Here is a 57671-nt window from a genome sequence, read left to right as displayed (position 1 = left end):
GGTTGGTACCGCAACGTCAGGAAGAAATCATGACGACTTGACTCGTGTTGTTGGCATGTTTGTCAAAACAGTTCCACTGCGCAATTTCCCGGCAGAGGATAAAATCTTCTCCCGGTTTTTGGAGGAGGTGCACCAAAATTCCTTGCTCAGTTTTCAAAATCAGGATTACCCCTTTGATATGCTGGTAAGCAAATTGAACTTGGGCAGGGATTTGAACCGAAATCCGCTGTTCGATACCTTTTTCCAAATCCAGTATTTCGAGGAAAGAAAAAAAGAGGTAGGAGATCTCGTTTTTCATCCTTATACCTATAAAAAGAATAATACATCCCAGTTTGAGCTTGAATTGTCCGTTGAGGAAGAACAAGAACAAATTGAATTTCATTTTTATTATTCGACACATTTGTATAAAAATAAAACCATTCATAAATTATGGAACGATTATTTACAAGTACTTCGGACCGTTCTTCAGGATGATCAGGTCAAACTTGGGGACATTCGCTTGGGAATGGAGAATAAAAAGAAAAAAGAAATACGTAAATTGCACGATAGCATCCAGTTTAATTTCTAAAGCAGAGGATGTGTGACCTATGGATAGGAGTCATACTCTTGTCGTCACAAAACAAATAAGCAGCAACAAGAAGGAATATTGGCTTGAAAAATTCAAAAATCTGAATCCAAAAGATATGTCAATAAGGCTGCTGACACCGAAAGAAGAAATTCAATCCGCTCCAATTGCCGATCTGCAGGTTACCCTGGAGCCACAGCTGTCAGAGAAGCTCATTCGTCTTAGCAACCATTCGGATGTTACCCTTTTTATTGTACTGCTGTCCGCTTTTGTCGGATTTCAATATAGATATACGGGACAGGAAGAAATAATCGTAACTGTACCCGCCTACAATGAAGGGACTGAGAGCGATTCTGATTCTAACGAGCTGCTCATGATTAGGAAGAGAGTGGAAGACGATGTTTGCTTTCGAAATTTACTGATAGAGATGAAAGAGGAGTTTATTAAGGCAATTGAATATTCGGATTATCCGTTAACTGAGATCATTGAGGAACTGAATCTTGATGAGAATCGGGTTCGGAAGTGGCTTCACTCTACAATATTTGCCAGTGAGAACCTTCATAACATACCTTCCCTGATTAAGAAGGAAGAGACCCTATTTCTTGTCACTTGCAGCAGAAAAGGGGGAGCTGTTGAAGTTAGTTTTACATTTGATAGAAGGATCTGCCACGAGGAAGATATGAAGCGTATGCTTCAGTGCTATCAGGTATTTCTTAGTATGGTACTGGACGATATGGCGCTGGGCTTATCCCGTGTCAAACTGATGACCGAAAGTCAAGAGGCAGAATTATTGGCCGTATGTAATCAAACCCGTCTTGATTATCCCAAGCATGAGACTATCATTCGGTTATTTGAGGAACAGGTACTTCAATCACCGGACCAGATTGCTATCGTATATGGCGAAAAACAGATGACATATAGTGAATTGAACCGGAAGGCAAACTTTCTGGCAAGGCAGTTAAGAAAATATGGCGTTAAGCGTGAATCCCCTGTATGTATCATGTTAGACCGAGGCCTGGAGACGGTTGTGGGAATCGTAGGCATATTAAAAGCTGGAGGGGCTTACATTCCCATTGACCCTAAAAGTCCGGATAATCGCATTAATTACATGCTTAAGGAAAGCCAGCCAATACTGGTCCTGACGACAAAAAATATTGCAGAAACACATCAACTTCCCAATGTACTGCTGATGGACTCTATAGCGGAAATAACGGAAAGCCGAACTGAAGAGGATGAAAATCCGGCCATTGTGAATGAACCGACAGACCTTGCTTATCTCCTGTTTACATCCGGTTCGACAGGCAAGCCTAAAGCTTCCATGATTGAACACCGCAATGTAATCAATCTCGTAGCCGGATTGCAGGAAAGAATTTTGAAAAAGTACGACGGCAGGCTGCGCATAGCCATGTTGTCCCCATTCATATTTGATATGTCTGTGGAACAAATGTTTGGAACGCTTCTATATGGTCATAGCCTTTATATCGTGCCTGAAGAAGCAAGGGTGGACGGCGAGAGGCTTTTGGAATTTTTCATTGAGAATGAAATCGATCTTACGGACGGCACTCCAAGTCACCTGATTTTATTGTTGGAAGCCATGAATTATAACAGTGCAAAGCCAAACCTAAAACAGCTTGTTATTGGTGGCGAGTCTTTGCCGAAAGAAACCGTTGAGAGAATGTTCAGCAAACTGGGACCCGATCACGTCCCCATTATTACCAATAGCTACGGTTTGACTGAATGCTGCGTTGATTCCACTTATTTTGACGTGACGGAAGAGAATGTGAACCACTATTACCGGATTCCAATCGGGTATCCATTGCCAAACCAACGGGTGTATATATTAAACAAGCATAACATCCTGCAACCGGTAGGGGTTATAGGGGAATTATGTATTGCAGGTGATAATGTCGGAAGAGGGTATCTGAACAGGGATGAACTGAATGCAAAAACGTTTGTTGATGATCCCTTTCACGAAGGGCAAAAGATGTACAGAACAGGGGATTTAGCCATATGGCTTCCTGACGGAAATGTAGAGTGCCTTGGCAGAATGGATACCCAGGTCAAAATCAGAGGATATCGTATTGAACTGGAAGAAATCGAAAATGTTCTGCGTAAACATCCTTCAGTCACAGATGTAAAAGTGCTTGTCATTAATCCGAGGAACAAGGAACAGAGTACAGAGTCGCAGCAGCTTTGTGTCTACATCGTTACTAATAATCCTATCGAACATGCGGTACTACGTGAGTTCCTTATTAAAGACTTGCCTGATTACATGATTCCCGCTTATTTCGTGAATTTGGAAAGAATGCCGCTAAACCAAAATGATAAGGTAGACCGCAGCAAGCTTCCTCCAATTGATACAGCTGCTTATGATAGCGGAATAGAAGTGGCTGCTCCAACTAACGAAAGGGAGGAACAACTTGTCTTGTGCTGGAAGCAGGTACTAGGTCGGGAATCAGTTGGAATTAAAGACAACTTCTTTGGAAGTGGCGGAGATTCTATCAAAGCCATTCAACTGGTCTCAAGACTCCGTCGTCTTCATTACAAAATTGAAGTAAGGGATATCTTTACCTCTCCGACCATTGAGCAGTTGGCCAAGAAAATGGTCAGACTTAACAGAACAGTGAATCAAGAAGAAGTAACGGGAAGAGTTCCTCTAACTCCTATACAACATGACTTCTTTCTTAATCATTGTATTGATCCGCATCATTTTAACCAATCGGTATTGCTTGATGTGGAGCCTGAATTCGATGTGGAAGCTGCCCGTTTCATTTTCTCCAAAATACAGGAGCATCACGATGCTCTTCGGATTATATTTTTGAAAGAAGGTAACCAGTTCATCCAGATTAACAGGGGATTGGATATGACTCTTTCCATTCAGCACTTTGATCTATACGGAATGGACCATCAACAATTCCACCTGAAAGAACGCGAACTGCAGTCCGGTATCAGCCTGGAAAACGGGCCTTTGATGAATGTAGTTCTTTTTGATACAGATGCTGGAAAAAAACTTTTCATTTATATTCACCATACGGTGATTGACGGGGTATCATGGCGCATCTTGTTTGAGGATATCGATACATTATACAGACAATATAAAGAAGGAAAGCGGCCATCCCTTCCACTTAAGTCAGACTCATTTAAAACCTGGTCCGAAAAACTGTATGAATATGCAAATAGTGAGGAGTTAAAAAGGGAAATTCCGCATTGGAAAAAGGTAAATTCCTTAATGAAAATACCCAAGATACGGAAAGATATTGCGGAAAGTTATTTTGTAAAAGACGAAGTAACCCTATCCTTTGCCTTAAGTGAAACGGAAACCGATGCTTTGCTTAACCGGGTGAATTACGCGTTTAATTCGGATATCAATGATATTTTACTTACTGCTTTGGGTCTCAGCGTGAACAGTACGTTCGGCATTCAGGACGTTTCGGTCGAGCTTGAAGGACACGGTCGCGAACCCATTATTCCTAATTTAGATATCAGTCGTACGGTAGGCTGGTTTACCAGCTGGTATCCTGTAATTATCGACGTATCAGGTGATGATGATCTTGCCGGCCAGATTAAGAGAGTCAAAGAATCTCTGCGTGCTGTGCCTAACAAAGGAGTCGGCTATTTGATTTTAAAACACCTATCCGCGGAAACTGAATGGGAGGACGCCGAGAGACCGCAAATTTGTTTCAATTATTTGGGCCAGTTTGATGCGGATTCGGATTATTCGGATGATGCCTGGTTCAAAATGGCGGATGAATCAATTGACAGCAACGAAAGTCCTGAGCGCAGGAGAGAAAACGATTTTGTATTTAATGGAGTTGTCATAGAGGGAAAGCTTCACATGAATCTTTTATACAGCCATAAGCAATATAAGACGGAAACTGTGAAGGCTTTTCTTGAACATTATCGGATTGAACTGCTTCGCTTGATTTCGTTCTGTACCTCCAGAACGGAAACAGAAGTAACTCCAAGTGATTTGGGATATAAAGGGCTGACCATGGAACAATTGGACAGCTTTTTTGATTGATTTGACTACAGGATATGAGAAATCGAATCGGGGAGGGAACATCATCATGAACGAGCTTGTGCGCCGGAATATACAGGATATATATAAGATGGCCCCTACGCAGGAAGGCATGTATTTTCATTACTTGCTTGATAAATCATCTCTGGCTTATTTGGAACAAACCACTTACCGCCTCCACGGGGATTTGGATATAACACGGGTTAAACAAAGTCTCGAGGAATTATTTAAGAGGTATGATATTCTTCGTACAGTATTTAATCATGAGAAGGCCGATCTCCCCCTTCAGGTCGTTTTGAAGGAAAGGGAGGTCGATTTTTTCTTTCAGGATTTACGGCATATTCCGGATGAAAAAGAGCGGGAACGGTATATGAACGAATATAAAGAATATGACAAAAACAGGAAGTTCGATTTGAACAAGGATGTAATGATGCGAGTGGCCGTATTCCGTATAGGTGAACAAGATTATGTGTTTATTTGGACCTCCCACCATATCTTAATGGATGGCTGGTGCGTTGAAATTCTGGTTTCCGATTTCTTCGACATCTATAACCGCTTGCTGATAAATCGTCCATGCCATCTGGAACCTGTGAAGCAATACCGTACTTATATTGAATGGCTGGAAGAACAAGATCCGGAAAAAGCGAAAACCTTTTGGAAGAACTATTTGTATGGATTTGAGGAAATGACTGCGGTACCGAAACTGAAAAGGGGAACGTCCGCAAACCTTCCGTACAAAAAAGAAGAGGTAAAACTGGACTTGAGTGAACAACAAACCAGTGCACTAGGCAGTTTGGCTGCCAAGCATCAAGTTACTTTAAGTACGGTGATGAAGGCGGCATGGAGTATAGTGCTGGCCAAATACAACCAAAAGCGGGAAGTTGTATTTGGCGGAGTTGTCTCCGGGCGGCCGGGTGAACTGGACGGTGTCGAACAAATGGTAGGTTTGTTCATTAATATCATCCCGGTACGTGTAGCGGTTGAGAACGATATGAAACTCAGTTATCTTTTACAGCGTGTTCAAACGGATATGGCGGAATCGGAACCGTTCCATTATTTTTCGTTGGCCAGTATCCAAGCAGGTAGCGGGTTAAAACAAAACCTGTTTGATCATATTATGGTATTTGAAAATTACCCTCTTGCCGAACGTTTGGGCCAGGCCGCCCATCCATCTGAAGAATCTGAAGAATGTGAAGCTCATTACGTGATTACTGACGTGCAATCGTTCGAACAGACCAATTATGATTTCAACATTATTATAGCGCCGGGCGAAAGCATGTATGTCCAGTTCGATTTCAATGGACATGTATACGACAAGACCATGGTCAAAATGATGGCAAAGCACTATGAACATGTGTTGAATCAGCTGATGAAAGATGACCAAAAAAGGGTCAGGGATATTGAATTGATGGAAGATCAGGAGAAGTATGACATTTTCGATATTTTCAACCATACACAAGCAGCATATCCTGCGAACAGAATGATCCACGATATCTTCGAAGAACAGGCAGCCAAAACTCCTGAGCACACCGCTTGTGTCTTTGGAGGCACATCTTTGTCCTACCGGCAGCTTAACGAACGGGCAAACCGGCTGGCCCGTAGTTTACGGGAAGCAGAGGTTCGGTCTGACCAATTGGTAGGTCTGATGGCTGACCGCTCTTTGGAAATGGTCATTGGGGTCCTGGCTATCCTGAAGGCAGGTGGAGCGTATGTGCCGATTAGCCCGGATTATCCGGAGGAGCGCATCCGCTATATGCTGGAAGATTCGGAAACGAATCTGCTTCTAGTGCAGCATCATTTGCAGGGTCGCGTAGCTTTTGCCGGGAAAATGATGAATTTGAACGATCCAGAAATCTATGGAGAAGACGGCTCGAACCTGGAGCCGATTAGCGGGCCAAAGAGCCTGGCCTATGTCATCTATACCTCCGGATCGACCGGCAAACCTAAAGGGGTCATGGTGGAACATCACTCGGTCGTGAATCGGTTGTGGTGGATGCAGGAGAACTATCCGGTCTATGAAACGGACACCATTTTGCAAAAAACGACGTTTACGTTTGATGTATCCGTATGGGAGCTGTTTTGGTGGTCGATAGCCGGTTCCAAAGTATGTCTGCTGACTGCGGGAGGAGAAAAGGATCCGAAGCATATCGTGGAAACGATTGCGGAACAAGGAATAACAACGATGCATTTCGTTCCTGCTATGCTGCATGCCTTTTTGGACTACGTGGAGCAGCTATCAAACGGGGAACGCAAGGAGAAGCTTGGAACACTGCGACAGGTGTTTGCAAGTGGGGAAGCATTGCCGCCACAGCATGTTGCCAGGTTTCACCGGCTTATTACGCCGGTGAATCAGGTGAAGCTGATCAATTTGTACGGCCCGACGGAGGCAACCGTTGATGTCTCCTATTTTGATTGTCAGGCTGACCGGGAGTATGACGTGATCCCGATAGGAAAACCGATTTCCAATATCCAGATCTATATGGTAGGAAATGAATCCGAACAGCTGCAACCGGTTGGTGTAGCAGGAGAACTTTGTATATCTGGCGTAGGGTTAGCGAGGGGTTACTTAAACCGCCCGGAATTGACGGCAGAGAAATTTGTGGACAACCCGTTTGTTCCCGGAGAGAAAATGTACCAGACAGGGGACTTGGCCAGGTGGCTTCCTGATGGAAATATTGAATACTTGGGCCGAATCGATAGTCAGGTCAAGATTCGGGGATTTCGTATTGAGTTGGAGGAGATCGAATCTGCTCTTCAAGGATACGATAAGCTGCAAAAAGCAGCCGTATCCTTCAGAGAGGCAGGAAATGAGAAGAAATTGGTAGCCTACATAACAGTGCATGAAGAACTATCTGTATCTGAATTACGCCGCTTTCTAAGTGATATATTGCCTGAATATATGATTCCGGCGGAATTTGTGATCGTCCATGACATTCCGCTTAATTCCAGTGGAAAAATAGACCGCAAACGATTGAAAGACCTGGAAGGAAAACGTCTGTTAACCCAATCTTCATACAAAGAACCGGCTTCAAATACAGAGAAAGTAGTTGCTGAGATTTGGAAAGAAGTATTGAACATGGACAATGTCGGGATTAACGATAACTTTTTTGACCTTAACGGTACTTCCCTAGATGTCATGAAGGTGGCAAGCAAACTAAAAAAGGCTTTCGACAGAGAGTTTGAAATTGTATCCATGTTTACTTATCCAACCATTGCTTCATTTTCCAAACACGTCATTGAGCAGGATGAGTATGAAGGTATTGATGAACATCGGGCTGTATTGCAGGCTGCCAATACAAGGATGCTGAATAATCTAGGAAGAATGAAACAGCAGGCTGGACGAAACTGAAAAGGAACAGTAATTGAATGATTCAAAGTAAGAATCAATTCATAACTAAGATTTCTATCCGAGCTGGTACAAGATATAGATAAATCTGAACCATATTTATCTATATCTTCTCTATTAAACGCTTACCAGTTGTTTTATGAAATTGATTCAAGCTCATTTTATAAAGAAAAGCGGGTTTGCTTATGATAAAAGATAACCATAGAACGGGCTTGGAAATTGCGGTAATTGGTATGGCCGCAAGATTCCCCGGGGCAAAAAATGTCGGACAATTTTGGAATAACCTTATTCATGGGGAAGAGTCTGTTACGTTTCTTACGGATGAAGAGCTTGAACAGGCGGGAGTAAAAGCGGAAACGTATCAGCGGAAAGATTATGTAAAATCGTGTGGCGGGGTATTGGAAAACAAAGATAGCTTCGATGCCTCCTTTTTTGGTTATACCCCCGCGGAAGCGGAAATCATGAATCCGCAAACGAGAATTTTTCATGAATGTACATGGGAGGCTTTGGAGAATGCAGGTTACGATCCTTTCCGGTACGGGCAGCGGATTGGATTATTTGCAGCTGCGGGTTCCAGTCTGGATTGGGAAATCATCACACGCTTATCCGGGAAAAGAGAGCGGCTTGGGGATTATGCCTCCTGGCTGCTTGATAGCCGGGATTTTTTGGCTACCCGAGTATCTTATAAAATGAATCTTACAGGACCCAGCATTCTTCTGAACACGACCTGTTCCTCTTCGTTAGTAGCCATTGATGCGGCCTGTCGAAGTCTCTTAACAGGCCAATGCGAGATTGCACTCGCAGGAGGTGTGTCCGTATCGCCGGCTCCGAAGGAAGGATATATTTACGAGGAAGGTATGATTCTATCACCGGACGGCCATTGCCGGGCCTTCGATGCAGATGCGAAAGGTACAACAGGTGGTGAAGGCGCAGGGATTGTTGTTCTTAAACCGTTGGAGGAAGCTTTACAGGACAACGACAACGTCATTTCCGTTATAAAAGGATTTGCAGTAAATAACGACGGTAACAGAAAAATCGGTTACACTGCTCCGAGCACCATCGGCCAGGCCGAGGCAATTTCAGCCACGATCAGCATGGCTGGTATCGATCCCGAAAGTATTACATATGTAGAAACCCACGGAACGGGAACCATCCTTGGTGATCCTATGGAAATAAAAGCTTTAACCAAAGCCTTTGGGGCAAAAAAGAAGCAGTTTTGCCGGATTGGCTCTGTAAAAACGAATATTGGACATCTGGACGAGGCCGCAGGAATTGCCGGGTTTATCAAAACCGTGCTGGCCTTAAAGCATCGGACTTTACCGCCGAGTCTTCATTTTAACACACCTAATCCGAACATTGATTTTGACGATACACCTTTTCAGGTAAATAACACGGTATCTGAATGGGAGAATACTGGATTTCCCTTGAGAGCCGGAGTCAGTTCTTTCGGAATCGGGGTACAAATGCCCACGTAATTCTGGAAGAGGCGCCCGCACAGCCGAAGTCAAGTGCGGATAATAGACCGCAAGTGCTGCCGCTTTCAGCAAAAACCGCAACTGCTCTTGAGCAGGCAGCGGCCAATCTTGCCGATTACCTGAAGGAAAATAAAAAGATCCATTTAGCTGATATTGCCTATACACTGCAGGCAGGAAGGGCTGTATTTGAACATAAGCGATGGGTAGTTGCTTCAAATCACGATGAGGCTATTGGACTTCTGGAGTCGAAGGATGCAAGTAAAGTTCATACTTACATAGGCGCGGACGAAGTTATGCCGATTGTGTTCATGTTTCCCGGACAAGGGTCGCAGTATGTCAATATGGGGAAAACACTTTACGAAACCGAACCGGCATTTAAAGAAGAGATGGACCGTTGCTTTTGCATCATGCGGCTGGAAACGGACGTTGATTTCATGCAGATCTTGTATCCGGAATTTCTCACTGTTGAGACAAGGAGCAAGATTAATGAAACCCAATTTGCACAGCCACTATTGTTTACGATTGAATACTCGCTGGCATCTGTGCTGATAAGTTGGGGAATAGTTCCTTCCGCTATGATTGGGCATAGCTTAGGAGAATATGTTGCTGCTTGCGTCTCAGGTGTCTTAACGCTTGAAGAGGCGATCCGGCTTGTCATCAAGAGAGGAAAGCTGATGCAAAGTATGCCTCATGGGAGTATGCTCAGCATTCAATTGCCTGAATCAGAGGTAAGGGAGATGCTCTGTACAGAGCCAGATATACACGATGTATCGATCGCCGTAATCAATAGTCCGGACAATTGCGTTGTATCCGGACCTGAAGAAGCGATCCGGCTTCTTGAATCTAAGTTGACAGACAGAGATTACCCGAACTTCCGGGTTCATACTTCTCACGCCTTTCATTCGAACATGATGGCCCCCATGATTCCATTGTTTGCAGAAGAAATAAAACGGTTGAATATACAGTCGCCGACCATACCTTATCTTTCCAATGTAAGCGGAACGTGGATCAAGGCAGGAGAAGTATTGGATCAGGAATATTGGTGTACCCATTTATTGTCGGCAGTCCGATTCTCGGATGGTATCGAAAAATTGCTTGAATACGACAAATGTATATTCATCGAGGTAGGACCTGGTCGATCGTTAAGTGCTTTTGTAAGGCAACAGAAGAAAAAAACGGATCAGCATCGGCTGCTCAATATAGTCAGACATCCGAATGAGAACACTCCCGATAACTATCATTTGGCCGTCCAAATCGGAAAATTATGGGCCCTGGGAGTCGGCTTGGATTGGTTCAGATATCATCGATATCATGACAGACAGCGCATTCCACTTCCTAGCTACCCGTTTGAAGGACAAAGGTACTGGATTGATATAGACGTAGATCAAAAGATAACCGAGCAATTGGAGGGACACACCAGGCGAGTTGAAAAGTTAGATGACTGGTTTTATGTCCCAACCTGGAAACTGAAAAGAAGTCATACCTGTTTGCAAAAGGACAAGGATGGGATTTCCCATGTTCTGTTATTTGCTGCCGAAAACAAAATCGGGGATAAGCTGCATAGAGCCATTGCCAAAAAGACGGATGTCATACTTGTTCGTCCGGGAAGTGCATTCCTTAAAGAAAGCAGTCATGCTTATACGGTCAGGCCGCAGGAGTACGACGATTACGACCGGTTGTTTGCCGACCTGAAGGAGTGCGGCAGTCTGCCAGAGAATATTATACAGGCCTGGGACGTTGACTCCTGCAATCAATCCTCCGTGGATTGTTTGGGAAGAGAAAGTGACTTAAGTATGTTAAGTCTGATGCGAATTGCAAAAACAATAGGCGGACAAAAGCTGGACGATCCAGTGGAAATCGTCGTTTTGACAAGTGGAATTCACCCCATTACAGAGACAGAAAACCTATGTCCGGAGCGTTCTACGGTGCTTGGTCCGGTCCGGGTGATTCCGCTTGAGTATGTTAACCTGACATGCCGCAGTATAGATGTGATTCCTTCTGTTTCCGGCGTCTGGGATGACAAGCTCATTCAAATTATCATTAATGAAGCAATGAGCCGTCTTCCTGAAGCGGTAGTCGCATATAGGGGATACAGCCGGTGGGTTGAAGACTTTGAAAAGATATCGTTGGCGGGCAGCGATGAAATCCCGGCCCTGTTAAAGAAGCAAGGGATATATGTAATTACCGGCGGACTCGGGGGCATGGGACTGGCGATAGCTGAATATTTGTTGAAGGAATTACGGGCAAAAGTAATTTTGCTTGGCCGGACGATGGAACCAGCTAAGCTGAAGAAAGTAGAACATCTGCAAGCTTTAGGCGGGGAAGTAATCGTATGTAAGGCAGATGCAGCAGATTTTAAACAACTGAACAAAGCGATAGATGAAGGTGTGCAAAGGTTCGGAGAGATAAATGGTGTTTTCCATGCGGCCGGTCTTCCTGACGGAGGGCTTATACAATTTAGGGCGGATGAAGAGACTGAACGGGTGCTAGCCCCGAAGATCCTGGGAACCCAAAATATTTACCGTATATTCCAGGATAAAGGACTGGATTTCCTGCTGCTCTGTTCGTCTCTTTCGTCAATACTTGCACCTATAGGACAAGCTGCTTACTGTGCTGCGAACAGCTTTCTCGACAGCTTTGCAACTTCTCATGTATCGGATGAGAGCATGCATATCATATCTGTTAACTGGGATACGTGGCGAGATACAGGTATGGCTTTCGAGGCTGAGAAGAAAGAGAAAAAATTGGGTGGAGAGACCACTGATTTTATTTTGGAAGGCGGATTACTGGCATCAGAAGGTGTGGAAGTGCTGAAACGAATTCTGCATTCGAAGCTGCCTCAAGTCATTATATCTACAGCAGATCTGGATGGCAGAATGAAAGCCAATGAGAAAGACAGCATGCTGACCCGACTGTTGGACAGTCAGGTACAATCGGGACAGTCATATGAAAATAGAAGCCATCCGGAATATGATCTGGAAGAAGCGATTTTAAAAATTTGGTGTGAGCACCTTGGTTATGAGCAAATCGGCATTCACGACAACTTTTTCGATCTTGGCGCCAGCTCTTTGGATTTGATCCAAGTCAGACTGAAAATCATAGAGAAACTCAACATCGGAATAGGCATCGTTGATATATACACACATACGACGATTTCTTCATTATGCAAGTTTTTAACCGGCAGACAGGAAGTAGAAATAAAACAGGAAGAGGTTGTAACGGCTGGACAGATTGGTGAAAGAGGGAAAAACCGCCTACAGCAGCGAAAGAGGCAGATTAGAGGAGGAAATTAAATGAGCATGCAGCAAAACGATAACCAGAACGGACTGGAAGTAGCTGTCATCGGCATGTCATGCCGTTTCCCCGGAGCAAGAAATGTCCTGGAGTTTTGGGAAAATCTAAAGAACGGAAAGGACTGCATCTCGTTTTTTACAGACGAGCAATTAAGGCAATCCGGCATCGAAAAGGAATTAATAGATAACCCCGACTATGTCAGGGCAAAGGGAATAATTGGGGATGCCGAGATGTTCGAACCTTCCTTTTTTGGCTATACACCTACTGAAGCAGCACTGATGGATCCCCAAATCCGGGTGTTTCATGAATGTGTTTGGACTGCTTTGGAGGATGCTGGGTACGACCCGAAAACGTATCTCCGGCCGATTGGATTGTATGCGGGCAGTTCCAACAATATTGCCTGGAACGCAAGGACATTGTTGTCGGATATGGAGATAGACGAATTCTCAAAATCCATGCTTAGCGATAAAGATCTGATTGCTCAATTAGTAGCTTATAAGCTGAACCTAACCGGACCGGTATATACCGTGCAGGCAGCCTGTGCCACTTCGCTTGCAGCCATTCATCTTGCTTGCCAGTCGCTTATAGGCGGAGAATGCGATATGGCTCTTGCCGGAGGAGTATCGATAACCGTGCCCGAACAACAGGGTTATTTGTATTACGAAAACATGCACGAATCCCCGGATGGCCGCAACCGGGCATTTGATGCTGATGCAAGAGGAACGGTTTTCAGCAATGGAGCGGGAGTTGCTGTATTGAAAATGCTGGAGGATGCTATTGCAGACGGAGACCACATTTATGCTGTCATTAAAGGAAGTGCGGTTACTAATGACGGCAGCCGCAAGACCGGCTTTACAGCCCCCAGCCCCCAGGGTCAAGCGGAGGTAATCAAGGCAGCGCTTAAAGTGGCTGATGTCGAACCTGAATCGATCGGTTATCTGGAAGCACATGGTACAGCTACTCCTATCGGCGATCCAATCGAAATTGAAGCGCTTAAAATGGCCTTCCAGAGCAAGGATAAAGGTTTTTGCCAAATTGGTTCGGTAAAAACAAACATTGGTCATTTGGATGCAGCTGCAGGAATTGCCGGATTTATAAAAACGGTATTGACCCTCAAGAATAGGCAGATTCCGCCGAGTCTTCATTATAATGAAGCGAATCCGCGCATTGATTTTGAGAATAGCCCGTTTCGGGTGGCCAGACATCTTCATTCATGGAATAGAGAGATTCCGTTCAGAGCGGGGGTAAGCTCTTTCGGAATTGGGGGTACTAACTCCCATATTATTCTGGAAGAACCACCAAAGTGGTATGGGATGAATCCGGAAAAAAAAGAAGCGGCAGACAGCCCAGAGCTTATCCTGTTATCGGCCAAAACAGAGCCTTCTCTAGAGCTGATGAAAGAAAATCTGACAGCTCATTTATCTGAACATCCGGATACACATCTGGCAGACGCAGCGTTTACACTGCAAACAGGCAGACGATACTTTCCGTATAGAAGTTATTTTATCGGAACAAATTCCCATGACGCAGCAGAAGCTATGAAACCGGGATCCCGGAGAATCCGCTCGAATAAATCTGGAGATGAAGTCCCTTCTGTTATTTTTATATTTTCTGTTCCAAATGAACCCTTTGGCTATATAAAATTAGGGTTTGACTTTTACCAGGAAGAAAAGCGTTTCCGGATACGGATGGACGAGTGTTTTGAAATTCTGAATCGTGTCTATGGTCAAGACCTAAAAAGCATTATGTATTCCGGTAACAGTGATCTCAAGGCGGGCTATCAGGAGGGGTATGAGGACTCCCTGAAATTCAGTATTTCCTATTCATTTGCATCCTTATTGATAGAGTGGGGAATTGAACCGGCAGCCGCTATGGGGGACCGGATTGGCGGAATAATATGCGCTTGTCTGTCTGGAACCCTAACTCTAGAGCAGGGTTTGCGTTTGGTAAAGGCAAATGAGGATATACCGGGTACACCTAAAGAGTTAACGGGAACTCTATCCCTGCCTGTTCCTATTCCATACACCCGCATTGGAGATGATAAGCACCAGTCTGCTATGTTGGCAAAGAAGGATAAAGCCATTTTTATCGAATTGGGTGCAAACGGTGATTTAACCGATATTGCCCATCATTATTTCAGTGACCGACCGGAGAAAGTTATGATTCATCCGGTAAGGAATGATAACGAGCCATTATCGTATTCCAAATATGCGATTCAGGTATTGGGTGAATGCTGGCTTCATGGTATCGTGCCCAAGTGGGACCGGTTCTATCAAAATAAGAAAAGATTTCGTGTTCCGTTGCCGGGGTATTCTTTTAATCGCCAATTGTATACCATTGAAGATGCTTCATACCCACGATTGAAAAATTCTCTTTTATGTCAGCCCATATCCAAAAATCCCAAGATTTCAGAGTGGTTTTATATTCCTGAATGGGAGTCCTGCTTCCTTCTTTCACAGAAAAATACGAGACAAGAGGACGGATTATGGCTGTTTTTCATTGATGAAACGGGGCTTGGCCAACAGGTGGCAGACAGGATGAAGCAAGAAGGCCATGAAGTGATTACTGTCCGGCAAGGCAGGGAATTTGACAAAAAAGGAACAGGTTCTTACCAAATAGACCCGGGAGTTTACGATAACTATATATCTCTAATTGATGATGCCCTCTCTACTGGTAAAACGTTGAAAAATATCGTGCATATGTGGAGTATATCAGCGGGTTTGGATACCCGGCTCGACAAGAAGATTGTAGAGGACGCTCAAGTATCCGGATTTTATAGCCTTATCCATCTTGCAGGCGCTCTGCGCAAACAAAATATACCTGGTCAGATCCATATTGATGTGGTGTCCAATAATTCGATGGATGTCACAAAGAATGAAGTCTTACGTCCGGAGAAAGCGACTATTCTTGGTCTATGTAAAGTTATTCCACAAGAATTTCAGCATATATCCTGCCGGTACATGGATATTGAATTTACCGAAGACAGAGTTTCATCCCGGCATTCGGCACAGCTTATGAATGAAATTCGTTCGGAAGCCGCGGAACCTGTAGTCGCATACCGCGGAAATAATCGTTGGGTACAGACTTTTAAACCAATCCTTCTGGATGAGCCAAAACGAGAAATCCTTCCGTTAAAAGAAGAAGGCGTATACTTGATAACAGGCGGTCTTGGAAGAGTCGGTTACGCATTGGCTGAATATCTGGCCCGGGAATGGAAGGCCAAACTCGTCCTGACAGGAAATTCTCCGATCCCGGATAAAGAGGAATGGCAACGTTGGCTGGAATGCCATGAAGAGCAGGAACCAACAAGTGACAAAATCCGCAAACTTCAACAATTGGAGCAGGCGGGTGCAAGCATATTGGCCTGCCGGGCGAATGTTGCCGACGAAGAACAAATGCGGGCCGTGTTCTCGAAGGCGGAGAAACAGTTCGGTAAGGTAGATGGAATTATTCATGCGGCAGGAGCGAAAGACGATGGTTTGGGTCTCATGGAAAATGGAGATAAGGAAGCATGCGAGAAACAATTTATTCCGAAAATATATGGCCTAATGGTGCTGGCCGATATTTTACGGGAAAAAGAAACGGACTTCTGTCTTTTGACATCATCTGTGGCTTCCGTTTTAGGCGGTCTTGGGCACGGGGCTTATTCTGCCGCGAACATTTTTATGGATATGTTTACGAAAAAGGTGCAGCAAGAAAGTAACATACCTTGGATCAGCGTCAATTGGGATTCCTGGCGCATTTTTGAGGAAGAAACTATTGAGAGCATCGGGACCGAAGTAGTTCAGCTGGCCATGACGCCTGAGGAAGGCATTCAAGTTTTGGAAAGAGTGCTGCATGCAAAGGAGATTGGTCAAATCGTCATATCTACGAGTGATCTTCAAGGAAGAATTGACCGTTGGATCAAGATGGAAACCTTCAGGGAAGAGGGAAAAGGACTTCAGGAAACGTCCCGTTTGCCGGAAGGAATCAACAATAAAGAAGAGCTAGGCACCCGGGAACAGGTGGAAGATTCCCTGATCCGGATATGGCAGCAGGTGCTTGGCAGCCCTGACATAAGCACGGCAGCAAACTTTTTTGAACTGGGAGGGGATTCTTTAAAGGCGGTTACGATCTTATCCATACTTCGCAAAAAGTATAACCTGACCATTCCATTGGCAGAGTTCATTAAAGCGGCAAGTATCCAACATTTGAGTGACTATATTTTGGGACAGAAAAAAGAAACAACCGTTCCGATTCCTCTGGCGGAAAAAAGAGATTACTATCCGTTATCTTCGGCACAACGAAGGATATTTACTCTCGAACGTATTAGGGACATGGGAACAAGTTACAATATTCCTTATGCTTTCATTCTCGATGGCACCGTGGACAAGGACAAGATTGAAAGGGCTTTCCAAGCGTTGGTGCAAAGACATGAATCTTTACGTACTTCATTTGACTACAGAAATGGAGAACCTGTTCAAATTATTCATGAATCCGTCCAGTTCCAGATTCATTATGAAGAACACCAAATACAGAAAGCCGAAGAGATCATTGAGCGGTATATATGTCCATTCGATTTAGGTACGGCACCTTTATTCAGGGTAATGCTTGTAAAGCAATCGGAACATAAGCATCTGCTTTTGATCGACATTCATCATCTGGTGACGGATGGAACGTCAATAGGCTTGATGACCAAGGAGTTTTTGGACCTATATCAGGGCGTCGGTATTCCGAATCAAAGACTCCAATATAAGGACTATGCCGTTTGGCACAATAAGCTTCTGGAATCCGGAAAAATGCAAAAGCAAAAGGAGTATTGGCTTGACAAATTCGCCGGGGAAATACCTGTACTGAATATTCCAATGGATTATGAACGGTCCTTTATGCAAAGTTTTGAAGGAAACAGTGTCAGCTTCTCCATAGACCCGGAAACTACGGATAAGCTTAGAACATTGGCTAAAGAAGAAGATGTCTCTTTATACATGCTGACGTTTGCGTTGTTTAATGCCTTGCTTTATAAGATAAGCGGCCAACAAGATATTATAGTAGGAACAGTGGCGTCCGGACGTACCCATGAAGATTTGGACAAAATGTTGGGTATGTTTATCAATACGCTGGCACTGAGGACTTTCCCGGCCGGAAGCAAAATATTTATTGAGTATTTAAGAGAGGTAAAGAAGACGGTTTTGGATGCGTTTGACAATCAAGATTTTCAATTTGATCAGTTGGTAGAGGAATTAAATCCTCAAGTAGATCCGGGTAGAAATCCAATATTTGATATTTTGTTCGAATGGCAGAACATTGATTCAGAAGATTTGACACTGAAAGATATCAGGATCACAAAAGTTCCCTTCGAACACAAAATATCTCAATTCGACATTTCGTTCATCGGCTGGGAAGCATCTGATCAACTTGTGTTTGAGATCATGTACAGAACTCAGTTGTTCAGAAAAGAAAGCATTGGAAAATTTATAACATTTTTCAAAGAAATTACTCAACAGATTATAGAAAGCCGGAATATTGCTTTGAAAAAGATTGAAATCTCGCATGATCTTGTTGCCGCACAATCAAGAAAGGAAAGAATCGAATTCGATTTTTGACCGGGAGGCTTTCCATGAAATCTAAGAACCGTTTCATGAACCAAATGATTATTATCAATCAACATCAGAATGAATGGGAATATTGGCACCAAAATCTCACCGGGGAAATCGGCATCACCGAATTTCCCGGTGATGCTGTGATGGTTCAAGCTATCGCCGAGCCCAATAAAAGGATGACTTTTGATTTTACCCTGCCGGAATCGGCCGCAGCACAACTGATAAAGCTTGGTGGTAATTCCGACTATGCGATACATGTCATTTTGTTTTCGGAAGTTGCCGTGTTGCTAAACAAATATACCGGAAATGAAGATATCGTCATGGGTTCGCCCATCTACCGCCAGGAAGGAATAGACGGCGAATTTATTAATACGATGCTGCCGCTGAGAACCCGGGTAGAAGCGGGAATGAGTTTTAAAGAGCTGCTGCTTCAGATAAGACAGACTGTTGCCGATGCGGTGGAACACCAGAACTTTCCTATCGATCTGCTGTTTGACCAGCTCCGGGAAGAAAACCAAACGGCAGATACCTCCTTGTACAGCACGGTTGTGATGCTGGAAAATATTCATGACAAGCGGTATCTGGACGCGGTTGCTTACAGGATGCTGTTCCATTTCGTGAGAGAGGATACGGGCATCCGGGAACGGTTCATTTTGACCCGGACCGTTATACGGAGCCGGCGGTCAAGCGAATCATCAGTCACTTTACCCATCTGCTCGGACAGGCGCTCTTGCAGGTGGGAGCTGACATACGGGAGCTCGGCATTCTCCCGGAGCAGGAGCGCTCCCAAATCCTGCTGGAGTTTAACGGCAAGCGCGGCTATTTCCCTCCAGATGCCGCGGTCAGCCAGCTCATCGAAGAGCAGGTACAGAAGACGCCGGACGCCGTAGCCGTCCAATGCGGAGAACACACCCTGACCTACCGGGAGCTTAATGAGCAGGCGAACCGGCTGGCCTGGCTGCTCAAGGAAAAAGGCAGCGGCCCGGATAAGCTCGCAGCGGTACTGTGCGAGCGGTCTATCCCGATGCTGGTCGGCATTCTGGGCCTGTTCAAGGCCGGAGGGGCTTACGTGCCGATTGATGCGGCCTACCCGATGGAACGGATTCGTACGATGCTATCGGATTCCGGGGCGTCCATCGTCCTGACCGTCTCGGCTGTGTTTGCCGGGTCGGATGAGATGTACCGCGGCATCGTGGCCGGCACATCGGTAGAACATATCGTATACCTGGACCGGCTGAAGCAGACTGAACAGGACGAAGCCCTGTTCCGGACGGAGAGGGCGGTATCGCTGCTTGAGCGGGGCGAATCCATCGTGCCGGGTCCGGAAATGGCGCTTTGTTCCGGCAACAAAACGCTTGCGTATGAGGTATACAGGGAACGCACCGGACAGCTTGCCGGTTTTCTTAAGAATCGTCTCGGTAACCAAAGAGATGGTGCGGGTGTGCTGCTGGACGATTCACTTGACAAGCTGGTTGCGTTCTCGGCGCTGCAGCGTTTAGATCTGGGCTATACGGTCCTGGATGCGATGAATCCGGCCGGGCAGCTGCAGGACAGCGGCACCTCCTTCCTTGTCACAACGAGCCGTTATGTGGATGAAGTGGACCGGCTGCTGTGGGAGAGCGAATCCCTTCAAGGTTATGTCCTGCTGGATGAGTATGATGCTGCAAGCAGCGAAAAGCAGCTGCAGATGAGAAACATCTGGGAAGCCGTTGCGGAAGAAACAAGCGAAGCGCTCAACGATTACGGCTGGAGCAGCAGCTATGGCGGGAAAGCGTTCAGCCTTGAGGAGATGCAGGAATACATCGGCAACTTCCAGACGAAGCTGAAACCGCATCTTACGAAGGAATCGAAGGTACTAGAAGTCGGGTGCGGACATGGTCTGCTGCTGTTCCATCTGGCGCCTGATGTAAAGGAATACGTTGCAACCGATCTATCCGGTACGATCATCGAACGGAACCGGGAGAGGGCAAGGCGGGAAGGGTTATCCCATGTAAAGCTCAGGCAGGCGGCCGCCTCGGAGATCGGGGGTATAGGAGAGTCTGATTTTGACGTCATTGTGATGAGCAGCGTCGTTCATTACTTCCCGAATACGTTGTACCTGGAAGAAGTGATACGAAGTGCAATCGGCCTGCTGAAAGAAGAAGGAATCCTCTATCTGGATGATTTGCTGGAGCACCGGAAAAAGGGGGAATTGGCAGAGTCGACGGCGGCCTACAAAGAGGCCAACCCGGGTGTTCCGGTCAAAACAAGCTGGGATGAAGATTTGTTTGTGGATGAGAGCTTCTTTCAGGATCTGCAGCAGAAGTATCCGGAAATCTGCGGCTGGGAAAGCAGCCGGAAGCTGGGTACCATCGACAACGAGCTGACCCGGTTCCGGTATGACGTGATGCTGAGAGTGAACAAGAAGCATGCCAGGGAAGAGAATCGGCGTCCTTCATTATCTGTGCAAAAGGGCAGATATACATGGAAGAATGTGCGGTACTGTGCGTCATGTAAGGATCTGGAGCACCTTCTTGAAACCCGGGGAATAGAGAAGCTGGGAACGGTTGTGGACCAGTCGGCCATTGCGGCTATGCCTGCGGATAATCCGCCGGGGGTCAACAAACCGGAAGATCTTTGCTATGTGATCTACACATCAGGGTCAACAGGCCGGCCGAAGGGTGCGATGGTGGAGCACCGTGGCATGCTGAATCACCTGTATGCCAAAATCCATGACTTCCGGATAACCGGGGACAGCGTCATTGCCCAGAATGCGTCGCACTGCTTCGATATATCGGTCTGGCAGTTTTTCTCGGCCCTGGTGACAGGGGGCAAGGTGGTAATCTACCCGAATGAGCTGACCCTGGATGCGGAGGCGTTCATCGACCACATCCAGCAGGACGGCGTGACGATCCTGGAGGTTGTGCCGTCCTATTTGTCCGTGCTGTTGGAGCATCTGGAGCCGGAGCAGACCGGTCTGGAGAAGCTTGAGCTGCTGGTTGTGACGGGGGAAGCGTTGAAGCCGAACCTGGTGGGCAGATGGTTCGGGAAATATCCCGGAATCCGGATGGCCAATGCTTACGGCCCGACCGAGGCATCGGATGACATCACCCATTACCTGATGGAGCAGGATCCGGGAAGAGTCATGTTGCCTGTAGGAAGCCCGGTACAGAACATGACGATCTACATTGTAGATGAAGCAGGGGAGTTATGCCCGGTTGGCGTGAAGGGAGAAATATGGGTAGCAGGGATAGGAGTAGGCCGCGGGTATTTGAATCAGGAGGAGAAGACAAGAGAGGCGTTCACGGAAGACCCGTTTGCCAAAGAGCCGGGAGTACGGCTGTACAAGACGGGAGATATAGGCCGGTGGCTGGAAGATGGGAACATCGAGTTTCTGGGGAGAAAGGATGACCAGGTCAAAATACGGGGCTACCGGATTGAAATTGGGGAAGTGGAGAACAGACTTAGTGAGATAGCCGGCATTAAGGAAGCAGTGGTGACGGTACGGGGCGGAGAGAAGACCGGGAAGTACCTGTGTGCTTATGTAACGGGGGAAGAGAAGATCGACACGGAGAAGGTGAAGCGGGAGCTTGGCAGAAGCCTGCCGGACTACATGGTACCGGAGTATGTGGTGGAGATGGAGAAGCTGCCGCTGACGAGGAACGGGAAAGTAGACCGCAAAGCGCTGCCGGTACCGGAGAAGCAAGGGGAAGGAAGCGTCAGTTACGAAGCGCCGATCAGCGGTATTGAGAAGAAGCTCGCCGGGATGTGGAGTGAGGTATTGGGTATAGACCGTGTAGGAGTAAACGATAATTTCTTTTATCTTGGCGGGCATTCACTTAAAATGATGTCATTATCCGGGCGGATTCAAAAAGAGTATGGGATTAAAATTACCATGAATCAACTGTTTCAATATCCGACGATTAAGGAGTTCGGGACATTTCTTGAAGATGCCCTGGGCCATGGAAGGTTCGCCCGAAACCTGGATATGCGAATTCCACCGGTTCCGTCCAGCTCTTACTACGAAGTTTCATCTGCTCAAAAACGGTTGTTTCTGCTGAACCGAATTGACAACTTAGGGCTTAGTTACAATATTACGGCAGCCTTTCTTCTGGAAGGTGATCTGAACAAACAAACTGTTGAACGGTGTTTCCGGAACCTGATGGAAAGACATGAGGCTCTGCGAACTTCCTTTATTCTCCATGACGGGGATATTATGCAGCGAATACACGAACATATTCCGTTTGAGCTTAATTATTGCCAAGCGAATGAGAAAGACGTGAATAGTATTATCGAAAGGTTCACGGCCCGATTTGAACTGGATAAAGCACCATTATTAAGAGCCGGTATGATTGAACTTGCAAAAGATAAGCATATCCTGATGTTTGACCAGCATCATATTATCTCGGATGGGGTATCGGTTCAATTATTAATGGAGGAATTCATCCGTTTGTACAACGGAGAAACACTCCCGAATTTGAACATTCAATACAAGGATTTTGCGGCATGGCAAAATCGAATGATGAAGTCGGACTATTTCCGGAAGCAGGAATCGTACTGGCTGGATATATTTAAAAAAGAATGTCCAACCTTAAATCTTCCGCTTGATTTCCCGAGACCGAAATATCAAAGCTATGAGGGAAATGGGATAGATTTCAGGATTAGTAAAGCAATTAACGAGCGGTTAAACGACATGGCCAGAAAAAATGGGGCTACCTTATACATGGTACTGCTTGCAGCATTTCATGTAATGCTCTCTAAGTATACATCCCAGGAGGATATAGTAATAGGTTCTCCTGTTGCAGGGCGGCAGCATCCTGACTTGGAACAGGTATTGGGTGTTTTTATCAACATTTTGTGCATACGTAATGAATCGAAACCCGAGCTTACGTTCCGGGAATTTTTGCAGCAGGTAAAGGGGAACACGTTAGATGCATATGAACATCGGGACTATCCGTTTGAACACCTTGTGAACCAACTTAAGCTCAACCGTGACTTAAGCCGTAATCCAATATTTGATGTCCTGTTTGTATTGCAAAACATGTCGGAAACGAAGCTGCAAATGAATGGACTGAGTGTCACCCCTTATGAGTTCAATAATCATACAACCCAGTACGACTTGAAGCTGGAGATTTTTGAAACAGATGACAATGAATTGGAATGTTCATTTTCATATGGCACAAAGTTATTCAAAAAAGAAACCATTCAGCTTATGGCAGACCGTTTTGTTTGGATCGTGAACCAATTGATGACCCATTCTGACGCAAAACTATCCGAGATCAGTCTTTCAACTGAAGAAGAAAGATATGACATTGTTCACCGGTTTAATGATACCGATATGCCTTTAACCTGTGGAACCATACACGAATGCTTTGAAGAAAGGGTGAGGAAAAAGCCGCATCTTGTGGCACTGGTACACAGAGATCAAGTCATTACCTATCAAGAACTGAATGAGAAAGCCAATCAGGTAGCGCGTTTATTGGCAAAGGCCGGCATCAAAACCAACGAACCGGTTGGCTTAAGTGCAGGCCGAAACGCAAATATGATTACCGCAATGCTCGGAATACTCAAGGCGGGAGGGTGTTACGTACCGATTGACCCGGAATATCCACTGCATCGAAAGCAGCATATTATGCGCCATTCCGGTATTCGCATGCTAATGGTCGATGGGGTCGGTCAATCAGTTGAACTTCTGAATGCTGATTCAGATATTGAAGTACTGATTTCACTATCTCAGCCTGACAATGCTCAAGGTATGCTGCTGAAAAAGCCAGGCATCATCATTTACAACGAGGGTGACATCATGCAACAGCCGACTGAAAATCTCTCCGGAAATAGTCATGCAGGCGACTTGATGTATGTCATGTACACGTCCGGCTCGACCGGTCTGCCCAAGGGAGTAATGGTGACACATGAAAATGTATCCAATTTTATACAGTGGAGTATCAACCACTTTGGTTTAGGTCCGGACGATAATATGATGCTGGTAACATCTATCTGCTTTGACATTTCCGTTTTCGAAATATTTGGAGCACTCTTAAGTTCGGCTACGCTGCATATTGTGGATGCAAAAATGCTGCACGCTCCCAGGGAGCTATTAAATTATATCAGCCAACAGCAAATTCACGTTTGGCATTCTGTGCCGACACTTATGAATCAAGCTGTACTTCTGCTCAATCATTATGGCAATACCCGTACTTTTCATTTTCAACATGTGCGTTTGATTATGCTGGGCGGTGAGTCCTGGAGTGTAAAACTGGCAAAACAAATTAAAGAACACTTCACCCAGGCGGAAATTCACAACATGTACGGACCAACGGAAACAACAATATGGGTTACCAGTTATCACCTTGAAGGGTCTATTGAGGAGATGCGTGAAATCCCTATTGGCAAACCAATTGCCAACAATCAAGTATGGATCAAAGACCCAAATGGCCATTTGTGCAGTGTAGGACTCCCGGGGGACATCTACATAAGCGGAAAAAACGTAACCCAAGGTTACTTCCATAATAATGAGGAAACAGCAAAGAAATTTGTACGGGACAAGCTATCCGGAAAAATTCATTATCAAACCGGGGATATAGGGCGATATTTGCCGGACGGCAGCATTGAATTTCTCGGCCGCAGTGATCATTTGGTTAAGGTGCGGGGTTACAGGGTTGAGACAGGTGAAATTGAAAGAGCACTTCTGCAAAAACAGGGGATTGACCAGGTTGTTGTTGTGGCAAGAAGGGAGCAGGAAACAACGAATCTGGTTTGCTATTATGTCGGCAGTATGGAGCTTGACGGAAAGGATTTGTCACTTCATTTGGAAAACCTGCTGCCTCATTACATGATTCCTTCGAGATTCATCAGATTGGAGAACCTGCCGCTAACGCCCAATGGGAAGATAGACCAGAAAGCACTACGGAATCTGGCGGAGCAGGAGGATGCTGTTGTTGTCCACGATGAACCGGCCAATGAACTTGAAGAAAGAATCGCAAGTGTCTGGCGGGATGTTCTAGGTGTAGAAAAAGTTGATGTTAATGATGATTTCTACCAGCACGGCGGTAATTCCCTTTTGATCATAAAGCTGGAAGTGGAGCTGGAAAAAAGGGGATTATTTAAATCCGGTATTAATTTGTTTGAACACAATACGATCCGCCAATTGGCTGTACGCTTGCAAACGGATAAAAATGATGTGCGGGAAGAGAAACATATTCTCCACCTGAATGACGAATTTGTAGCGGCTGGAGAAACCGGAGAAATGGCTGAACAATACATCCTTACTCCCATGGAACCGTTTAATGATATTTTTTATAAGAATTGCTTCTATAATTCGGCTTTTGCGGTCATGAAACATTTCAACAGGAATGCTGTTGATCTAATAATCAATGACCTTGGCGTATATGCCTACGAACAGAATTTCCAAAAACTAAACATTGAGTATATTCAGCTGAAAGCAATTGAAACAATACTGGAGGAACAGCAAATCGGCATGGAAACGAAAATACGCAGCAGACAAATTGTAGAGGACATCATGCATGCCATCTCTATCAAGCGTCCGGTTATTATCTGGGTCGATTGTTTCTACTCTTCCCTGAGGGCAGACAAATATCAAAAGGAACATTATCCTCATACGTGGCTAGTTTACGGTTATGATACAGCCCTTCTGGAATTCACTATCATCGAGCAGGCTCATAACGACCAGTTGTCATACGGGAAGAGAACGGTGAGTTTTGAAGAGATTGCTTCTGCTTATAACGGTTACGTGGAGCAGTTTTCGGAACAGCATCCGGATGAACCGACCTATTACGAATTCTATTTGGATACTGGATGCGGGGACGGACATGAGGATTTCCACGACCGCAGCAAACATTATACGGATTTTTTACTGGACAGCTATGTCCAAAACAAAGGATCCGTTGAGAAATCTCTTGAGCAGCTGATGTTGTTTATTGACGATTTTGAGGCAATAGCCCTTCATCCGGAAGCTCTGGAGAGAAAAGCACCGGAGTATTTAGAATCTCTCAATGATGTCATTAATGGCAAGCGCGTGGAGCGCTTTAAGGTTCGCAGCTTGTTCGGTGATGAATGGAAAGGGGATCAGCTTATCTCCGATATTATCAAAAACTGGGAAATGGTTCGTACAGTTGTCGCCAAATATCACTTTTCTTCCATATACAATCAACAGGCTGTAGCAGAAGCGATTAGCCGGTTAAAGGTAATCGAACAGCTTGAAACCGAGTATGCAAAAGAACTCATAAAATAATAGGAGTGGGATACGATGGACAAGCAATTCCAATGCGAAGCCTGGTATTTTGAGTGTCGGAAAATAAATTATCTGATGGAATTAAAAAGGCATGGTTTCCCCACCGAAAGCTTATGTTATAACGTGCATGAAGATATTAAAGATGTCATGGAACATGTGGCTACTGTAGGCGAAACGATATGGACTTATGACAGCAAGGGGCTCACGGACGATTTGTCCTGGGTCCCTCTTGATATCCAAACGACCTATTACGGTCAGCCCGAGGAAGTACTGGCGTCCCTGCTTGAGATGAAGGAATCACAATCTGCACTGCTTTGGGTTTATCGGGAAAATCTGGATTATGCGGTGCATGAGGGTACGTTGGAACCGAATACGCTTCACTCCTTATACGTAAATAAAGTCAAACATAACTACGAAAACTTTCAGTTCCATATTCATGATTTGTTTCCGGAATATATCGGTTGGGTGGATGCACATAAAGTTCGCGATTCTATGGAAGATATGGCAGATGAGAACCGGTATATCCAATTTCTCGAATACCAGAAGGATAAGCCGCTTATCTTTGATCGCGAGCATTTATGGCAGGCGTTCCTAGAAGATATTAGAAGGTCCAATAATCATACAGATGCCTACGAACGTTTTTGGAACAATACCATTGACTGGAATGAATTGTATGGAAGTTTCATGAAAGCCTGCGACTATCATAGTGATACGTGGTCATTTCTTGCCGGTTCCCGCTATCTGATCAAACGCTTTTTGGAATGGATGGGACATGGAGGAAAAACTCTTGATTATCTGGAAAATTATGTACATAAGGCCTTGTTGATCCGAAATGTGTATTTGAAAGCGATGATGACCGGAAAAGAACCAAATGAATCCGCTTGGCGGCTTATGAAGGAGGCGGCGGAGGCAGATGAGCAGGCATTCGCTTCCTTGAAAGAAAGCTTTGCGGCCTGAGGGAGCTGATATGAACATGATGAGAATGATAAAAAAGGTTATTTTCTTGTGTTTGCTAGTGTTGTTCACATTTAGTACAGCTCCGGCCAACGCTCAAATTTCGAAAAGTCAACTTCCGTTAGATAAGATGGAACGGTGGATTGAAGAGCAGATGGACAAAGCAGGTATCCCTGGCTTGTCTGTCGTGATCAGCGGAAAAGATAGTACGTTGTATCAGAAAGGGTTCGGATACGCCGGTCTGAACAATAAGCGGCCCGTGACAGGAAGAACGCTGTTTGAATTGGGTTCCACCAGTAAAGCATTCACCGGTCTGGCCGTTCTTCAATTACAAGACCAGGGCATCATCCGCTTGAGCGATCCGGTTTCGGCCTATTTGCCCTGGTTCAAGATGCATTTCAAGGGAGAGCATCAAGGCGAAAAAATTGACGGTGATGTTGACATTACATTGGAACAATTGCTTCACCATACAAGCGGGATTCCGTTTGAAACGATCAAAGATATTCCTCAGGGTGACGGGGATGACAGTTTACAACGTACGGTAAAAAATCTGGTGAATCGTGAGCTTGATTTCTATCCTGGAGAACAGTTTCAATATGCAACTATAAACTATGACGTATTAGGCCTGGTTATTGAAGAAGTGACAGGTTCATCATTTGAAACTTACGTCCGCACTCACGTATTGGATACGCTCGGATTAAAAGAAACCTTCTTGTTCAGGCAAGAAACCGCCGGAAGGGACATGGCTGATGGATACAAGCATGGATTTATGCAATCCTTGACTTATAACGCTCCGATGTATCGCGGGGATACACCGGCGGGATATTTCATTACTAACGCTAACGACATGAGTAAATGGCTGCAGATCCAGCTTGGAAGTGGGGATGGAGGAATAAATCGTCTCATTGGCCAATCTCATTCTCCGGATCGGACGGTTCCACCCGCCGAGGACGGCTCGTCTTACGCAGCGGGATGGTCGGTGTATCAACTGGGGAGCGGCATGCTTTCCCATTCGGGAAGTAATCCAAACTACTCGTCCCAACTCGTCCTTTTGCCAGGAGAAGAAATCGGAATTGCCGTTTTGGCGAATTTGAATTCCGATTATACAGAGGTGATCGGAAACGGAATAGCTGCAATTCTTCAGGGGAAAGCCCCCGAGCCGCTTGAGTCGGACATGTTCCAGGATATGGACCGTTTGGCCACGGCAATTTTTATTGTTTCGGTTATCCTTGGTTTGACTTTTGCTTTTCTATTGGGAATGGCTCTAATGGACTTTGCAAAACGCCAGAGAACGCTTTCCAGCTTTACACGTAAGCATATCGCGCATGTGATCGTCACGATTGCTTTGTTATCTTTTATTGCCTATTGCTTAACCTGCATTCCCGAGGTACTGTTTATGGGTTTGTCTTGGGACTTCATGCAGGTTTGGGCACCATTCAGTTTGCTGCCGGCTGTATTTTCGGTTGCGGGAGCTGTATTTTTGTTCGCGTTTTATATGTTTATAGTTTATGTTTTTCCCAAAAAGAAAGAGAAAGCGTTAATTCCTTTGTTTATATTAAGCTTTATCAGCGGATTTGGTAATGCCATAGTCATCTTCTCGGTTGTTGAAGCGTTAAAGAAAGTTGACCAAGTTAACTTGGGACTGTTGTTGTATTATGGTCTGGGTATTCTGTTTTACGTGGCCGGTCAGAAGCTCATTCGGAATAAGATGATTGAATTGACCCATAATCTGGTGTATGAGAAAAGGTCCAAGCTCATTCAAAATCTGCTGCACACCCCATTCTACAAGTTTGAGAAAATAGACAGGGGCGAAATTTACGCCGTATTGAAAGGAGATACGGAGCTAGTCAGCCATTTGCCGAGTATTGCTGTCAGTGCGATGACGAATCTTGTAACCGTGCTGTTCTGTTTAGTTTATTTAAGCATTGTTAATTTTGGCGGGCTTCTTGTTTCCGTGTCCATTCTCGTTCTGGCGTCCGTTATTTACTTCCTGATGGCGCGGTCGGCTGACACACTTTGGGAACAAAGCCGGGATATTCAAAATCACTTTTTCAGTTATATAAATGATTTGGTTCAAGGGTTTAAGGAATTAAGTTTAAGCCGCCGCAGGAGATATGACTTTTCATCGGATCTGGATAACAGCAACCTAAATTTCCGGGCCAAAAACATTAAGGCCGGTTACAAGTTTACAAACGCATTTGTCGTGGGTGAATTATTATTTGTTCTGGTAATCGGCGGTATTGCTTTTGTCTTTCCCGTGTTGTTTACCAATATTCAGTCTGTGACGTTAAGCACTTTTGTATTTGTGTTTCTGTACATGACAGGTCCCATCAACGCATTGCTTGATGTGATTCCGGAGCTTGTTCAAATCCGCATCAGTTGGAACCGCCTAAATCAGCTGATTCAGAACACAAGCCAACATAAGGTAGACCAGATTTCACATCCCCGTCAAACGATTGTTGAATATTCTAAGAAGTTTACACTGGAAAACGTTGAGTATGAATATGACAACGGTGAGGAGAGCTTCCGTATCGGGCCGATCAGCTATGAATTCCGCATTGGAGAGATTACCTTCATTACAGGAGGGAATGGAAGCGGAAAAACAACTTTTGCCAAATTGCTCACAGGGCTCTATAAGGCAAAGAACGGAACAATATTGCTTGACGGGCAAGAGCTGGATCATTCTGAAATCGGAGAATATTTTTCAAATGTATTCAGCGACTTTTACTTGTTCAAGCGGATCTATGGTATAGAAACCGCGGGTAAGGAAGAACAAATTAACACTTATTTGGAGCTTTTGCAGATGCAAGAAAAGGTGGATATTGTGGACGGGAAGTTCAGCACAATTGATCTATCGACCGGGCAGCGCAAGAGGCTTGCACTGCTTATTAGTTACTTAGAGGATAAACCATTCTGCCTATTTGATGAATGGGCTGCCGATCAAGATCCTGAGTTTCGCAAATTTTTCTACGAGGATCTGCTTTCCGAATTAAAGCGAAGAGGGAAATGTGTTATAGCCATTACTCACGACGACAGGTATTTCTATCTTGCAGATAAAATCATCAAGATGAACGCCGGGGAAGTAGAATACATTGAGGGTTTAACTGAAATCAGTTCCTAAAAGACCTGGCATAGAAAGGGAGGAAGAAATATTGAGTAACAAAGGACAGCGGGTTGGAATTATCGGAGCGGGCACCATGGGAACATGCGTGGCCGCTGATTTTCTGTTTCATCATATTCCATGTTTACTAGTTGACATTTCGGAGCATGCACTTGCCCGGGCAAGATCAGAAATCAGACAGACACTTCGCTTTGCTAGAACGATAAACAAGGATTTGCCTTTCGTGGACATAGAGGAGGCTATGAAGAATGTCCGGTTTACAACGAATATTGGAGAGGTTTCGGACTGCACTAATATTATTGAGAATGTTCCTGAAATCTGGGAATGTAAAGAAAGTGTGTACAAGCAGTTAGACGAAATTTGCGATACGGATGTCTACTACGCAGCGAATACGTCCTGTCTTTCTATAACCAAAATTGCAGGAGCGACAAGCAGGCCGGAAAACGTCATTGGGGTTCATTTCATGAATCCCTCATATTTAAAAAGAACAGTAGAAGTTATTAAAGGATATCACACTTCTGAAGACTGTGTGGGGCAGACGGTAAAACTGCTAAAAAACATGAACAAAGAAGCGATTGTAGTGCAAGATTATCCGGGTTTTGTAAGCAACCGTATATCCCATCTGTTCATGAACGAGGCCGCCTTTGTGGTTCAAGATGGAGTAGCGGATGCCGCGCAGGTGGATAACATATTCAAGAAATGCTATGGACACAAGATGGGACCGCTTGAGACAGCTGATCTTATAGGATTGGATACCGTGGTACGCTCGCTGGATGTGCTCTACCAGAGTTATCAGGATCCCAAGTTCAAATGCTGCCCTTTACTTAGAAAAATGGTTGATGCTAATGTACTGGGTAGAAAGACGGGAAAAGGTTTTTATCAATATTGATAATGCAGGCAAATAGGAGGAGGTTAACATGCACCGAGACGTTAAAGAACGAATTGCTCACGTGATTGCCTCAAATCTGGATAATCCTGACGTGACTATAAATGATGACACTAGATTGGAGGATTTAGGTATACAATCGGTCAAGTTCATCAAAATCATGGTCGAAATCGAAGCAGAATTCGGAATTGACATCGGTTATGAAGAGCTATTTATAGAAAATGAGAACTTTTCAAACCTGGCCTCTATCACTCTCTTTGTGCAGAAAAAAATGCAGGCCGTTAGTGAATCAATTTCATAACTTTGAAATTGATACTAGGTTACGGATAGAATATTGATGCCCACATCTACTAAATTCGTTTTATTAAGAAGGGTAACTTCGATCTTTGCCCTTCTTTTTCTTTTGTCCACTTTTTTGATCATAGCTTCTTTTCCTTTTAGTGGACCTGAAATTACTTTTACCTTTTTGTTAATGATACTGACTTCTGAGTACTCAATAGTGTCGCGGTTTCCGGTCAAATCACGAATCCACTCCATTTCCTCCTCGGGAATGGCGGAGTAAAATCCACAGCTTTTGTCCTTTTTCCGGTCTCCGCTGTTTACGAGATAATGCAAATTGGGTATTTCTTTCAACAAATAATACAAGTTGGAGCTCATAGTTGTCCGAATAAATATATAGCCTGGAAATAACACGCGAATCACATCCCGTCTCACTCCTTTATGGCATTCCGGTACGACTTTTTTCGGTATGAAACATTGAAGAGATAAATGGTTACAAAAATTTGAAATATACTTCCCGACTACATCTTCTTTTCCTGTCGTAACAAAAAGGACATACCAAAGCATGCAGTATCTCTCCTATTATAAAAAAAGGATTAAAAGTTTGAATTAATTTCATAACTTAGATTTCCGTTGAATCGTATAATTATACAAAAAAATGATAAATTTAACATATTGTCTTTTGTGAAAACAACAGTAAATTGACTTATTATTCTAATGTACACTATAATAAACTATAAATTACAAATAATGCTATAACTATTTTTGACAAACGTCAAGTTGCTAATAGAGTGGATGATCGATAGGACACCTTTTTCATGACTGTACTCTATCAATCGGACATTTTTACCGGGATTTGCTCAAAGAGTAGAATGCAGGAAGCTGAGAGGAAGTCTAATAGGAGGTCATATTCTTGAACGAATCTAAGATCTACCCGTTAACACATGCACAGAAACGCATTTGGTATGTGGAACATATATACCCCGGGACAAGTATACATAATATTGGCGGACTAATTAAAATCTATGGTCCCGCCAATTTCGACATGCTTGAGGAAGCCATCAATTTGTTCATCCAACAAAATGAGGCAATTAGAATTCGGCTTGTCGAAAGGAATGGAGATGTACAGCAGACCGTTTCCGAGTACCAAAGACGGATTTTTCCGCGCATTGACTTTACGAAGGCAGATTCTTATGTGGATGTTGATACTTGGCTGCATGCAGAATTTTCCCGTCCTTTTTCTTTAAACGGCGAATTCCTCTACGATTTCGCATTGGTCAAACTGGATATAGGGGAGAGCGCCTATTTGACCAAAGTTCATCATATCATCTCGGATGGCTGGTCTTTTCAGTTGATGACTACACAGATTAATCAGATTTATACGCAACTTATGAACGGGGAAGAGGTCAATCAAAACCTTAGGCATTCTTACTTGGACTATACCCGGCAGGAGCAGCAATATCTTTCCTCTTCGCGTTTTTTGAAGAATAAGCAATATTGGCTGGAAAAGTTCGAGGGCATTCAAGACGTGAACCTGCATGCTTCATACGCAAATACGGAGGGAAGGCGCAAGACTTTCATTTTAAATCAAAGCATGTCTGAGAAAATTCGTGATTTTACGAATAAACACCGTATTTCGTTGAATACTTTTTTTGTCGCCGCAATGCTCTTATATCTCCATAAAGTAACCCAGCAAGACCGTATCACGTTAGGAACCCCGGTCTTGAACCGGAGTGGTGCAAAGGAAAAAAACATGTTTGGAATGTTCACAAGTACTATGCCGCTTTTTGCCGAGATTCAGCATGAGATGTCATTCTCCGCGTTTGCACTTTATGTAAACCGTGAGTTGATGCAATGTTATTTTCACCAAAGGTACCCTTATAATTTATTGGTTCAGGATCTTCAACTTCAGAAGAGGGGAATTGACCAATTATTTCAAGTGTGCGTGAACTATTACAATACAAGGTTTGACCGGAAATTCGGTCCCGGATGGCGGATGCAACAGATTGAAATTCATAATGGACATCAGCTATATCCGCTGCAGCTGATTGTTACAGACTGGTTATCGAATGGAGGAATGGAGTTATACTTCGATTACAAGACGTCCGATTATAATGAAACACAGATAGAAGATATGTTTCACCGTCTTTGCCACATTGCAGATCAGATACTCATGCAGCCAGATGAGCAGGTGACAAGCCTTCAGATGTTATTTCCAGAGGAAAGGTTTAAACTGCTCTACTCCTCAAACTCATCATCTTGTGATTACCCACTACATAAAACGATTGGACAATTATTTGAAGAACAAGTGAAACAAACTCCGGATCGTGTTGCCGTCACTTACGGGACGCAATCGCTGACATACCGGGAATTAAACGAGCGAGCCAATCAACTGGCACGGATACTCGTTCACAGAGGTATAGGAAGCTCCCAGACGCTTATAGCTATCATGGCCCGACACTCATTGGAAATGGTAATTGGGATATGGGCGGTCATCAAAGCAGGCGGGGCGTATTTGCCTATAGACCCCGATTATCCTAAGGAAAGAATCGAGTATATTCTACGGGATAGTTCTGCGGCACTCCTTCTCACAACAAGCAGGGAATGGAAGGAGGGGTACCCGTACAATGAGGGTTCGGTTCTCCTGCTTGATGACGAACAATTATATATTGGGGAAAAAGAAGATCTATCCATCCCCGTCAAGCCGGAAGACCTTGTTTATGTTATATACACGTCAGGATCAACGGGAAATCCCAAAGGGACGATGATCAAACATCGTGGACTGGTTAATTATATCTGCTGGGCCAGCAAAACGTATATCCGGGACCTAGATGATGTCTTTGCTCTTTACTCCTCCATTGCCTTCGACTTAACGGTCACATCCATTTTCACACCGCTCATTAGCGGTAACCGAATTGAGATATACGATAGTGATGGCAGCGAGTTTGTTCTAAATCGAATTCTTCAAGATAACAAAGTAACGGTTATTAAGCTGACGCCCGCTCACCTGTCACTTATAAAAAACTTGAACGTTACAGAATCTTCCGTCCGGACACTGATTGTGGGAGGAGAAGATCTAAAAACTTTGCTTGCCGGGCAAATATACAAAAACTTCCAAGGGGAAGTTGATATTTACAACGAATACGGTCCGACCGAAACAGTAGTCGGCTGTATGATTCACCGGTTCGACCCTGAGAGTGACAAAGGCGCCTCTGTATCAATAGGTAACGCGATTGATAACATGCAGATTTACTTGCTCGATAAGTGGCTGGAGCCGGTTCCGGCAGGAGCAGTTGGAGAAATCTATATCTCTGGCGAAGGGGTTGCCCGTGGGTACCTGCATAGAGCTGAACTTACGGCGGAGCGTTTTCTCGATAATCTGTATATGCCGGGGTACAAAATGTATAAAACGGGTGATCTTGCCATAAGGTCGGATGAAGGCGGCATCACGTATCTTGGGCGGATCGATCATCAGGTCAAAATAAAAGGTTACCGTATTGAATTGGGAGAAATTGAACATCAATTATTGACATTGAAACAGATAGGAGAGGCGGCGGTTATTGACTTCAGGGGCAATGATGAACAACCTTATCTTGTCGCTTATTATGTCGCTGAAAGAGAGCTTCCCTCTCTGAAGCTACGGAAGCAGCTGGCAGAAGTTTTGCCGTCCTATATGATTCCGGCTTACTTTATTCGCCTTGATAAGCTGCCGCTTACGGCAAACGGAAAAGTTAATCGGGCGATGCTGCCCCTCCCAGATAAAACGCCGGTTACAGAAAAGTCAATAGAAATAAGTCCTGCGGAAATACTGTTGACGGACATTTTCAAGGAAGTGCTTCGGGTTGAAAATGTGGGACGAAACGATAATTTTTATAGGCTTGGTGGAGACTCCATCAAGGCTATCCAGATTGTATCGAAAATAAATGGGGCAGGATACGGCATAAAAGTGAAAGATGTTTTAAGTTATCCGACCATAGAAGAGCTCGCATCATTGCTTGTCTCAAATACATTACGGCCAATTGAGCAGGGACTGTGTGAAGGTAAAGTGTCCCCGCTGCCCATTATACATTGGTTTAAATCAAGGGGATGGAATAACCCCCATTATTATGCGCAGTCTATTCTGCTTACTTTAAAAAAAGAGGTAACATCCGAAGAGTTAAAGAATGCGATTTATTCTTTAATTCAACATCATGATTCCCTTAGACTCCAGTATGATATGGAAAACGATTATCTGATATATAAGAGTGTTAATCAGGAAGAGCTTGAGCTTTATCAATTTGATCTTTCCGGCTGTCCCCCAAGTGAACAGACAGATATCTTGAAGAGGAAAGCGGAAATGGTCAAAGCAAGCCTTCGTATCAACGAGGGGTTACCCATAAAAGCGGCTTTGTTCAATATGGGGGAAAAAGGAAAACGTCTTTTGCTTACAGCTCACCACTTGGTTGTGGATGGTATTTCTTGGAGAATACTGCTGGAAGACTTTGATCATCTCCTGCAATCTGCTATGAGCGGACAGATTGTCTCGCTTGCTCCGAAGACGCATTCCATACAGGCATGGTCAGAAGCGATCGATGCGTACGGTCAGGAGCAGGTCTTAGAACACAGCGCGTATTGGCAAGAAGTCGTACATAACAGGGAGGATGTGTTGACCCCTGACTTTTCTTCAGAAGATGACCGTATTGCCGTCTGTACTACACTTGTGCGAGAACTTTCAGAGGGGGTAACCAGGAAACTTTTGGGCGAGGCTAATGAAGCGTTTCGTACCCAGACGAACGATTTACTAGTCACCTCACTCGCAATGGCAATTGGTGAGAGGTCAGGCCGGGATAACATGACCATAGAACTTGAGGGGCATGGTCGGGAAGAGCTGTTCGATCTTGATATATCAAGAACTGTAGGTTGGTTTACATCGATCTATCCGGTTAACATCCGCCTGCCAAGTAAAGGAACTGCAGAAATCCTCAAGTATGTAAAAGAGAAGCTTAGAGAAATTCCTAACAAAGGTATCGATTATGGCATCCTAGTTTATCTGGCCCGTCATATTAAGGATCAGAGCCAAGGGAGCATCCGGTTTAATTATATGGGCGAAATCGATAACCATCTACAGAGTACTTTGATCGGCATTGCAACTGAGGATACCGGAAGTGATATGTGCCCCGGCAACCGTCTATTATGCCTCGTTGATATCGTGGCCATGGTGATCGGTAATAAGCTGCGAATCAGTGTGACGTACAGTACATCCAAGTTCAATAAGGATACGATGGAGATGTTTGCAGATGCCTTTGTAAGAAAAATAACAGAGATCGTCGACTTTTGTGAAAATAGTGAACAAGCCGATTTCACACCATCTGATTTTGATACGGTAAATTTAAGTCAGGGTGAATTGGATGTTTTGTTTAATGGATGATGGACGATGGAGTTTGGCTGGCGGGGCTGCTTCGGTTTATATTGCTCTTAATCGTCAGCAGAATAAATTGTATTTTGTAAGGAGGTCAATATTTATATGGGAGAACCCAAGGAAATCAAATGTATCGTTTGGGATTTGGACCATACGATCTGGGACGGGGTTTTGCTGGAATCGGACAAAGTCGAATTGAAGCCACAAATTAAAACGATTCTTGCGGAATTGGACTCCCGGGGCATTCTGCATTCTATCTCAAGTAAAAACAATGAGGAGGATGCGATGGCCAAACTTCGTGAATTCGGTATCAGTGAATATTTCCTGTATCCGGAAATGAATTGGAACACGAAATCTTCATCCATCGAAAGGATTTGCAAAAACTTGAACATTGGGATGGACACTATCTTGTTTATCGATGACCAGCCCTTCGAACGTGATGAGGTGCAGAGTGTGCATTCTTCGGTGATGTGTCTGGATGCTGAAGAGTACAAAACGATATTAGATCACCCTCGCCTGAATCCCCGGTTTGTTACGGAAGATTCGGTGCGCCGGCGACATATGTATTTGGAAGATATCCAAAGGAAAAAGGAGGAGGAAATGTTTTCTGGCCCAAAGGAGACTTTTCTCAAATCCCTTGGCATGCAATTCGTCATCAGTGAAGCAAGGGAGGAGGATTTAAAACGGGCGGAGGAACTGACCATCCGTACGAATCAACTTAATGCAACAGGCTGCACATACAGCTATGAAGAGCTGAACTGGTTTAGACAGTCACCCGACCATATTCTGCTGGTTTGCGAATTAACGGACAAATATGGCTCTTATGGAAAAATAGGACTGGCCCTGATCGAGATTAAAGAGAAATATTGGCATTTAAAATTGCTATTGATGTCCTGCAGAGTGATGTCTCGAGGAGTAGGAACCGTCATGCTTACGTATATCATGCAGCAGGCAAAGCGTGAAGGTAAAAAACTTCGTGCTGATTTTAAGCAGACTGACCGTAACAAAGTAATGTATGTCACCTACCGATTCGCGAACTTCAAAGAAATTGATCATGATGGCCAAGGACAGATTTTGTTTGAAAATGATTTAACAATAATTCAACCGTTTCCGCCTTATATTGAGGTGAAAATACCGGTTACAGAAAGAAGGGAGTAAATACAATGGATATTAAACAAAAAATCCGAAGTTTTATTGAAAGTAACCTGGTGGTTTTTGAAGACGAAGCAGCATTTTCGGATGACGATCATATTTTTCAGATGGGTTTCGTTAATTCTCTATTTGCTATGAAATTGCTCGCTTATATCGAACAAAAATTTGGAATTACGGTCAGTAACGAGGATTTGGATATAACTAATTTTAGTTCGGTAACCAATATCACAAATTATATTGAAAAACATCGGCAGGTGGTATAACTATGAGCATTCATACAAATGCTGCCCATACGCGGATTTTGGAAGAGGCTGCGGAGTTTGCTGCCCAGGAAATACGGCCTTTAGCGGCCGAAATTGACCAAAGTGGAGTACTTCCTCGCATTCTGATAAGCAAAATGGCCCAAAGGGGTTATTTATCGGCCAGCTGGCCCAAAGAATATGGGGGCTTGAGTTGGATCCGGTTGCCTACGGTTTGCTAACAGAACAAATCGGAAAAGCATGCAGCAATACAAGAGCACTCCTTACGGTACAAACTTCATTGCTGGGAGAAACCATGCTACGGTTCGGTACAAAGGAACAAAAAGAGATGTGGCTTCCGCTCATGGCACAAGGAGCTAAAATGGGAGCATTTGCCCTTTCTGAGCCAAATGTGGGATCAGACGCGAAAAACGTGCAAACATCGTACCGGAAAGAAGGAAACCGGTATATTTTAAACGGTAGAAAAAAATGGATTTCATTTGCTGCAATCGCCGATTTTTTCTTGGTGGCAGCAACTAACGAAGCAGGGCAAGCATCGACATTTATCGTAGAGCGGGAGCGGGAAGGGCTGCATACTATTCCGATCAAGGGTTTGCTAGGCAACCGGGGAGTGCATATCGCAGAAATCCAATTGAACAACATAGAGATTCCCGAGGAAAACCTGTTTGGCAGTGAGGGCGGAGGGTTTACGTATGTTGTATCCACAGCATTAGACCATGGCCGTTACAGTATAGCTTGGGCAGGAGCTGCGATAGCTGCTGAGGCACTGGAAGCGATGGTTACTTATTCCCGAACACGGTCACAGTTCGGTGAAAAGTTGCACAATTTTCAATTGGTAAAGGGCATGATAGGAGATACTGTAACGAAGGTACATGCCGCCCGTGCGTTGTGCCTTAGAACAGGTGAAAGAAGAAAAGAGGGCCATGACGAGTCCATTCATGAAACGGCTATAGCCAAGTATTTTGCCTCTAAAATTGCGGTAGAGGTAACTAGTGATACTGTCCAAATCCATGGAGGCAACGGCTGCTATAATGCATACCCGGCGGAACGGTTGTTTCGTGAAGCGAAAGTGCTGGAAATCATCGAAGGTACAAGTCAAATTCAACAGCAGATCATTTCCCAATACGGTTTAAGGAAATATGCGGTAAAACACAGGAAAACAGTTCCAAGCTAGATTATAAATGCAGGTGACTAAAAAGATTCCATTCTTACATTTTAAGGCAGGAATCATGAGTGAAAAAATACACTTGCAAAAGGGGACAATTTAAATGCTGACTAAGCTAAAAACGCTGGTAAACCGAATTGGTAACACTCCTCTGATTCAACTGGAACATGAGAAGATCAATCTGTTTGCTAAACTTGAGTTACATAATTTTATGAGTAGTGTCAAAATTCGACCTGCGTATTATATTTTGAAGACCGCGATTGAGAGTGGGGAAATTAATCAAAACACAACTGTTATTGAATCATCGTCAGGCAATTTCGGCGTTGCGTTAGCCACGCTTTGCAAGTACCTCCATATAAAATTCATAGCTGTCATTGACCCGAACATCAATTCCAATTACGAGCAGATGCTCAGGTCCATTGCTTACGATGTAGTCAAAGTTACAACGCCTGATCCGACAGGAAGTTATCTTTTGACAAGGGTCAAAACGGTACAGGAATTATGCCAGCAGATTCCATATTCCTTCTGGACCAATCAATACGAAAATCCCAACAATCCTCTTTCCCATTATTTAGGTTTAGGGGCAGAGCTGGTTGGCCACTTTGGCCATCTGGATTATGCTTTCATAGGAGTTAGCTCAGGAGGCACAATTTCCGGAATATCCCAGTGCCTGAAAGAATCTTTTCCTCATGTGAAGATTATTGCGGTTGACAGCGAAGGTTCCGTTATTTTTGGTGATAAACCTAAGAAAAGATATATTCCCGGGTTAGGCTCAAGTATGGTTCCGCCCAACGTTAAAGGGGCACTTATCGATGAAATCATCCACGTATCAGAAATCAACACGGTAGAAGGTTGTAAACAGTTATTTGAAGAACACGCTATTTTTGCAGGAGGTTCGTCAGGTACAAGTTATTATGCCATCAATCAATATTTTGAAAAAATGAAGCCTGGAGAAAAACCAAATGTTGTGTTTATTTGTCCCGATAGCGGAGTTCCTTATATAAATACAATTTACAATCAGGACTGGAAAATGTGGTTGTATGAACAGAATGAAGAACAAGCCCGGTTGAGCGTACCTAATAAGTAAAAAAATGAAAAGGAGCCTGATATTTATGTTGTATCTAAACACTAAAGATATTCAACAAATGGGGATTGATTGGGAGCAAACTATAGCTTACATTGAACAGGCCGTAAATAGTTTTCATGAAGAAGATTATGCACAGCCAATCAAACCCTACCTGCGTTTCAGGGATCCGGCCATTCGGATTATTGCCATGCCCTCTTTTATCGGCGGTGACATCAATGCAGCAGGAATCAAGTGGATTTCCAGTTTTCCCAAAAATCCGCAAATTGGAATTCAACGTGCCCATTCCGTAACCATTCTAAATGAGACCGAAACAGGAAAACCGTCTGCTTTTATCAACACGGCCCTTGTTAGCGGAATCCGTACAGCATCCGTCTCAGGTCTGGTGATTCAATACTTTGAAAAAACAAGAAATAGACATAATATGACGGTTGGAATCGTTGGATTTGGACCTATAGGCCGTTTACATCTTCAGATGGTACATAACTTGCTGGGAGATAGAATAAATAAAATTTATCTGTTTGATATCAAGGGAATACAGAGTGAGTTTATTCCGGAGGACATTAAAGAAAGAACGGTTATTGCAAAAAGCTGGGAAGAGGCTTACCTTGATTCGGATTTATTTATTACTTGCACAGTTTCTAGTAATGGCTACATTGACAAGAAGCCCAAGGATGGAGCGTTACTGTTAAATGTGTCATTGCGTGATTTTAAACCGTCAATTCTTGAGTACACCAATGCCATATATGTAGATGATTGGGATGAAGTATGCCGTGAGAATACGGACATCGAGAACATGCATTTGCAGAAGGGGCTGCAAAAAGAAGATACTAAGTCCATTGCGGACATTGTATGTTTTGAGGATTTCTCGAAGAATCAGACTAGCGAAGCGGTCATTTTTAACCCAATGGGAATGTCCATTTTTGATTTGGCGACTGCCACTTATTACTATCGTAAAGCTTTAGATCAAGGGATAGGAATAACGTTACCTGAGTAAAAAAGTCAGGTCTTTGATGGCCGGAAGTTCGCTTTTCGCAGATCCTCTCTGAATAGGAGTGAAAGAAAAACATGGTCAATGTATTATCCAACTTAGAACTGGTAGATATAGAATTCATTGATGTGCACGAGAAGTGCGAACCCAAACGCTTGACAAAAACTGTACAGACCATTCAAGATGATGGTTTCATCAAGAATTCGGTATTGGCCATTAAAATAGATAATCGTTATCTGATAATTGATGGAACTCATAGAACCAGTGCCTTGAAAACATTAGGCTGCCGAAGAATTCCAATTCAAGTTGTAGACCCAAAAGAATTAAAGATAGAATATTGGAGCCACCTTGTACCTGAAGGGAATTGGCTGGAAAGTTTGCGTCAAGACCATACGCTTATCTGGACGGAGGAGCAAAAAGAAGCATGTCCTATCGCGGTTTTGATCAATAGTATTGGAGAGAAGAACTATCTCTACCTGAATGACCAGATACCCTCTATCAGTGAATCCCCACTGGATGTCTGGCACAAAATTGTAGGTATGTACAGTGAAGTCTACAACGTGAAACGGGTAATGCAATCTGAAGAAATCTTACCTGATCCGGGTCATGTCATGCTTCATTATCCTGCATATGATTTGAAGCAAATACACGATATGGTTGCTCTTGGAAAGGCCATTCCTTCCGGTGTTACTCGTTTTATAGTAAACGGCCGTCTGCTGAATTTAAATATTCCCTTGCATCTGCTTACATCTCCTGTACCTCAGCAGGAGGATTGGGATAGATTACACGAGCAATGGGGAAAAAACTTGCGCTATTATTCGGAATCCGTATATCTTTGTGAAATGTAGATTTTTCTTTTATATAATATTGATGGTGGTTGGTTGCTGTCCGTTACACAAGATTTGTTTGTTATCCGGCGTAAGGACTTTCCGGGCAGTTTGCCATCCACCAAATCACCACAGTGAAGATTTCTCTGCTTATACGGATAAACTGGCAGGTGTTTTTGTGGGGTTGGGTGCCAAAGACGAAACAGCGGATGCTTTATATATGAATCATCACCCCAAATTTACGGTTGATGAAGAAGCCTTCCAAACAGGAGTGAAACTTTTTGTCATGATTGCTGCAAGAAAGCTATTGGGCTTAAAGGGTTGACATTGGAAAAATTTTCTCATTAAATAATCAATAGAAGGATTTTTTCTCCAAATATAGAAAAAGATAACGCTTCCTATGTGGTAAGTAGAAAGCTACCTGCCTTGCGAGGAGAAATCCATATTTTTACTATAATTAGAAAGCGTTCTCAATACGTTGAGGGGATGCTTGTGTGCTTAAGTGACCATGATTCCGATTTACGTTCAGATGGAGTTAAATAAGGAAATTTCTATAACGGGTATGAAATAATTTACCGGCAATTTGCATAAAACCCTATAGGGACTTGATGGGTCGTGGAACAAAAAGTGAAAGAGAGGTACCTGTATGAAATTAGGAGTAAGCTCCTACAGCCTGTATCAGGCTTCGCAAAATGAAGGCCTGACCATATTGGATATTCTTGATTGGATTGCGGCTAATGGAGGTGAGCATGCGGAGATAGTCCCGCTTGATTTCGATCTGACGGAGCAGCCTGAGCTTTCGGATCAAATCCGTCAAAGAGCGGAGGACAACAGCATTGAATTGTCCAATTATGCAATCGGTGCCAATTTCCTTACGGAATGTGAGGAAGCTTATGAAGCGGAAATTCAACGTGTAATGAGACATGTTGATGAAGCTCACCGGATGGAGATAAAACTGATGCGCCATGATGCGGCTTCCAGGCCGATTCCGGAAACCAGCATTCATCATTTTGAAGCGGATCTATTGAAGGTTGCAGATGCCTGCAGAAGAATAGCCGATTATGCAAGCGGATTCGGAATCACCACGAGCGTGGAAAATCACGGGTTTTATATTCAGGCGAGCGATCGTGTGCAGCGTTTAGTTCATTCGGTAGACCGGGATAATTTTAAAACAACACTAGACGTGGGCAACTTTATGTGTGTAGATGAAAACCCGGTGGCGGCGGTTCAGAAAAATATAGCTACCGCTTCAATGGTTCATGTCAAAGACTTCTATCTGCGGCCGTCTTATCAAAATCCAGGTGAAGTCTGGTTTCAAACGGCAAACGGGAACTTCTTGAGAGGAGCGATTGCCGGTCATGGTGACCTGGACCTGAGGGAAATTCTTCGCGTAATCAAAGCTTCCGGCTATAACGGATATATCTCAATCGAATTTGAGGGTCTTGAGGATTGCAGGAAGGGGACAAAAATCGGTCTTGCAAACGTCCGCCGAATCTGGTATGACGTATAGCTGGGGGAGGTTTTAATAGGTCTAACATAAGGAGGAAACCGGGATGGGTAAAATCAAAGTTGGCGTTATCGGAGCGGGATCCATATCGGAAATGCACCTCAATGCCTACGATAACAATAAGGAAGTCGAACTGGCAGCTGTCTGTGACTTGAACGAAGAACGGGCGAAACAAAAAGCAGCCAAATATGGTGCGGAAAGGATATATACCGATTATAAGGAACTGCTCTCCGATCCTTGGAATAGATGCGGTAAGCATTTGCACCTGGAATAACAGCCATGCCCCTATCAGCATCACTGCTTTGGAGGCCGGGAAGCATGTGTTGTGTGAAAAGCCATTATGCAAAACAGTGGAGGAAGCCCTGAAAGTAGAAGAAGCTGTGCACAAAAGCGGTAAAATTCTTCAAGTTGGTTATGTCCGCAGGCTGGGAACGAATATGAAGGTTTTGAAGAATTTTATTGATGAAGGAGACCTTGGGGACATCTATTTTGCGAAAGCGACATGCTTAAGACGTCTTGGCAATCCGGGCGGCTGGTTTTCCGATTCATGCCAAAGAGGATGAACTATTTATCCGGGTGTATGGGGATAAAGGCGGAGCCGAACTGGAGCCCAAATTAATGCTGGTCAGCGAGAAGTATGACACGATATTAAATATCGAACCGCAAATCGACTATTTAACCTTTGATTTTGAAAACGGGTTTCAAAATCAAATTGATCATTTCATTTGACAGCTGCCAGGGACGGGTTTCCACTATCAGTCCGGTAGAGGACGGCTTGGAAATGATGAAAATACTTTGCGGTATTTACGAATCCAACAAAAAAGGCAAAGAAATTCATTTTTAGGGGGAAGCAAAATGAGTCTTCTTCAAAATCCGATTGGTATTATTGTGGACAGTTTTCATCTTCCTCTAAGAGAGGGGTTAAAAAAGGCAAGGGAAGTGGGAGCAGACGGTGTGCAAATCTATGCCGTCTCCGGCGAAATGGATCCGGATCAGCTTTCTTCCGGAGCAAGAAAAGAATTAAAAGCCTTCATTGAATCATTGGGATTGGAGATTTCGGCACTCTGCGGTGATTTGGGCGGACATGGTTTTCAAGATAAACAACAAAATAAATATAAAATAGAAAAGTCAAAACGTATCCTGGATCTGGCCGTTGAATTGGGTACAAATATAGTAACGACCCATATTGGAATCATACCTTCCGAGGATAACCCAGTATATGAAGAAATGCAGCGGGCATGTGAAGAGTTAAGCCAATATGCGAACAGCATGGGAGCTTTTTTCGCTATTGAAACAGGTCCGGAACCGGCGGAACATCTTAAAAACTTTTTAAATACACTAAGCGGTAAGGGAGTATCCGTTAATTTTGATCCGGCGAATATGGTAATGGTAACCGGTGATGATCCGGTTCAAGGAGTAATTACTCTGCAGGAGTATATTGTCCATACTCATGTGAAGGATGGAGTCCGTTATAAAGAAGTAGATCCGCGAGAAGTTTATGGATTTTTAGGTTATGAACCAATGGACCACGGCAAGATAGCGGAAATGGTTTCATCAGGAAAAGTATTCCGGGAAGTCCCGCTTGGAGAAGGCAAAGTTGACTTTGATGCATACTTCAATGTTCTTCAAGACATAGGTTATAAAGGATACCTTACAATTGAGCGTGAAGTCGGAGACCAGCCCGAAACCGATATCCGGAAAGCTGTAGCTTTTATCCAGCGCTATACTTCATAGGCCCGATTGGCCGGTTTATACGGTCTATCCGTAAGTTAAAGGGAAAGAGGATATAACATGAGGAAAAAGAAGATCTTGTACGTCCCTTTGGATGAACGTCCTTGCAATTACGATTTCCCGAACTTTTTATCATCAGGAAGCGCATTCTCTCTGGAAAGACCCGGGAGAGAATTAATGGGGTTAAAAAAGGAACCGGGTGAAGCTGAAAGAATATGGGAATGGCTGTTTGAGCACGTGAAAGATGCCGATGGGGCCATTCTTTCCCTGGATACGCTTATTTATGGAGGGATTGTCCCTTCACGTCTGCATGAGATGACAATAGAAGAATGCAATAACCGGTTACAGCGGATTCGTAAGTTGAAAGAGCTCAATCCGCAGCTTCAGATTTATGCTTTTCATCTGATCATGCGCTGCCCCAGTTATTCCAGTCATGATGAGGAGCCGGATTATTACGAACAGTGGGGGAGGGAGATATTCAGACAAGGTTTCATCCGCCATAAGATTGAAATCGGCATAGCCACAGAGGAGGAACGCAAAGAACTCCAAGCCATCGAAGCGGTCTTGCCGGAAGCGGTTGTGAAGGATTATAAAAACCGGCGAAGCGTGAACAGAGAAATGAACAAACAGGCGATCGAACTGGTACAAGGAAACATGATTGATTTCATGATCATCCCGCAGGATGATTCCGCTCCTTATGGCTTAACGGCAATAGATCAGCAATATGTGCGGGAATATATTGAAGCGTTAGGTTTACAGCTCTGTGTATATATGTATCCGGGAGCAGACGAAATCGGCTGCACGTTATTGGCAAGAATGATCAACCAATATTTAGGCAGAAAACCACTGATCTATCCGCGTTTCTCAAGTATTGAGGGCCCGTTTATCACGCCAACATACGAGGATAGGGCTCTGCTTGAAACGATCAAATATCAGGTTATGGCTGCCGGTGGCCTCCTATGTACCTCTTGCACAGAAGCAGATCTGGTACTTTGTGTGAATACACCAGGTGATAGGATGATGGAGGCTTGTGCCCAAAACGACCGGGGCATCGGCTATAACGTCTTCCGTACGATCATAGAATTGGTAGAGACAGCAGATTATATCGTTCATTACTTGAAAAAGCCTTGTATGATTGCGGATGTAGCCTTTATCAACGGGGGCGACCTGGAATTGCTTCAGCTGCTGCGGGACAAAAAGCTGTTGTTCAAACTGGCTGCCTATGCGGGTTGGAACACGAGCTCCAATACGTTAGGAACGTGTATTGCTCAAGGAATGCTATACAGTGTGTACGGGAATACACAATCACATCTCGATTTCCTCTCCCTTCGTTATGTAGAAGATGCCGGTTATTGTTCGTTTGTCCGTACTTACATGTGCAAAAACGAACTGCCCCATCTGGGATCCGGGTTTACTTATTTCTCCATTGACGGACCCAGAGGGAAGGTTGCCGGGAGGGTGAAAGTACTGCTGAATGATTTTATTGAGCTCCATATTAACGACGGGGAATACGAAGTGAAAATTGACGATTGTTATATGCCGTGGAGCCGCATGTTCGAAGTCGGATTAAAAACTCATGCCGTTAAATTGGAAAAGTGAAAACAGAAATATATTGAATCAAGAAGCCGATGCCTTTTGTCAGGTCATCGGCTTTTTGCTATTATTTTAAGAACAAGACCTGATATCCGTTGCATAGTTTTCCGAGAATACAAGCTCAATATTATATTCCTTAAGCCAACTATTTACTTGGATCAAGTAATCCATTATGCCTTTGGCCTCATTACCGAAAATAACTTTATCCCTTCCTTCTGCGATAGCGCGTGCTTTTTCTACATTTATGAGCGGAAGAATAGGAGATGTATCATCGTTTAATATATGAAGCATCCATTTGCTAATTCCTTGTAAATAGGAATGATCTTTTGTACTTGGATATGCACTCTTTTTGCGGTAACACACATCGTGTGGTAGTACAGTTTGGAAAACACGGCGTAAAATACCTTTTTCAATCTTATCAATACTCTTCATTTCAAAGGGAACATTCCACAGATATTCTACAAGCCGATAATCACAGTAGGGAACACGAACTTCAAAGCCTGTTATCATGCTGGCACGATCCTTACGTTCTAACATAAATGGCAAGAAACGTGTAATAAACATATAAGACATTTGACGCTGCTTCATTTGTAACTCATTTTCACCCGGTAAAAAAGGAATCTCTCGAACCGCTTCCTGAAATTTTTGCTGTTGATATTGCTTTGGATTTATCTTTGCTTTCATCTCTTCTGATAAAATATCTGTATAATAAAACTGGTTTATATTCCATGGGAAAATATCCGCAGTTAAAAATTGTTCCTGATAGAACCATGGATATCCTGAAAATACTTCATCCGCTGATTCCCCTGAAAGAGCTACAGTTGCCTCTTTTTTCATTTCTTTAAACAGGAGATAAAGAGAAGTTTCTAGTTCACCGACGCCTGGCAGATCACGAGTTCTCATCGGAATTAATAAATTCTCGATTAATATTTCCGGGCCCATTTCAACAGAATGGTGCATTGTTCCGACATGTTCAGCTACACGTTTCACCCAAGGTTCATCACGGTCACGGCGAAGGAAATCCTCTTCAAAATCTTGTTCATCATTGGCAAAAGCAAGGGAATACGTATGGAGCTTCTTACCTTTACTTCTAAATTCATTTCCTGCTAGAGCCGTTAAACCACTTGAATCTAATCCTCCCGAAAGCATAGTTACTACAGGCTTATCAGCAATTAATTGCCGTTTCACAGTATCCTGTAAAAGAGCGCGGATCCTTTCAACAGTTGTGTTTACATCATCTGTATGTGTTTTGCTCTCCAGTTTCCAATATTGTTTTGTTTTTACATCATTTGAGGTAACTAGCATATAGTAACCGGCCCGTAATTCGTGTATATCTTTAAAAACGGCATGACCAGGCGTACGCATCGGCCCAAGACAAAATATCTCGGAAAGCCCTTCAATATCTACTTCTGCTTTTACAAGCGGATGAGCAAGTAAAACTTTTATTTCAGAACCAAAGAGAATCGCGCTTCCGCGTTGGGCAAAAAAGAGGGGTTTTACACCTAAATGATCCCGACCCAGCATGAGTTGATTTGATCTCTCATCCCAAATGCCAAAGGCAAATATCCCATTTAAGTGTTGTACACAGTTTTCTTGCCACTCTAAGTATGCATGAAGTAATACTTCCGTATCTGATTTGGTTAGAAATACATGGCCTTTCTCTTCAAGTTCAATACGCAGCTCTTGATAGTTGTAGATTTCTCCATTAAATGTAAGAGCAATCGTACCGTTACCGCTTTTATACAACATAGGTTGGAGACCACCTTCAGGGTCAATGACAATAAGGCGGCGATGACCAAACGCTGCATGTTCTGAGAACCAAAATCCTTCTTCATCAGGTCCACGGTGTATAATAGCGTCAGTCATTTTTTTTAACGTTTCTTGTTGATTTGAAAGATCTACGGACCAGTCTACCCATCCTGCAATTCCACACATATAAGGAGCCCTCCTTTTCGTTTCAGTTTAAATTCCTTAAAAAAGGAAATATCTTCATTTATTGTAACACCGCATATAATTAATTAAAATTTAGATATGCTTACTAAGAATTAAGTACTACTTAATAACGGAGGGGGATTATGAATCTTGAACAACTGCAATACATCGTTGAGGTGGCAAAAACGGGTTCATTTACTAAAGCGGCTCAACATTGTCACGTTACTTTATCTGCGATTAGTCAATCCATTTCGTTACTTGAAAGTGAACTTGGGATCACGCTATTTACACGGTCGCGGGGTTTAGGTGCAATTCCAACCGCTGAAGGTAAAATGATTATTCGGAAAGCGCATGAGATTTTGCTGCAAGTGAAGGAATTAAAGGAAGAAGCTCAAATCTACAGCAATACCTTAAAGGGAGAATTAAAAATTGCATCCATTCCAGGGCCAATGCATGTACTGATTGATATCATTGCAAAATTCAAAAAGGATCATCCGAAGGTAAAAATAAAAATATACGAAAAGGCCCAGAATGAAATATTAGATGATCTTCAGCACGGGATAATTGATATTGGTTTTATTGCCTTATCAGATCTCCTTTGGGAAAAGCATGCTGATTTTTTATTTGAAAAGTTACTAGAGGTGAAAATTGTTGTCGGCGTAAATAAGAATTCCCCGCTTGCAATAGAAAAAGCAATCACGCCTGAACAATTGATGCATCAAACTCTGGTTTTATATGATGATGAACGTATTCGAAATAGCATAATAGATTTATGTTCCCAGTACGGAGAACTGAATATTCTTTTCATCTCCAATAACACACGTGCGATACAAAATGCCGTAAAGCAAGAGTTAGGAGTTACGATTAAATTTGATTATCTATTTACAAACAATATAATAAATGACCAAAAAGAAATCGTCCCTATTGAATTAACTATTCCTAATTTAAAACCAATTTCTTATGGATGGGTACTACGTAAAAGAAAGCAGCCTTCGCAAATTTTAAAGAGGTTTATTGAAAGGCTTCAATTTGAATAAAATAAAGAGGAAAAAGGCTGATATTAGCTCAATGCTAGTATCAGCCTTTTTTCATGTTTCTACTGATTAGGCCTGGTTAGAAGTATTTAATTAACTAAATATATATTATGTAAACAATTTGAGGGTTCCGGTATAAACTGATCGGGTGTTCCCAAATTAAATGCGTTCCAATTGCTTTACGTCATAGGCATATGCCCTTTCCAATCTTATAGGAGATGCATATAACTGATAACTAAATAAAGAAAGGTTGTCGTTTATGAGTCCTTACAAAATAAAAGGGAAGATGGTCAAACACAACACATTATCCAAACGGGCCGAACTGCGTCCGTATTTACATGAACTTCACTGGTACACTGCCCAAAGAGCCTTGCTTATGCTTGACTCTCATTCCTCTATCTTCATTAAACCGGATCGAGGCAGCGGAGGATCAGGTATTGTCAAAATCAATAAAAAAGGCGGTGGTACGTATCAAATTCGCATCGGACATAAACGGAAAAAAGTCGGACTTTCTTCATTAAGACGTTTTTTAAACGGTTACCAGAATCCTCCAAAGACTTATGTTGTGCAGAGAGGAATTGAATTAGCCCGGTATAAAGGAAATGTGTTTGACGTTAGAGTATATCTGCAGAAACCTGTGTCGGAATGGGAAGTCTCCGGGCTCGTAGCCCGCGTTGCCCCCAGGAAAAGCTACATTACCAACTATCATAAAGGAGGGAAAGCGGAGGTATTGGAAAAAGTGCTTATACCCCTTTTTGCGGATAACTATTTTAATGTGGATAATTGTATAAATGAACTCAAACAATTATCCCTCACCATTGCCGAAGAGCTTAATAAAAAATTCCCGAATATTCGGGAACTTGGAGTTGATCTTGGGGTGGAAAGAAGTGGCCGTATCTGGATTATTGAGGCAAATACAAGGCCAAAACATATTCTTTTTACCAAACTTCCAGATAAGTCCATGCTTGATCAAATAAGGAGAAATAAGAAGCTTATATATCCAAGCGCTTCATTGTGAAGTTGCTTAAAGGAGAGGCTCATGAATAAATCAACTTTATTGAAACAGCTTATACAATCGCCGAAACCTGAATTTTTAATGGAAGCCCACAACGGCTTGTCTGCAAAAATAGTGGAAGAAACCGGCTTTAAAGGAATCTGGGCCAGTGGTTTATCAATCTCGGCCTCACTTGGTGTCAGGGACAACAATGAAGCTTCCTGGTCACAGGTGCTTGATGTGCTGGAGTTTATGAGTGATGCAACAACCATTCCGATTTTGCTTGATGGAGATACAGGATATGGAAACTTCAACAATGCAAGACGTCTGGTTAAAAAATTAGAGCAGCGAAATATCGGGGGAGTTTGTATTGAAGATAAGGTATTTCCAAAAACCAACTCTTTTATAGGGACCGGACCCCAGCCTCTTGCCGATATAGATGAGTTTTGTGGCAAAATTAAAGCCATGAAAGACTCTCAGACGAATGATGATTTTATTGTCATTGCCAGAGTGGAATCCTTTATCGCGGGCTTAGGACTCGAAGAAACGCTGCGTCGTTCCGAAGCGTACCGTCAAGCGGGAGTGGATGCGGTTCTTATACACAGTAAGAGGACGGATGCCGAGGAAATTGCTTCTTTCATGAAAGAATGGGGAGGTAGACTTCCTGTAGTTATTGTCCCCACCAAGTACTATTCCACGCCAACAATCCGTTTCCATGAAATGGGGATCAGTACGATCATCTGGGCCAATCATAATATGAGGGCATCGGTAGAAGCCATGCAGAGAATTTCCCGGCAAATTTTTCAGGATGAAAGTCTTCTGGCAGTCGAAGGCAGTATTGCCCACTTAGACGAAGTTTTCCGGCTGCAGCAGGTTGAAGAACTGCAGGAAGCTGAAGCCAGGTATCTTCCTTCAGTGAACAGAATCCGTGGCGATTGTCCATGACGGATACGGAACGGTTTGGCGAAGAATTGAGGAAGTCGGGCTTCTCCTTTTTTACCGGAGTGCCTTGTTCCTTTCTGAAAAACCTGATCAATTATGCAATTAATGATTGTGAATATGTTGGGGCGGCGAACGAAGGAAACGCGGTTGCGATTGCAAGCGGAGCATACCTGGGAGGAAAGAGACCCGTAGTTCTTATGCAAAACTCCGGTTTAACCAACGCTTCATCCCCTCTGGTTTCACTTAATTATCCATTCCGCATACCTCTGCTTGGGTTTGTCAGTCTGCGGGGTGAAACTGGCGAATCTGACGAACCCCAGCATGAATTAATGGGCCGGATAACAACACGTATGCTGGAACTAATGAAAGTAACCTGGGAGTATCTCTCCTCTGATACAGATAAAGCCATTCACCAGCTGCAGCAGGCCATTTTGAATATTCACCATAACCGGCCCTTCTTTTTTGTTGTAAGAAAAGGAACATTTGAACCAGTTGCACTGCAAAAACAGGAACCGACTCCTGCCATAAATCAAATTAAAAGGGTTAAAGAAGCTGAAGATCAGTATCCCCCACGTTATGAGGCTTTGTCCACTATCAATTCTTTGAAAGACGGGAATACCATCCAGATTGCCACAACCGGAAAAACCGGGCGGGAATTGTATGAAATTGAGGACGCTGAAAACAATTTCTATATGGTCGGTTCAATGGGATGCGTAAGTTCACTTGGGCTCGGCCTTGCCATGACCCAAAGCAGAAAAGATGTCGTTGTTATTGACGGGGACGGCTCTTTGCTTATGCATATGGGTACCCTGGCTACAGCTGGATCTTATAGCCCTTCGAATATGCTTCATATTTTGCTTGATAATCAAGCCCACGATTCTACGGGAGGGCAAAGGACCGTCTCAGGCAATATTGATTTTGTGGAAATCGCAGCTGCTTGTGGCTATATAAGAGTCATTTATACTCATAATTTAAAACAGCTAAAGGCGTCCATACAAGAATGGAAGAAGCAGAAAGGACTTACCTTTATTCATTTAAAAATCGCCTCGGGGTCCAAAGAACGGCTTGGGCGCCCCCGCATTAAACCGTACGAGGTTAAAGAGCGGTTGAGGACGTTTCTAGGCGTTGATACGACCAGATTATAGGGGGACGATAAATCATGCAGAGCGTGAAAAGAAATATTCTGTTAACCCCTGGCCCTGCAACGACAACGGATACGGTAAAATATGCACAGGTGGTCCCTGATATTTGTCCCCGTGAAGCAGAATTCGGGGATTTGATGGAAGCTGTTTCAAAAAAATTGACACAAATTGCTGCCGATGCAAACCGGGCAACAGCCGTATTGTTCAGCGGATCAGGAACTGCGGCGGTAGAAGCTGTATTAAGCAGCACCATAGGGGATGGAACGGTAATTATCGTAAATAATGGGGCGTATGGAAAGCGGATGTGTGAAATTGCGTTGGCCTATGGCTTACATTTCCTTGAGTTTGCCGCTTCTTCCGTAGAACCGGTAGACTTGACCGCCCTGGAAGCGCTATTTCAAAGGTCGGGTCAAATTTCTCACCTAGCCGTAGTTCATCATGAGACAACAAGCGGCCTTTTAAATGATATCGGACCCATCGGGGAATTGTGCAGAAGATACAAAGCAGATCTGATCGTGGACGCTATAAGTTCGTTTGGAGCGGTACCGATTCAAATGGATGAGATGAACATAAATTATCTCGTTGCAAGTTCCAATAAAAATGTTCAGGGGCTTCCGGGCATTTCTTTTGTTATAGCAGAGAAAAGCAAACTGGAGAGCCTAAAACAAATTAAATGCAAAAACTATTATTTAAATTTGTATGAACAGTACAATTATTTAGAAAAAAAAAAGCAAATGAGATTTACCGCACCTGTGCAAACACTCTATGCCCTCAGACAAGCGATTACAGAATTGGAGTATGAAGGGGTACCGCAAAGATATGCAAGGTATAGGAAGTCATGGGAAACGTTAGCTGACGGTCTTAAGAAACTGGGGCTAAAGTATCTCGTTCAGGATAGATACCATTCTAAACTGGTAACCTCTATCATTGAACCGGTATGTGAAGGATACAATTTTCAGAAGATGCACGATTTTTTCTATGAGAAGGGCATCACGATCTATCCCGGTAAAATAGAGAACTTGAGTACATTCCGCATCGCCAATATCGGAGATATTTCATTTCATGATATCAGACTGTTTTTAGAACTTTTGGAATCTTATTTGCAGAGCATTGGATATCCTTTGCGAAAGGCGGCCGATTCCCATGATGATATCCGTGAATAAAAATAAATGGTCTAAATACAAGTACATGAAAGGCTCTGTTTCTTTGGTTCCCCACTTACCGGTAATAGAGCAGTTCACACAATTCACTTTTGAAAATCTTATTATCAGATACAAACAGGTCGTGGTCAAACCTATTTTCGGCAGCAGGGGAAGGGGAGTTATCCAGGTCTCGGATTTAGGAAACGGGCAGTATGAGATTCACTTGGAAAACAGAAAAATAACCCTGCAAGGAAGGGATGCAGTCTATGATTATTTGAAGAACATCATAGGAACGAACGAGTATATGGTTCAGCAGCTGGTCCCGCGGGCGACAATTAACGGACGTCCTTTTGATATGCGGGTGATCGTACAGCGGAAAAGAAACTCAAGAAACTGGAAAGTCACCGCCAAAATAGCTAAAGTAGCCGGAAAAGGCTATATAGTATCGAATATCACAAGAAGTAAAGGAAAACTGATGATGGTACCGGCGGCGCTGAGAAAGTCTACCTTAAGAAAAAAATCCATAATCAAGATGCAATCGGAAATAGATATTGTGGCATTGCTTTCCGCTAGGCGGTTAAGCGACTTGTTCCCCAGTCACCGTATTTACGGACTGGATATCGCGCTGGATCAGAACGGACATGTCTGGATTATTGAGGCGAATCTTTATCCGGCAATGTCACATTTCTTAAAACTGAAAGATAAAGGGATGTACCATAAGATTATGGCTTATAAAAGAGTATAGAATGCACTTTTAAACAAAGAAAGGATGCAGCCAGGCATTCTTTCTTTGCTGTTCAGATAAAAACGTGCCGATTCTTAGTCCTTTCGAGTAAGTGCGATATACGCGGACAATTTTAGGCAAATGTTTTCGATCAAGAGGCAGGAAACAGTATGACTCTTGGCGAATACGCTGTATGAGGGAATATTTACCATCTTTCAGGGGGAATCAGGATGACGAAGTCACAAGCATTCCTCGAGATGAACGAAAGGTATGGGGCACACAATTATCATCCCCTACCAATCGTCATCTCGAATGCCGAAGGGGTATGGGTTAGTGACCCCGAAGGGAATCGTTATTTGGATATGTTAAGCGCTTATTCCGCGCTCAATCACGGGCACCGGCATCCAGATATCATTGCAGCACTGAAAAAACAAGCTGATAAGGTAACACTTGTTTCCCGGGCCTTCCATAATGACAAGCTGGCTGAGTTTTGCAAGAGACTGGCTGCTTATACTGGCAAAGACATGATTTTGCCGATGAATACGGGTGCTGAAGCAGTGGAAACAGCACTGAAAACAGCCCGGCGGTGGGCATACCGTCATAAGGGCATTAGTCCGGACAGGGCTGACATCATAGTTTGTGAAGGGAATTTTCACGGCCGAACGATAACGGTAACCTCATTTTCTTCAACGGAAGAGTATAAAGAGGGGTTTGGTCCGTTCACCCCCGGATTTACGATCATCCCATACGGTGACGCCGAAGCCTTGGAACGGGCGATCACCCCGGACACGGCTGCCTTCCTGGTAGAGCCGATTCAAGGGGAGAATGGTATAGTCATCCCCCCGGAAGGGTATTTATCAGCTGCCGCGGAGATATGCAGGCGTAACAAGGTTCTCTTCATCGCTGACGAGATTCAGACGGGCCTTGGCCGAACAGGCAAAAGGTTCGCCTGTGATTGGGAGCAGGTTGTGCCGGATATGTACGTACTCGGCAAAGCACTGGGTGGAGGTGTACTGCCCGTATCTGCCGTTGCTGCCGATCAAAACATACTTGGTGTATTTGATCCCGGCTCTCACGGTTCTACATTTGGCGGCAATCCTTTGGCCTGTGCGGTAGCATTGGCCGCCTTGGATGTAATTGAGCGGGAGCGGCTCGCAGAAAATTCCCTCGAACTCGGTGCCTTATTTAAGGCGAAACTCGAGCATATCCATAGCCCCCTTATCCGCGAGGTACGTGGGCGCGGACTCTTCATCGGTGTGGAGTTGACGGAGCCGGCACGTCCTTATTGTGAAAGGCTTATGAAACTTGGGCTGCTCTGCAAGGAGACCCATGATAATGTCATACGTTTCGCGCCGCCGCTCGTCATCCATATGGAGGAACTGGACTGGGCGATGGAACGTATTTCCCGCGTTCTGGCCACGGGCTGACGAATTTGCACTATTTGGACGAACAGGGGTCAAAGGTACCTGCCATTCTTGGCCTGATACTGTCTAAAGCAGATAGGCCTTCAGGTGTACGAACCTATTAGGAGAACATCTGTTTGAAAAGAGGGGGATTCATGATAACAAAGAACCGAAAGTTATCCATCATCCGGGTTCCGTTCGGGCTCGGAGCAGGACAAACGGGAGCGGAGTTCGGACCGGATAGTCTGCTTGATGCCGGACTTCTCAAGTATTTGGAAAGGCTGAAATTTGACGTGGCTGTAAACCAACAGGTGGACGGTCCGGAAGGTACACCTGCAATCACCGATTCAAAAGCAAAATATTTGCCAGAGGTATTTCATGTATCAGAAGCGGCAGAATCCGAGTATTTCCCACTTGTGTTGGGCGGGGACCACAGCATAGCTATCGGCACACTGGCAGGATTAACACGCCATTACCGTAATTTGGGTGTCATCTGGTTTGATGCCCATTCGGATCTCAATACCGAAGATACTAGCCCGTCTGGAAATGTACATGGTATGTCACTTGCTGTCGCCATTGGCCGAGCCAGCACATCGTGGACGGATCTGGCATGGAAAGGACCGCACATCCGTCCGGAACATCTAGTTCTCGTCGGGGCAAGAGACCTTGATTCCGGTGAGAAGGAGTTTATTCGAGAGCAGGGGATTGCCTGTTTTACAATCCATGAAATCGACCGCATGGGAATTGAGAAGGTCATGCGGGAAGCCGTGCGTATCGCAGGAAACAGTACGGACGGTGTTCACCTTAGTTTTGATGTAGATAGTATCGATCCTCTTGAAGCACCGGGAACGGGTACGCCGGTACGCGGGGGAGTGAGCTACCGCGAAGCCCATCTGGCCATGG

General features: G+C 44.0%; 32 protein-coding genes and 2 pseudogenes (2 of these 34 cut by a window edge). 32 read left to right on the top strand and 2 right to left on the bottom strand.

Annotated elements, in window-relative coordinates; genetic code table 11:
- The 12 genes from BXP28_RS05530 to BXP28_RS05475 all read left to right on the top strand — a co-directional run.
- A protein-coding gene (locus BXP28_RS05530; protein ID WP_158529816.1) for a non-ribosomal peptide synthetase crosses the window boundary here: on the top strand, positions 1–568 show its 3' end. 4727 nt of this gene lie to the left of the window's left edge; 568 of the gene's 5295 nt are visible here — the last part of the coding sequence; its start codon lies beyond the left edge, outside the window; it ends in the stop codon at positions 566–568.
- Between the two features lie 19 nt (positions 569–587).
- Positions 588–4586 carry a non-ribosomal peptide synthetase gene (locus tag BXP28_RS05525; protein ID WP_077584942.1) on the top strand — a complete coding sequence of 1333 codons (3999 nt, stop codon included), beginning with the start codon at positions 588–590 and terminating at the stop codon, positions 4584–4586.
- Between the two features lie 46 nt (positions 4587–4632).
- Positions 4633–7932, top strand: coding sequence for a non-ribosomal peptide synthetase (locus BXP28_RS05520; RefSeq protein WP_051427831.1), 3300 nt, complete (start codon positions 4633–4635; stop codon positions 7930–7932).
- 182 nt (positions 7933–8114) lie between these two features.
- On the top strand, positions 8115–9404 hold the full coding sequence (locus BXP28_RS05515) for a type I polyketide synthase (RefSeq protein WP_077584941.1): 1290 nt from the start codon (positions 8115–8117) through the stop codon (positions 9402–9404).
- Positions 9332–12697, top strand: a complete 3366-nt coding sequence (locus BXP28_RS05510; RefSeq protein ID WP_077584940.1) for a type I polyketide synthase — start codon at positions 9332–9334, stop codon at positions 12695–12697. The genes BXP28_RS05515 and BXP28_RS05510 overlap by 73 nt, the downstream gene beginning before the upstream one ends.
- On the top strand, positions 12698–18280 hold the full coding sequence (locus BXP28_RS05505) for an SDR family NAD(P)-dependent oxidoreductase (protein ID WP_023484180.1): 5583 nt from the start codon (positions 12698–12700) through the stop codon (positions 18278–18280). It begins immediately after the preceding gene.
- Between the two features lie 14 nt (positions 18281–18294).
- Positions 18295–19167, top strand: coding sequence for a condensation domain-containing protein (locus BXP28_RS23975; RefSeq protein WP_077584939.1), 873 nt, complete (start codon positions 18295–18297; stop codon positions 19165–19167).
- Positions 19068–26507, top strand: coding sequence for a non-ribosomal peptide synthetase (locus tag BXP28_RS05495; protein ID WP_257125692.1), 7440 nt, complete (start codon positions 19068–19070; stop codon positions 26505–26507). Before BXP28_RS23975 ends, BXP28_RS05495 begins: the two co-directional genes overlap by 100 nt.
- Before the next feature lie 15 nt (positions 26508–26522).
- Complete coding sequence (locus tag BXP28_RS05490; RefSeq protein WP_036654271.1) at positions 26523–27464, top strand: hypothetical protein; 942 nt, start codon at positions 26523–26525, stop codon at positions 27462–27464.
- Positions 27465–27480: 16 nt separating this feature from the next.
- Positions 27481–30582: a cyclic peptide export ABC transporter gene (locus BXP28_RS05485; protein ID WP_036654268.1), complete on the top strand. Its 3102-nt coding sequence runs from the start codon at positions 27481–27483 to the stop codon at positions 30580–30582.
- Positions 30583–30658: 76 nt separating this feature from the next.
- Complete coding sequence (locus BXP28_RS05480) at positions 30659–31471, top strand: 3-hydroxyacyl-CoA dehydrogenase family protein (protein WP_023485312.1); 813 nt, start codon at positions 30659–30661, stop codon at positions 31469–31471.
- Positions 31472–31499: 28 nt separating this feature from the next.
- Positions 31500–31769, top strand: coding sequence for an acyl carrier protein (locus BXP28_RS05475; protein WP_024094058.1), 270 nt, complete (start codon positions 31500–31502; stop codon positions 31767–31769).
- Between the two features lie 14 nt (positions 31770–31783).
- On the opposite strand, the gene loaP is transcribed toward BXP28_RS05475, so the two are convergent.
- Entirely contained in the window at positions 31784–32314 is a 531-nt protein-coding gene (loaP, locus tag BXP28_RS05470; RefSeq protein WP_023485313.1) for an antiterminator LoaP, read from the bottom strand.
- Between the two features lie 346 nt (positions 32315–32660).
- Here loaP and BXP28_RS05465 point away from each other — a divergent pair, with 346 nt between their 5' ends.
- The 12 genes and pseudogenes from BXP28_RS05465 (at position 32661) to BXP28_RS05410 (ending at position 47461) form a co-directional block, all read left to right on the top strand.
- Positions 32661–37154: a non-ribosomal peptide synthetase gene (locus BXP28_RS05465; RefSeq protein ID WP_023485314.1), complete on the top strand. Its 4494-nt coding sequence runs from the start codon at positions 32661–32663 to the stop codon at positions 37152–37154.
- A 96-nt stretch (positions 37155–37250) separates the two neighbouring features.
- Complete coding sequence (locus BXP28_RS05460) at positions 37251–38303, top strand: HAD-IIIC family phosphatase (protein WP_023485315.1); 1053 nt, start codon at positions 37251–37253, stop codon at positions 38301–38303.
- 5 nt (positions 38304–38308) lie between these two features.
- Positions 38309–38560, top strand: a complete 252-nt coding sequence (locus tag BXP28_RS05455; RefSeq protein WP_024094060.1) for an acyl carrier protein — start codon at positions 38309–38311, stop codon at positions 38558–38560.
- 2 nt (positions 38561–38562) lie between these two features.
- Positions 38563–39731: pseudogene (locus BXP28_RS05450) on the top strand (acyl-CoA dehydrogenase family protein).
- A 94-nt stretch (positions 39732–39825) separates the two neighbouring features.
- A complete protein-coding gene (sbnA, locus tag BXP28_RS05445) occupies positions 39826–40809 on the top strand; it encodes a 2,3-diaminopropionate biosynthesis protein SbnA (protein ID WP_023485317.1) in 984 nt (327 codons plus the stop codon).
- A 25-nt stretch (positions 40810–40834) separates the two neighbouring features.
- Positions 40835–41803 carry a 2,3-diaminopropionate biosynthesis protein SbnB gene (gene sbnB / locus BXP28_RS05440; protein WP_023485318.1) on the top strand — a complete coding sequence of 323 codons (969 nt, stop codon included), beginning with the start codon at positions 40835–40837 and terminating at the stop codon, positions 41801–41803.
- A 71-nt stretch (positions 41804–41874) separates the two neighbouring features.
- Positions 41875–42645: a ParB N-terminal domain-containing protein gene (locus tag BXP28_RS05435; RefSeq protein ID WP_023485319.1), complete on the top strand. Its 771-nt coding sequence runs from the start codon at positions 41875–41877 to the stop codon at positions 42643–42645.
- Between the two features lie 157 nt (positions 42646–42802).
- Positions 42803–42949, top strand: coding sequence for an amidohydrolase (locus BXP28_RS23175; RefSeq protein WP_167552491.1), 147 nt, complete (start codon positions 42803–42805; stop codon positions 42947–42949).
- Between the two features lie 321 nt (positions 42950–43270).
- On the top strand, positions 43271–44134 hold the full coding sequence (locus BXP28_RS05425) for a sugar phosphate isomerase/epimerase family protein (protein ID WP_077584936.1): 864 nt from the start codon (positions 43271–43273) through the stop codon (positions 44132–44134).
- Positions 44135–44177: 43 nt separating this feature from the next.
- Positions 44178–44975, top strand: a pseudogene (locus tag BXP28_RS05420) (Gfo/Idh/MocA family protein).
- An 11-nt stretch (positions 44976–44986) separates the two neighbouring features.
- Positions 44987–45865, top strand: coding sequence for a sugar phosphate isomerase/epimerase family protein (locus BXP28_RS05415; protein WP_023485323.1), 879 nt, complete (start codon positions 44987–44989; stop codon positions 45863–45865).
- 57 nt (positions 45866–45922) lie between these two features.
- Positions 45923–47461, top strand: coding sequence for a DUF4127 family protein (locus BXP28_RS05410; RefSeq protein ID WP_023485324.1), 1539 nt, complete (start codon positions 45923–45925; stop codon positions 47459–47461).
- Positions 47462–47527: 66 nt separating this feature from the next.
- On the opposite strand, the gene asnB is transcribed toward BXP28_RS05410, so the two are convergent.
- Positions 47528–49390 (bottom strand): asparagine synthase (glutamine-hydrolyzing), encoded by a 1863-nt coding sequence (asnB, locus tag BXP28_RS05405; protein WP_023485325.1) that lies wholly within the window; start codon positions 49388–49390, stop codon positions 47528–47530.
- 140 nt (positions 49391–49530) lie between these two features.
- On the opposite strand from asnB, the gene BXP28_RS05400 reads away from it, so the two are divergent.
- The 8 genes from BXP28_RS05400 to rocF form a co-directional block, all read left to right on the top strand.
- The gene (locus BXP28_RS05400) at positions 49531–50424 is read left to right on the top strand and encodes a LysR family transcriptional regulator (RefSeq protein WP_023485326.1); all 894 of its coding nucleotides are present in this window, start codon (positions 49531–49533) and stop codon (positions 50422–50424) included.
- A gap of 256 nt (positions 50425–50680) precedes the next feature.
- Positions 50681–51439 (top strand): YheC/YheD family protein, encoded by a 759-nt coding sequence (locus BXP28_RS05395; protein WP_023485327.1) that lies wholly within the window; start codon positions 50681–50683, stop codon positions 51437–51439.
- 21 nt (positions 51440–51460) lie between these two features.
- Positions 51461–52360: a phosphoenolpyruvate mutase gene (aepX, locus tag BXP28_RS05390; protein ID WP_023485328.1), complete on the top strand. Its 900-nt coding sequence runs from the start codon at positions 51461–51463 to the stop codon at positions 52358–52360.
- A complete protein-coding gene (aepY, locus tag BXP28_RS05385; protein WP_023485329.1) occupies positions 52357–53502 on the top strand; it encodes a phosphonopyruvate decarboxylase in 1146 nt (381 codons plus the stop codon). Before aepX ends, aepY begins: the two co-directional genes overlap by 4 nt.
- Positions 53503–53516: 14 nt before the next feature.
- Complete coding sequence (locus tag BXP28_RS05380) at positions 53517–54662, top strand: 2-aminoethylphosphonate aminotransferase (RefSeq protein WP_036654263.1); 1146 nt, start codon at positions 53517–53519, stop codon at positions 54660–54662.
- Entirely contained in the window at positions 54643–55386 is a 744-nt protein-coding gene (locus BXP28_RS05375) for a YheC/YheD family protein (protein WP_309556200.1), read from the top strand. The genes BXP28_RS05380 and BXP28_RS05375 overlap by 20 nt, the downstream gene beginning before the upstream one ends.
- 209 nt (positions 55387–55595) lie before the next feature.
- Complete coding sequence (locus BXP28_RS05370) at positions 55596–56792, top strand: ornithine--oxo-acid transaminase (protein WP_036654261.1); 1197 nt, start codon at positions 55596–55598, stop codon at positions 56790–56792.
- A gap of 131 nt (positions 56793–56923) precedes the next feature.
- A protein-coding gene (gene rocF, locus BXP28_RS05365; protein WP_023485333.1) for an arginase crosses the window boundary here: on the top strand, positions 56924–57671 show its 5' portion. It continues 134 nt past the right edge of the window; the window shows 748 of its 882 coding nt (coding positions 1–748); its start codon is at positions 56924–56926; its stop codon lies beyond the right edge, outside the window.

The sequence above is a fragment of the Paenibacillus larvae subsp. larvae genome, assembly GCF_002003265.1.
In the GTDB taxonomy this organism is placed as follows: Bacteria; Bacillota; Bacilli; order Paenibacillales; family NBRC-103111; genus Paenibacillus_H; species Paenibacillus_H larvae.
Note: the sequence above shows the minus strand (reverse complement) of the source record. Positions and strands in the feature narration are given on the sequence as shown.

Coding starts and splice junctions, on each gene's coding strand:
- BXP28_RS05525 (WP_077584942.1), top strand. CDS start 588: ATGGATAGGAGTCATACTCTTGTCGTCACAAAACAAATAAGCAGCAAC.
- BXP28_RS05520 (WP_051427831.1), top strand. CDS start 4,633: ATGAACGAGCTTGTGCGCCGGAATATACAGGATATATATAAGATGGCC.
- BXP28_RS05515 (WP_077584941.1), top strand. CDS start 8,115: ATGATAAAAGATAACCATAGAACGGGCTTGGAAATTGCGGTAATTGGT.
- BXP28_RS05510 (WP_077584940.1), top strand. CDS start 9,332: ATGGGAGAATACTGGATTTCCCTTGAGAGCCGGAGTCAGTTCTTTCGG.
- BXP28_RS05505 (WP_023484180.1), top strand. CDS start 12,698: ATGAGCATGCAGCAAAACGATAACCAGAACGGACTGGAAGTAGCTGTC.
- BXP28_RS23975 (WP_077584939.1), top strand. CDS start 18,295: ATGAAATCTAAGAACCGTTTCATGAACCAAATGATTATTATCAATCAA.
- BXP28_RS05490 (WP_036654271.1), top strand. CDS start 26,523: ATGGACAAGCAATTCCAATGCGAAGCCTGGTATTTTGAGTGTCGGAAA.
- BXP28_RS05485 (WP_036654268.1), top strand. CDS start 27,481: ATGATGAGAATGATAAAAAAGGTTATTTTCTTGTGTTTGCTAGTGTTG.
- BXP28_RS05480 (WP_023485312.1), top strand. CDS start 30,659: ATGGGAACATGCGTGGCCGCTGATTTTCTGTTTCATCATATTCCATGT.
- BXP28_RS05475 (WP_024094058.1), top strand. CDS start 31,500: ATGCACCGAGACGTTAAAGAACGAATTGCTCACGTGATTGCCTCAAAT.
- loaP (WP_023485313.1), bottom strand. CDS start 32,314: ATGCTTTGGTATGTCCTTTTTGTTACGACAGGAAAAGAAGATGTAGTC.
- BXP28_RS05460 (WP_023485315.1), top strand. CDS start 37,251: ATGGGAGAACCCAAGGAAATCAAATGTATCGTTTGGGATTTGGACCAT.
- BXP28_RS05455 (WP_024094060.1), top strand. CDS start 38,309: ATGGATATTAAACAAAAAATCCGAAGTTTTATTGAAAGTAACCTGGTG.
- sbnA (WP_023485317.1), top strand. CDS start 39,826: ATGCTGACTAAGCTAAAAACGCTGGTAAACCGAATTGGTAACACTCCT.
- sbnB (WP_023485318.1), top strand. CDS start 40,835: ATGTTGTATCTAAACACTAAAGATATTCAACAAATGGGGATTGATTGG.
- BXP28_RS05435 (WP_023485319.1), top strand. CDS start 41,875: ATGGTCAATGTATTATCCAACTTAGAACTGGTAGATATAGAATTCATT.
- BXP28_RS05425 (WP_077584936.1), top strand. CDS start 43,271: ATGAAATTAGGAGTAAGCTCCTACAGCCTGTATCAGGCTTCGCAAAAT.
- BXP28_RS05415 (WP_023485323.1), top strand. CDS start 44,987: ATGAGTCTTCTTCAAAATCCGATTGGTATTATTGTGGACAGTTTTCAT.
- BXP28_RS05410 (WP_023485324.1), top strand. CDS start 45,923: ATGAGGAAAAAGAAGATCTTGTACGTCCCTTTGGATGAACGTCCTTGC.
- asnB (WP_023485325.1), bottom strand. CDS start 49,390: ATGTGTGGAATTGCAGGATGGGTAGACTGGTCCGTAGATCTTTCAAAT.
- BXP28_RS05400 (WP_023485326.1), top strand. CDS start 49,531: ATGAATCTTGAACAACTGCAATACATCGTTGAGGTGGCAAAAACGGGT.
- BXP28_RS05395 (WP_023485327.1), top strand. CDS start 50,681: ATGAGTCCTTACAAAATAAAAGGGAAGATGGTCAAACACAACACATTA.
- aepX (WP_023485328.1), top strand. CDS start 51,461: ATGAATAAATCAACTTTATTGAAACAGCTTATACAATCGCCGAAACCT.
- aepY (WP_023485329.1), top strand. CDS start 52,357: ATGACGGATACGGAACGGTTTGGCGAAGAATTGAGGAAGTCGGGCTTC.
- BXP28_RS05380 (WP_036654263.1), top strand. CDS start 53,517: ATGCAGAGCGTGAAAAGAAATATTCTGTTAACCCCTGGCCCTGCAACG.
- BXP28_RS05375 (WP_309556200.1), top strand. CDS start 54,643: ATGATGATATCCGTGAATAAAAATAAATGGTCTAAATACAAGTACATG.
- BXP28_RS05370 (WP_036654261.1), top strand. CDS start 55,596: ATGACGAAGTCACAAGCATTCCTCGAGATGAACGAAAGGTATGGGGCA.